51 protein-coding genes and 1 tRNA gene (1 of these 52 only partly in view) are annotated in these 56,172 nt (G+C 72.5%); 14 read left to right on the top strand and 38 right to left on the bottom strand.

Annotated elements, in window-relative coordinates; genetic code table 11:
• Positions 1–80, bottom strand: partial view of a hypothetical protein gene (locus tag ITJ64_RS11255; RefSeq protein WP_194680904.1) — the beginning only. 568 nt of this gene lie to the left of the window's left edge; only the first 80 of its 648 coding nucleotides appear in the window; it begins with the start codon at positions 78–80; its stop codon lies beyond the left edge, outside the window.
• Between the two features lie 7 nt (positions 81–87).
• Positions 88–2,748 carry a phosphoenolpyruvate carboxylase gene (locus ITJ64_RS11250; RefSeq protein ID WP_370545161.1) on the bottom strand — a complete coding sequence of 887 codons (2,661 nt, stop codon included), beginning with the start codon at positions 2,746–2,748 and terminating at the stop codon, positions 88–90.
• Between the two features lie 94 nt (positions 2,749–2,842).
• Here ITJ64_RS11250 and ITJ64_RS11245 point away from each other — a divergent pair, with 94 nt between their 5' ends.
• Positions 2,843–4,663 carry a DEAD/DEAH box helicase gene (locus ITJ64_RS11245; protein WP_194680902.1) on the top strand — a complete coding sequence of 607 codons (1,821 nt, stop codon included), beginning with the start codon at positions 2,843–2,845 and terminating at the stop codon, positions 4,661–4,663.
• Between the two features lie 28 nt (positions 4,664–4,691).
• Here ITJ64_RS11245 and ITJ64_RS11240 read toward each other — a convergent pair whose 3' ends face one another.
• The 7 genes from ITJ64_RS11240 to ITJ64_RS11210 all read right to left on the bottom strand — a co-directional run bounded on the left by ITJ64_RS11240 (position 4,692) and on the right by ITJ64_RS11210 (position 12,859).
• The gene (locus ITJ64_RS11240; protein ID WP_228508756.1) at positions 4,692–5,663 is read right to left on the bottom strand and encodes a LacI family DNA-binding transcriptional regulator; all 972 of its coding nucleotides are present in this window, start codon (positions 5,661–5,663) and stop codon (positions 4,692–4,694) included.
• A gap of 136 nt (positions 5,664–5,799) precedes the next feature.
• Positions 5,800–6,702 (bottom strand): tagatose-bisphosphate aldolase, encoded by a 903-nt coding sequence (locus ITJ64_RS11235; RefSeq protein ID WP_194680900.1) that lies wholly within the window; start codon positions 6,700–6,702, stop codon positions 5,800–5,802.
• Positions 6,703–6,824: 122 nt separating this feature from the next.
• Positions 6,825–8,207 (bottom strand): L-fuculokinase, encoded by a 1,383-nt coding sequence (locus ITJ64_RS11230; RefSeq protein WP_370545160.1) that lies wholly within the window; start codon positions 8,205–8,207, stop codon positions 6,825–6,827.
• A 735-nt stretch (positions 8,208–8,942) separates the two neighbouring features.
• Positions 8,943–9,710, bottom strand: coding sequence for an SDR family oxidoreductase (locus tag ITJ64_RS11225; RefSeq protein ID WP_194680899.1), 768 nt, complete (start codon positions 9,708–9,710; stop codon positions 8,943–8,945).
• A gap of 37 nt (positions 9,711–9,747) precedes the next feature.
• Positions 9,748–10,497 carry an SDR family oxidoreductase gene (locus ITJ64_RS11220; protein WP_194680898.1) on the bottom strand — a complete coding sequence of 250 codons (750 nt, stop codon included), beginning with the start codon at positions 10,495–10,497 and terminating at the stop codon, positions 9,748–9,750.
• Positions 10,494–11,330, bottom strand: a complete 837-nt coding sequence (locus ITJ64_RS11215) for a class II aldolase/adducin family protein (RefSeq protein ID WP_194680897.1) — start codon at positions 11,328–11,330, stop codon at positions 10,494–10,496. Before ITJ64_RS11215 ends, ITJ64_RS11220 begins: the two co-directional genes overlap by 4 nt.
• Entirely contained in the window at positions 11,327–12,859 is a 1,533-nt protein-coding gene (locus ITJ64_RS11210) for a rhamnulokinase family protein (RefSeq protein ID WP_194680896.1), read from the bottom strand. Before ITJ64_RS11210 ends, ITJ64_RS11215 begins: the two co-directional genes overlap by 4 nt.
• 102 nt (positions 12,860–12,961) lie before the next feature.
• Between ITJ64_RS11210 and ITJ64_RS11205 the strand changes: the two genes are divergently transcribed.
• Positions 12,962–13,723 (top strand): DeoR/GlpR family DNA-binding transcription regulator, encoded by a 762-nt coding sequence (locus ITJ64_RS11205; RefSeq protein WP_194680895.1) that lies wholly within the window; start codon positions 12,962–12,964, stop codon positions 13,721–13,723.
• 166 nt (positions 13,724–13,889) lie between these two features.
• On the opposite strand, the gene ITJ64_RS11200 is transcribed toward ITJ64_RS11205, so the two are convergent.
• The 3 genes from ITJ64_RS11200 to ITJ64_RS11190 are packed head-to-tail and all read right to left on the bottom strand — an operon-like array spanning position 13,890 to position 17,274.
• A complete protein-coding gene (locus tag ITJ64_RS11200) occupies positions 13,890–14,876 on the bottom strand; it encodes a 1-phosphofructokinase family hexose kinase (RefSeq protein WP_194680894.1) in 987 nt (328 codons plus the stop codon).
• A complete protein-coding gene (locus ITJ64_RS11195; RefSeq protein ID WP_194680893.1) occupies positions 14,873–15,643 on the bottom strand; it encodes a DeoR/GlpR family DNA-binding transcription regulator in 771 nt (256 codons plus the stop codon). Before ITJ64_RS11195 ends, ITJ64_RS11200 begins: the two co-directional genes overlap by 4 nt.
• Complete coding sequence (locus tag ITJ64_RS11190; RefSeq protein ID WP_194680892.1) at positions 15,640–17,274, bottom strand: FGGY-family carbohydrate kinase; 1,635 nt, start codon at positions 17,272–17,274, stop codon at positions 15,640–15,642. Before ITJ64_RS11190 ends, ITJ64_RS11195 begins: the two co-directional genes overlap by 4 nt.
• Positions 17,275–17,482: 208 nt before the next feature.
• Here ITJ64_RS11190 and ITJ64_RS11185 point away from each other — a divergent pair, with 208 nt between their 5' ends.
• Both ITJ64_RS11185 and ITJ64_RS11180 read left to right on the top strand, forming a co-directional pair.
• A complete protein-coding gene (locus ITJ64_RS11185) occupies positions 17,483–18,286 on the top strand; it encodes a DeoR/GlpR family DNA-binding transcription regulator (RefSeq protein WP_194680891.1) in 804 nt (267 codons plus the stop codon).
• Positions 18,283–19,101: a class II fructose-bisphosphate aldolase gene (locus ITJ64_RS11180; RefSeq protein ID WP_194680890.1), complete on the top strand. Its 819-nt coding sequence runs from the start codon at positions 18,283–18,285 to the stop codon at positions 19,099–19,101. The genes ITJ64_RS11185 and ITJ64_RS11180 overlap by 4 nt, the downstream gene beginning before the upstream one ends.
• 73 nt (positions 19,102–19,174) lie before the next feature.
• Here the strand turns inward: ITJ64_RS11180 and ITJ64_RS11175 are convergent, their stop codons facing one another.
• The 5 genes from ITJ64_RS11175 to ITJ64_RS11155 all read right to left on the bottom strand — a co-directional run bounded on the left by ITJ64_RS11175 (position 19,175) and on the right by ITJ64_RS11155 (position 24,375).
• Positions 19,175–20,170, bottom strand: coding sequence for an ABC transporter substrate-binding protein (locus ITJ64_RS11175; RefSeq protein WP_194680889.1), 996 nt, complete (start codon positions 20,168–20,170; stop codon positions 19,175–19,177).
• A gap of 49 nt (positions 20,171–20,219) precedes the next feature.
• Positions 20,220–21,341 carry an ABC transporter permease gene (locus ITJ64_RS11170; protein ID WP_228508628.1) on the bottom strand — a complete coding sequence of 374 codons (1,122 nt, stop codon included), beginning with the start codon at positions 21,339–21,341 and terminating at the stop codon, positions 20,220–20,222.
• A complete protein-coding gene (locus tag ITJ64_RS11165) occupies positions 21,338–22,099 on the bottom strand; it encodes an ATP-binding cassette domain-containing protein (RefSeq protein ID WP_194680888.1) in 762 nt (253 codons plus the stop codon). Before ITJ64_RS11165 ends, ITJ64_RS11170 begins: the two co-directional genes overlap by 4 nt.
• Before the next feature lie 84 nt (positions 22,100–22,183).
• Positions 22,184–23,236 carry a class I mannose-6-phosphate isomerase gene (locus tag ITJ64_RS11160; protein ID WP_194680887.1) on the bottom strand — a complete coding sequence of 351 codons (1,053 nt, stop codon included), beginning with the start codon at positions 23,234–23,236 and terminating at the stop codon, positions 22,184–22,186.
• Positions 23,233–24,375, bottom strand: a complete 1,143-nt coding sequence (locus tag ITJ64_RS11155) for a LacI family DNA-binding transcriptional regulator (protein WP_194680886.1) — start codon at positions 24,373–24,375, stop codon at positions 23,233–23,235. Before ITJ64_RS11155 ends, ITJ64_RS11160 begins: the two co-directional genes overlap by 4 nt.
• A gap of 85 nt (positions 24,376–24,460) precedes the next feature.
• Between ITJ64_RS11155 and ITJ64_RS11150 the strand changes: the two genes are divergently transcribed.
• The 4 genes from ITJ64_RS11150 to ITJ64_RS11135 all read left to right on the top strand — a co-directional run bounded on the left by ITJ64_RS11150 (position 24,461) and on the right by ITJ64_RS11135 (position 29,016).
• Positions 24,461–25,693: an HAD-IA family hydrolase gene (locus tag ITJ64_RS11150; RefSeq protein WP_194680885.1), complete on the top strand. Its 1,233-nt coding sequence runs from the start codon at positions 24,461–24,463 to the stop codon at positions 25,691–25,693.
• A gap of 94 nt (positions 25,694–25,787) precedes the next feature.
• Entirely contained in the window at positions 25,788–26,234 is a 447-nt protein-coding gene (locus ITJ64_RS11145) for a helix-turn-helix transcriptional regulator (protein WP_194680884.1), read from the top strand.
• A gap of 5 nt (positions 26,235–26,239) precedes the next feature.
• The gene (locus tag ITJ64_RS11140; protein WP_194680883.1) at positions 26,240–26,650 is read left to right on the top strand and encodes a VOC family protein; all 411 of its coding nucleotides are present in this window, start codon (positions 26,240–26,242) and stop codon (positions 26,648–26,650) included.
• Between the two features lie 2 nt (positions 26,651–26,652).
• Entirely contained in the window at positions 26,653–29,016 is a 2,364-nt protein-coding gene (locus ITJ64_RS11135; protein WP_194680882.1) for an excinuclease ABC subunit UvrA, read from the top strand.
• Positions 29,017–29,064: 48 nt separating this feature from the next.
• On the opposite strand, the gene ITJ64_RS11130 is transcribed toward ITJ64_RS11135, so the two are convergent.
• Together ITJ64_RS11130 and ITJ64_RS11125 are read right to left on the bottom strand one after the other, a co-directional pair.
• The gene (locus tag ITJ64_RS11130; RefSeq protein ID WP_194680881.1) at positions 29,065–30,546 is read right to left on the bottom strand and encodes a mannitol dehydrogenase family protein; all 1,482 of its coding nucleotides are present in this window, start codon (positions 30,544–30,546) and stop codon (positions 29,065–29,067) included.
• 75 nt (positions 30,547–30,621) lie between these two features.
• A complete protein-coding gene (locus ITJ64_RS11125) occupies positions 30,622–31,281 on the bottom strand; it encodes a nucleoside/nucleotide kinase family protein (RefSeq protein ID WP_370545159.1) in 660 nt (219 codons plus the stop codon).
• Positions 31,282–31,499: 218 nt separating this feature from the next.
• Here ITJ64_RS11125 and ITJ64_RS11120 point away from each other — a divergent pair, with 218 nt between their 5' ends.
• Both ITJ64_RS11120 and ITJ64_RS11115 read left to right on the top strand, forming a co-directional pair.
• Positions 31,500–32,228: an SDR family oxidoreductase gene (locus ITJ64_RS11120; RefSeq protein WP_194680880.1), complete on the top strand. Its 729-nt coding sequence runs from the start codon at positions 31,500–31,502 to the stop codon at positions 32,226–32,228.
• Positions 32,229–32,496: 268 nt separating this feature from the next.
• Entirely contained in the window at positions 32,497–33,480 is a 984-nt protein-coding gene (locus ITJ64_RS11115) for a LacI family DNA-binding transcriptional regulator (RefSeq protein WP_194680879.1), read from the top strand.
• A gap of 70 nt (positions 33,481–33,550) precedes the next feature.
• Here the strand turns inward: ITJ64_RS11115 and ITJ64_RS11110 are convergent, their stop codons facing one another.
• A complete protein-coding gene (locus ITJ64_RS11110; RefSeq protein ID WP_194680878.1) occupies positions 33,551–34,699 on the bottom strand; it encodes a Gfo/Idh/MocA family protein in 1,149 nt (382 codons plus the stop codon).
• A complete protein-coding gene (locus ITJ64_RS11105; protein WP_194680877.1) occupies positions 34,696–35,586 on the bottom strand; it encodes a class I fructose-bisphosphate aldolase in 891 nt (296 codons plus the stop codon). Before ITJ64_RS11105 ends, ITJ64_RS11110 begins: the two co-directional genes overlap by 4 nt.
• A 301-nt stretch (positions 35,587–35,887) precedes the next feature.
• Here ITJ64_RS11105 and ITJ64_RS11100 point away from each other — a divergent pair, with 301 nt between their 5' ends.
• Both ITJ64_RS11100 and ITJ64_RS11095 read left to right on the top strand, forming a co-directional pair.
• On the top strand, positions 35,888–36,949 hold the full coding sequence (locus tag ITJ64_RS11100; protein WP_194680876.1) for a carbohydrate kinase family protein: 1,062 nt from the start codon (positions 35,888–35,890) through the stop codon (positions 36,947–36,949).
• A gap of 93 nt (positions 36,950–37,042) precedes the next feature.
• Complete coding sequence (locus tag ITJ64_RS11095) at positions 37,043–38,152, top strand: LacI family DNA-binding transcriptional regulator (protein ID WP_194680875.1); 1,110 nt, start codon at positions 37,043–37,045, stop codon at positions 38,150–38,152.
• A 6-nt stretch (positions 38,153–38,158) separates the two neighbouring features.
• On the opposite strand, the gene ITJ64_RS11090 is transcribed toward ITJ64_RS11095, so the two are convergent.
• Positions 38,159–38,551 carry a PPOX class F420-dependent oxidoreductase gene (locus tag ITJ64_RS11090; protein WP_194680874.1) on the bottom strand — a complete coding sequence of 131 codons (393 nt, stop codon included), beginning with the start codon at positions 38,549–38,551 and terminating at the stop codon, positions 38,159–38,161.
• A 160-nt stretch (positions 38,552–38,711) separates the two neighbouring features.
• A tRNA-Pro gene (locus ITJ64_RS11085) sits at positions 38,712–38,785 on the bottom strand.
• Positions 38,786–39,013: 228 nt separating this feature from the next.
• Between ITJ64_RS11085 and ITJ64_RS11080 the strand changes: the two genes are divergently transcribed.
• Entirely contained in the window at positions 39,014–39,682 is a 669-nt protein-coding gene (locus tag ITJ64_RS11080) for a TetR/AcrR family transcriptional regulator (RefSeq protein ID WP_194680873.1), read from the top strand.
• A gap of 198 nt (positions 39,683–39,880) precedes the next feature.
• The gene (locus ITJ64_RS11075; protein ID WP_370545158.1) at positions 39,881–40,828 is read left to right on the top strand and encodes an ROK family protein; all 948 of its coding nucleotides are present in this window, start codon (positions 39,881–39,883) and stop codon (positions 40,826–40,828) included.
• Between the two features lie 113 nt (positions 40,829–40,941).
• On the opposite strand, the gene der is transcribed toward ITJ64_RS11075, so the two are convergent.
• The 15 genes from der to ITJ64_RS11000 all read right to left on the bottom strand — a co-directional run bounded on the left by der (position 40,942) and on the right by ITJ64_RS11000 (position 56,029).
• Positions 40,942–42,483 carry a ribosome biogenesis GTPase Der gene (gene der, locus ITJ64_RS11070; RefSeq protein WP_194680871.1) on the bottom strand — a complete coding sequence of 514 codons (1,542 nt, stop codon included), beginning with the start codon at positions 42,481–42,483 and terminating at the stop codon, positions 40,942–40,944.
• A gap of 51 nt (positions 42,484–42,534) precedes the next feature.
• On the bottom strand, positions 42,535–43,260 hold the full coding sequence (cmk, locus tag ITJ64_RS11065) for a (d)CMP kinase (protein ID WP_194680870.1): 726 nt from the start codon (positions 43,258–43,260) through the stop codon (positions 42,535–42,537).
• Complete coding sequence (locus ITJ64_RS11060) at positions 43,257–44,369, bottom strand: prephenate dehydrogenase (RefSeq protein WP_194680869.1); 1,113 nt, start codon at positions 44,367–44,369, stop codon at positions 43,257–43,259. Before ITJ64_RS11060 ends, cmk begins: the two co-directional genes overlap by 4 nt.
• Complete coding sequence (locus ITJ64_RS11055) at positions 44,366–45,235, bottom strand: pseudouridine synthase (protein ID WP_194680868.1); 870 nt, start codon at positions 45,233–45,235, stop codon at positions 44,366–44,368. Before ITJ64_RS11055 ends, ITJ64_RS11060 begins: the two co-directional genes overlap by 4 nt.
• The gene (gene scpB / locus ITJ64_RS11050) at positions 45,232–45,840 is read right to left on the bottom strand and encodes an SMC-Scp complex subunit ScpB (protein WP_194680867.1); all 609 of its coding nucleotides are present in this window, start codon (positions 45,838–45,840) and stop codon (positions 45,232–45,234) included. The genes ITJ64_RS11055 and scpB overlap by 4 nt, the downstream gene beginning before the upstream one ends.
• Complete coding sequence (locus tag ITJ64_RS11045; protein WP_194680866.1) at positions 45,830–46,705, bottom strand: ScpA family protein; 876 nt, start codon at positions 46,703–46,705, stop codon at positions 45,830–45,832. The genes scpB and ITJ64_RS11045 overlap by 11 nt, the downstream gene beginning before the upstream one ends.
• Complete coding sequence (locus ITJ64_RS11040; RefSeq protein ID WP_194682111.1) at positions 46,689–47,522, bottom strand: ParA family protein; 834 nt, start codon at positions 47,520–47,522, stop codon at positions 46,689–46,691. The genes ITJ64_RS11045 and ITJ64_RS11040 overlap by 17 nt, the downstream gene beginning before the upstream one ends.
• 121 nt (positions 47,523–47,643) lie before the next feature.
• On the bottom strand, positions 47,644–48,570 hold the full coding sequence (gene xerD, locus ITJ64_RS11035; protein WP_370545157.1) for a site-specific tyrosine recombinase XerD: 927 nt from the start codon (positions 48,568–48,570) through the stop codon (positions 47,644–47,646).
• A gap of 10 nt (positions 48,571–48,580) precedes the next feature.
• Positions 48,581–49,225, bottom strand: a complete 645-nt coding sequence (locus ITJ64_RS11030) for an NUDIX hydrolase (protein ID WP_194680865.1) — start codon at positions 49,223–49,225, stop codon at positions 48,581–48,583.
• The gene (locus ITJ64_RS11025; protein WP_194680864.1) at positions 49,218–50,897 is read right to left on the bottom strand and encodes a CTP synthase; all 1,680 of its coding nucleotides are present in this window, start codon (positions 50,895–50,897) and stop codon (positions 49,218–49,220) included. The genes ITJ64_RS11030 and ITJ64_RS11025 overlap by 8 nt, the downstream gene beginning before the upstream one ends.
• A gap of 66 nt (positions 50,898–50,963) precedes the next feature.
• Positions 50,964–52,349, bottom strand: coding sequence for a hypothetical protein (locus ITJ64_RS11020; protein ID WP_194680863.1), 1,386 nt, complete (start codon positions 52,347–52,349; stop codon positions 50,964–50,966).
• A gap of 84 nt (positions 52,350–52,433) precedes the next feature.
• Complete coding sequence (recN, locus tag ITJ64_RS11015) at positions 52,434–54,149, bottom strand: DNA repair protein RecN (RefSeq protein ID WP_194680862.1); 1,716 nt, start codon at positions 54,147–54,149, stop codon at positions 52,434–52,436.
• The gene (locus tag ITJ64_RS11010) at positions 54,142–55,071 is read right to left on the bottom strand and encodes an NAD kinase (RefSeq protein WP_370545156.1); all 930 of its coding nucleotides are present in this window, start codon (positions 55,069–55,071) and stop codon (positions 54,142–54,144) included. Before ITJ64_RS11010 ends, recN begins: the two co-directional genes overlap by 8 nt.
• A 3-nt stretch (positions 55,072–55,074) precedes the next feature.
• Positions 55,075–55,878, bottom strand: a complete 804-nt coding sequence (locus tag ITJ64_RS11005) for a TlyA family RNA methyltransferase (RefSeq protein WP_194680861.1) — start codon at positions 55,876–55,878, stop codon at positions 55,075–55,077.
• Positions 55,871–56,029: a hypothetical protein gene (locus ITJ64_RS11000; RefSeq protein ID WP_194680860.1), complete on the bottom strand. Its 159-nt coding sequence runs from the start codon at positions 56,027–56,029 to the stop codon at positions 55,871–55,873. The genes ITJ64_RS11005 and ITJ64_RS11000 overlap by 8 nt, the downstream gene beginning before the upstream one ends.
• Positions 56,030–56,172: the final 143 nt, after the last annotated feature.

Raw genomic sequence — 56,172 nt, 5'->3', positions numbered from 1 at the left:
GGCGGCGGCGCCAGTGCGGTCAGCGCGGCGAAGCCGACGACGGTCGCGCCGGCGATGACGGAGAGCGCGGTTCGGACCATCTCTCCATCATCCGGTGTTCTGCAGGCCGGCGGCGATCCCGTTCACGGTCAGCAGTAGGAGGCGGTGCGGTGCGTCGTCCGGGTTCGTGCTCCCCGTCGCCCGCACCTCGCGGAGCGCGCGCAGCTGCAGCAGCGACAGCGCGTCGACGTAGGGGCTCCGCAGCCGCACGGCGCGGCGCAGCACCGGGCGGTCCTCGAGGATCGAGGTGTGCCCGCTCGTCTGCGCCACCCACTCGCGGGTGAGCTCCATCTCCTCGCGCACCAGGGCGGCGAGGTCGTCGCGGTCGCCGAGCTCGAGGTAGCTCGCGGCGATGCGCGCATCCGTCTTCGCCAGCGACATCTCGACGTTGTCGATCATCGAGGCGAACAGCGGCCAGCGGGCGTAGGCGGTGCGCAGGCGCTCGACGTCGCCGACCGCGGCGAGCGCCGAGCCGAGACCGAACCAGCCGGTGAGGTTGATGCGGGCCTGGGTCCAGGCGAACACCCACGGGATGGCGCGGAGGTCTTCGAGCGACTCCACCGAGAGCCCGCGACGGGCCGGCCGGGAGCCGAGGGCGAGCAGGCCCACCTCCTCCATCGGGGTGACCTGCGCGAACCAGGGCGCGAAGCCCTCGGCCTTGACGAGCTCGAAGAAGCGCCGGCGCGAGGCCACGTCGAGGGCGGACGCCACGTCGGCGAACTCCTCGGCGGCGACGCGGTTGCGCTCCTCGTTCGCGGGGCTCGAGGCGAGCAGGGTGGCCGCGGCCATCTGCTCGATGTGCCGGGCCGCGATGGTCTTGTCGCCGTACTGCGCGAAGATCACCTCGCCCTGCTCGGTGAGCTTGAAGCGGCCCTCGACCGATCCCGGAGGCTGCGCGAGCACGGCCTCGTTGGCGGGCCCGCCGCCGCGGCCGAGGGCACCGCCGCGGCCGTGGAACAGGGTCAGCTCGATGTCGTTCTCGGCGGCCCAGCGCGAGATGCGGGCCTGCGCGTCGTAGAGCGCGAGCGTGGCCGACACGGGCCCGACGTCCTTCGAGGAGTCGGAGTAGCCGAGCATCACCTCGAGCTTCCGCCCGGTCGCGGCGAGCCGCTCCTGCACCGGGGGCAGCTCGATCATCTCGGCGAGGATGCGGGTCGATGCGTTCAGGTCGTCGAAGGTCTCGAACAGCGGGATGGCGTCGAGCACGGGGGCTGCCTCGGCCGATCCGAGCGCGGCCTCGGCCAGCGCGTAGACCGTCGCGATGTCCTCCGACGACTGCGTGAACGAGACGATGTAGCGCCGCGACGCCCGCACGCCGTAGCGCTCCTGCAGGTAGGCGATGGTGCGGTAGACCTCGAGAACCTCGACGGTCATCTCGTCGAGCTCGCCGCCCGCCCGCACGTCGGCGAGGGCCTTCCGATGCACCTGCGAGTGCTGGCGCACCTCGAGCTCGGCCAGGTGGAAGCCGAAGGTCTCCACCTGCCAGATCAGGTTCTGCAGCTCCCCGTTGGCGCTGCGGTGCGCTCCCCCGGCGCTGAGCGACCGCTGCACCACGAGCAGGTCGGCGAGCAGCTCCTCGGGGCGGTGGTAGGCGAGCGGATGCTCGTCCCGCCGAGTCGCCGCGAGGCGCTCCGCCACCACCAGCAGCACCCGCCGGTGCGGCTCGTTGGGGGCACGGGTGCCGATGCCCGAGGTGATCTGCCCGGCCATCTGCTCCTGGCTCGCGGCCAGCTCGCGGAGCTCGTCGCTCGCGGGGGTGTCCGCGGCGTCGAGGGTCAGCGTGCGGCCGATCCGGCTGGTGACGTGCTCGAGGCCGAGCAGCACGTGCTCGGAGGCGATCGCGGCGGCGGCCTTGGTGACGTCGGCGGTGACGAAGGGGTTGCCGTCGCGGTCGGCGGCGATCCACGAGCCGAGGCGGAGGAAGGCCGGCGCCTCGGCCGGCACGCGACCGGCGTCCGCTCCGAGCAGCCAGTCGTCGAGCATCCGGTACACCCGGGGCACGACCTGGAAGAGCGTCTGGTCGAAGATCGACATCGCCGTGCGCACCTCGTCGAGGGGCGTGGGGCGGGTTGTGCGGAGCGGCGAGGTGCGCCAGAGCACGTCGATCTCCTCGAGCAGCCGGCGCTCGTTGTCGGCGAGCAGCACCGACTCCTGGCCGGCTCCGTCGCGCTCGGCGAGCAGCTCGCTGATGCGCCGGATGGCCGACGCCACGGCACGGCGCCGGGCCTCGGTCGGATGCGCGGTCAGCACCGGGTGGAACCGCATCGTTCGCAGCCGCTCGGCGGCCTCCTCGGCACCGACCTCGTCGACGATGCGCTGCACCGCCGCCGGCAGCGAGTCGGCACCGGTGGCGGGACGGGCGTGCAGCACGCGCACCCGGTGGTGCTCCTCGGCGAGGTTGGAGAGGTGGAAGTAGCAGGTGAAGGCACGGGCGACCTGCTCGGCGCGCTCCTGGCCGAACGAGGCGACGAGCGCCTCGGCGTCGTCGAGCGAGGCTCCGCCGCCCTGCTCGTAGGCGCGGATCACGAGCCCGCGCAGCCGCTCGACGTCGGCCAGCAGCTCCTCGCCGCCCGCCTCGGTGAGCACGCGGCCGAGCAGCGCGCCCAGCAGGCGCACGTCGGAGCGCAGGTCGAGATCGACCTCGTGGCTCACGCTGCGGCGGTCGTCGTCGGTGGGAAGGGGTGGTGTCGCGTCGGATTCGCTGGTCACACGCTCACGGTAGCGCCCGCACCGCATCCCACGAAAATCGGCCGTAGCACCCCGGTAACACGGAGGGCACAGGGCGAGGCGGTACCGTTGAGGCATGGCATCATCCAGTACCACCGCGCCCGACGAGGCGCTCGACGCCCGCGAGCAGACGACCTTCGCCGACCTGGGCCTCAGCGACCCGGTGATGAAGGTGCTCAAGGACGTCGGCTACGAGACCCCCTCGGCCATCCAGGCCGCCACCATCCCCACCCTGCTGGCCGGCCGCGACGTCGTCGGCCTCGCCCAGACCGGCACCGGCAAGACGGCCGCGTTCGCGCTGCCGATCCTCTCCCGGCTCGACCTCTCCCAGAAGACTCCCCAGGCCCTCGTGCTCGCGCCCACCCGCGAGCTCGCCCTGCAGGTCTGCGAGGCGTTCGAGAAGTATGCGGGGCACCTCAAGGGCGTGCACGTGCTCCCCGTCTACGGCGGGCAGGGCTACGGCGTGCAGCTCTCCGCGCTCCGCCGCGGCGTGCACATCGTCGTCGGCACCCCCGGCCGCATCATGGACCACCTCGAGAAGGGCACACTCGACCTCAGCGAGCTGCGCTTCCTCGTGCTCGACGAGGCCGACGAGATGCTCAAGATGGGCTTCGCCGAAGACGTCGAGACGATCCTCGCCGACACCCCCGACACCAAGCAGGTGGCCCTGTTCTCGGCCACCATGCCCGCGCAGATCCGCCGCATCTCCAAGCAGCACCTGCACGATCCCGAAGAGATCACGATCAAGAGCACCACCACGACCTCGGCGAGCATCGCGCAGCGCTACCTGATCGTGTCGTACCCGCAGAAGGTCGACGCCCTGACGCGCATCCTCGAGACCGAGAACTTCGAGGGCATGATCGTGTTCACGCGCACGAAGAACGAGACCGAGACGCTCGCCGAGAAGCTGCGTGCCCGCGGGTACACCGCCGCCGCAATCAACGGCGACGTCGTTCAGGCCCAGCGCGAGCGCACGGTGAACCAGCTGAAGTCGGGCAAGCTCGACATCCTCGTGGCCACCGACGTCGCCGCCCGCGGGCTCGACGTCGAGCGCATCAGCCACGTCGTCAACTTCGACCTGCCGATCGACACCGAGTCGTACGTGCACCGCATCGGGCGCACCGGCCGCGCGGGTCGCACCGGCGACGCGATCAGCTTCGTCACCCCTCGTGAACGACGGATGCTCGCCGCCATCGAGAAGGCGACGCGGCAGCCGCTCACCGAGATGCGGCTCCCCACGGTCGACGACGTCAACGCGACGCGGCTGACGCGCTTCGACGACGCCATCACGGCGGCGCTCGCGGAGCCGGAGCAGATCCAGACCTTCCGCGACATCGTCGGGCACTACGTCTCGCACCACGACGTGCCCGAGGCCGACGTGGCCGCGGCACTCGCCGTGGTGGCGCAGGGCGGCACGCCGCTGCTGCTCTCGGCCGAGGACGAGCGTCGCTCGCAGGCCGTCGAGCGCGAGCGCGACCGCGGGGAGCGCGCCGAGCGCGGCGGCTCCGACCGCGGCGGCCGGCCCGACCGCTCCTCGCGCGACCGCTACTCCGACGGAGACGGCGACCGTGACCGCGGCTCGCGCGGCGGTGGCGGCCCCAAGGCCACCTACCGCATCGCGGTCGGCAAGCGCCAGATGGTCGAACCGCGCCAGATCGTCGGCGCGCTGGCGAACGAGGGCGGCCTCCGCCGCGAGGACTTCGGCGCCATCCAGATCCGCCCCGACTTCTCGCTCGTCGAGCTGCCGGCCGATCTGCCCGCCGACACCCTGCGACGCCTGAAGGACACCCGGATCAGCGGCAAGCTGATCGAGCTGAAGCCCGACCGCTTCGGCAGCTCGGCGAAGCGCCCCGAGCGCGGCGACCGCGAGTCCCGCCCGCCGCGCGAGCGCTACTGACGCTGACCTCGCGCCCTGCGGCTGCTCCCTAGGGGCAGCCGCAGCTGCGGCGCACCGTGAGTCCGACCGGCACGACGGTCGAAGCCTCGTAGCGGGCCTTCGGCGCGTTGAACCGTTCGAGGGCGCGGGTCGCCGCGAGGCGGCCGAGACGCGCCGGGTCCTGGTCGATGACGCTGACGGAGGGCGTCAGCCGATCCGCCATCGGGAAGTCGCCGAAGCCGACGAAGGCCGTGCCCGCGTCCTTCAGCGCCGAGAACGCGTGCATCGTGACACGGGCGTTCGACGAGAAGGCGGCGGTGGGGGCATCCGTCAACCGGCGGAGCCGTTCGAGCTCGCGGGCCGCCCCGTCGTCGCTGCCCGCGTCGAAGGCGATCAGGCGCTCGTCGAGCGGCAGACCGGCGTCGGCCAGCGCCTCGGTGTAGCCCGCGAGACGCCGGCGCGAGCTCGGTGGGTGCGTCTGATCGGCGAGGAACGCGACCCGCGTGTGCCCGTGCTCGAGCAGGTGCCGGGTGGCGAGGTAGGAGCCGTGCCGGTCGTCCTCCACGAAGGAGTCGGCGTCGAGGTCGATCGGGGCGCGGTCGACGAACTCGATCGGGGTGTGCTCGGTCCAGGGCGCGAGCCAGGCGTGGTCGGCGGCGACCGGAGCCAGCACGAGGCCCATCAGCTGGGTGCGCAGCAGCGCCTCGAGCACCGGCTTCTCGCGGGCCGGGTCGTCGCCGATGCTCGTGACGAGCGTGGTGATGCCGCTGGCGGAGCAGACCCGCTCGACCGCGCGCACGACGGCGGCGAAGAACGGGTCGACCACGTCGGGCACCGCGACGCCGACGCTCGAGGAGCGTCCGGCGCGGAAGGTGCGGGCGAGCACGTTCGGCACGTAGTTGAGCGTGCGCATCGCCTCCGACACCCGCTCGCGGGTCTCGGGCAGCACGTGCGGGTCGTCGTTGAACACGCGCGACACGGTCTTCGCGCTCACGCCGGCGCGATCGGCCACATCCTGCATCGTCGCCACGCGCACGCTCCTTCACCGGGATGCGCCGGGACGGGCATCCGCTCTGTCACCCTCTCGGGAGTCGGGCCCGCGCCGGGTCGGGCCCGCACGAGAGTCTACGGCGGCCCGGCCCGGCACCCGGGGAGGGCTACTCGCGGTTCGCGAGCACCTCGTCGATGATCGCGGCGAGCTCCTTCAGGCGGGGAACGGCCTTCGTGGTGAGCAGCTCCTCGCGCTTCTCGGACGAGATGGAGAGGCTGTCCTTCCAGAGCGAGCGGCCGGCCATGGCGCCGCGGGCGCCGTTGACGACGGCGGTGCGCACCTGGTCGACGAAGGTGGCGTGGTCGACACCGGCCGAGAGCACGGCCCACGGCACGCCGGCGGCGGCCTCGGTGACGGCGGCGGCGGCCTCGGCGGAGCCCGCGTACTGCAGCTTCAGCACCTTCGCGCCGGCGGCGACGCTGAGCTCGGCCGCACCCGAGATGAGCGAGGGGAAGACGTCGGCGTAGTCCTCGTCGCTCTCGTCCTCGAGCTGGTAGGTGAGGATCTCGACGATCAGCAGAACGCCCTCGGCCGCGCACTCGGCGGTGAGGCGGGCGATGTCGTCGAGCACGACCTTCTCGTCCTCGCGGCGGTCGGCGCGCAGGTACCAGAGCATCTTGGCGGCGTCGCCACCGAGCTCGCGTACCTTGCGGGGGGTCATGCCCTCGACGTAGCGGGTGCGCTTCAGGCCGTTCTCGACGGCGAAGCCCGACTCGTCCATGGCGACCACGAGACCGGTGTCGCTGTCGAGTGTGCCGTCGTCGACCACGCGGGGCAGGGCGGTCGAGGGGTCGAGCAGGATGGCCGGGGCGGCATTGCCGAGGTGCTTCAGCAGGTCGCTCTTGGCGTCGGCCAGCTCGTCGCGGCTGATGCCCTCGGCGCCGTTGGGGGCGTCCTTCATGACGGCCTTCATGCCGTTGCGCTGGTCGGCGGCGACGATCAGCATGCCGCCGGCAGGGGTGCTGATCTTGGCGAGCGCGCGGCGCTCGAGGGTGGTGAGTTCGTTCACGGGAGGACTCCTTGGTGGGGTGGTGGGGTTCGGGGGTGGTTCTCGGTGTGGTTCTGGTCGTGGGGCGTGCGGTCTGCCCTGGTGGGCGGTCGGCGCGGTCGCGGGCGGTGCCGCGGCGTGGGTCAGGCGGGTCGGTGGGCGCGCGCATCCGTCGTCGTAGGCGCAGCCTCGAGGAGGCGTGCGGCGAAGACGGCGGCGCCGTAGGCGGTGTCCTGCGAGCGGTCGGACACGCGCACGCCCGCCAGCACCTCGGCCCGGGCGCGCTGCACCGAGCGCATGCTCGCCCAGCCGCCGGTGAGGAGGGCCGAGGTCGCGGGCGGGACCTCGCGGTCCATCGCCTCGACGAGCAGGGCGAGTTCGTCGTTGCCGTGCCGGAGCACCGCACCGAAGAGGTCGGCCGGGCCGGCGCCGTCGGCCTGCACGACGAGACGCAGCACGCCGTCGTCGTTGCGCGCGCCGGACACCTGCACGTCGCCGGCCTGCAGCACGCCCTCGTAGGGCTGCTCCATCACGGCGGCATCCAGGGCGTCGCGGCCGGCGCGGTCGTTCACGCCGACGAGCTGCAGGGTGCGGCGCATCAGCAGCCCGGTCTTGACTCCGGCGACGAGCACCCACTTCCCGGGCACGACATGGCGCACGCAGTTGATCAGCCAGTCGGCGAGCCGCTCGCGGGCCTCGAACGGCAGCGGAGCGTCGAGCACCCGCAGCAGCACCTCGGCGGTTCCCATCGAGACGTGGTAGCGGTCATCCGGGAACTCGCCCGTCGAGACGGCCGAGACGAGGTGGTCGTGGCCCGCGACCGTGAGACGGGCGCCGACGAAGGCGGCCGGCAGCCAGGCAGCGTCGGCCGCACCCAGCGGGGTGCCCGCGTCGACGAAGGGCGGGAGGAAGTCGGGGGTGACGCCGAGGTGGGCGAGCAGCTCGGGCCAGGGGGCGCCGGTGTCCTGGTCGAGGAGGCCGGTGCGCGAGCTGAGCGAGTACTCGGCCGCCTGCTCGCCGCCGAGGGCCGCCACGACGAACTCGGGCAGGTTCAGCCAGCGGGCGCCGGTGAGGTCGAGGCCCTGGTCGCGCAGGTGCAGCAGCTTGATCACCGAGACCTGCACGCCGAGCGGCAGTCCGGTGCGGCCGGCGAACTCTTCGCGGATGCTCGGCGGCAGCGCCTCGACCTGCTCCGCGCCGCGGGGGTCGAACCACGCGATCGCCGGAGCGATCGCGCCGCCGTCGGGGCCCAGCACCACACCGGACTCCCCCATGCCCGACACCGCGACCGCGCCGATGCGGGCGTCGCCGCCGCGCAGCTCGCCGAGGTCGGCGGCGACGAGCTCGAACAGCTCGCGCACGGTCTGCACGAGGTCGGCGGCCTCCATCGTGGTGGTGCCGGCGGCACCCGCGCGCCACGGCGTCGGCAGCTGGCGGATCAGCACCTCGGCGCCCGACTCGTCGGCCACGAGGATCTTCACGCCGGTGCTGCCGAGGTCGAGCCCGGCGACGAGGGGTGTGCTCACGGTGAAACTCCTGGATCCCGATGCGGGCTCTGGCGCTGCGCCTCTGCAGCCGCCCATGTCATCGATGTCATGCGCCACGCTACCACACCCATGTCATCGATGTCACGCGTCCCCGAGCGCCCCCCTGCGCCTTTGATGCGACCCCCATGCGCGCCCCTGCGCCCCTGATGCGTCCCCCGCGCGTCCCACTTTGCCCCTGGTGCGCCCCCTGGTGCGACCCCCCATGCGCCCCTGGTGCGTCCACGGTGCACCCTCTTGTGCCCACCGAGCACCCTCAATGCGCCCTTCCCGCGCCCACACAGCCCCACCCTGCTCGGATCCGGGTCGCGCAAAGGGCCGCTCCCGGGCAGCCCAAGGGCCCTTAGCGCGACCCGAGCCTCGCTCCACCACCAAGCCGGGGCTCGCATCACCACAAACCCGTGGTTCGCGCCACCATCGACCTGTCCTCGCATCACCATGAATCCGTGGTTCACGCCACCATCGACCCGGGCCTCGCGTCACCACAAACCCGGGGCTCGCGCCACCCGGCTCGGGTCGCGCAAAGGACCGCTCCCCGGCAGTCCAAGGGCCCTTAGCGCGACCCGGCGCTCGCGCCACCACGGGGACGGGCCCCGCGCCACCGGCGGGCCAGGTCGCGCAAAGGGCCGCTCCTTGGCGGGGCAAGGGGCTTTAGCGCGATCCGGAGGTCGCGCCACCAGCGGGGCGGGGCGGGGCTCGCGACAGCGCGGCGGGGCGTCAGAGGGCCGTGTAGCCGCCGTCGATCACGATGCTCTGGCCCGTGAGGTACGACGAGGCGTCCGACGCGAGGTACAGCGCGAGCCCGTGCAGGTCGGCCGGCTCGCCCATGCGCCCCGCCGGGATCGTCCCGATCCACTGCGCCGCGAGCTCGGGGTTCGCCTCCGTGAACTCCCGCGTCATGTCCGAGAGGAAGTACCCCGGCGCGATCGCGTTCACCCGCACCCCCGCCGGCGCCCACTCCACCGCGAGCGACGCCGCGAGGTGGCTCACCGCCGCCTTCGAGGCGTTGTACGAGGCCTGGAACTGCGGCTGGTTCACGATGAACGCCGACATCGACGAGATGAAGACCGCCGACGCCGGCACTCCAGCCGCCAGCGCCCGCCGCCCGAACGACTGCGCCGCGAAGAACGTCCCGTCGAGGTTCACCGCGAGCACCTTCCGCCAGACCTCCGCCGGTACGTCCACGCTCGCGCCCCAGATCGTGATGCCCGCCGCGGTCACGAGCAGCGACGGCACCCCGAGGTCGGACTCCGCAGCGGCGAAGGCCGCCTCGACGGCGTCGGCATCCGTCACGTCGACCTCGTAGCCGCGCGCCTCGACGCCGTGTTCACTCGAAAGGCGCGAAGCCGACTCGCCCACGATCGGGAGCAGATCGAGTAGCGCCACCTTCACACCCTGCCCCGCCAGCGCCGTGGCGAGCGAGTAGCCGAGCCCGCGGGCTCCCCCGGTGACGACCGCGGTGCGGCCCTTCAGATCCTCGAACATGAGCGCTCCTTCGTGGTGGGTGACGTGACGGCCACGATCAGATCTCCTGATCGGTGGGGAGGATGACGAGGTCGCGAACGGTCACGTGCCGCGGCCGGGTGAGCATGAACAGCACGGCGTCGGCGACGTCCTCAGAGCGGATGCCCGTGCGGTCCCCCACCGCCTGCTCCACCCCGTCGGCGCCCTCCGCGTACCCCCACAGCTCGTTCAGCACGACCCCGGGGGCCACCGCGCCGGCGCGAACGCCCGTTCCGACCAGCTGGCGGCGCAGGGAGTGCACGAACGACTGCATCGCGTGCTTTGTGGCGGAGTAGACGGGCTCCCAGTGGATGTCCTGATGCCCCGACACCGAGCTCGTCACCAGCACGTCCCCCGTTCCGGCCGCGATCAGGTGCGGCAACGCGGCCCGCACGGTCGCCATCGCGCCGAAGACGTTGACCGACACGAGCTGCCCGATCAGCGCCGGGTCGGTGTCGACGAAATCGCCCCCCGTGTACAGCCCGGCGTTCGCGAGCACGTCGTCGAGCCGCCCGAACTCGGCGAGGGCGACGTCCACGGCCTGCTCCGAGACCGATGGATGCGCGACATCCCCCGCGACGACCCGAACCTCCCCCGGCAGAGCGTCCGCGACCTGGCGCAGCCGCTCCTCGTCGCGCCCCACGATCACGAGCCGCGCGCCCTCGGCGGACAGCAGCTGCGCGTACGCGCGACCGATGCCCGAGCTGCCGCCGGTGATCAGGGCGACGCGTCCGTCCATCCGGCCGGGGCTGGGAGGGGTGGTCGTCATGAGCGGTCTCCGTTCGTCGAAGGGGAAGCGGATGCAGCGGTGCCGGCCGCGAGGGCCGCCCGACGCAGGAGCTCGTCGGGGCGGGTGTCGATGCGTGCCACGTCCTCGGCCGAGAGGTAGACCGGGCCGCCGGCCGCCAGCGAGCCGAGCACGACCTGCGCCACCTTCACCGCCATCTCCGTGATGCGCAGCACCTCGGCCGGGCTCGAGCCGAGGGCGAACATCCCGTGATTGCCGAGGTAGACGACCTTCGGAACCGAGCCGGTGGCGTCGAGGCGCGAGCGCAGCATCCGCCGCACCACCCGCGCGAGCGGCAGCCCCGGGTCGACGTAGGGCACCAGCAGCGGATCGGTTCCGAGCACCACGATCTGGTCGGGGAACAGGGCCCCGTCCACGAGTAGCGACGCCCGCGGCGAGCAGAGCAGCGCGTTCACCGGCACCGGATGCGTGTGCCCCACCGCCTCCACGCCCGGCAGCGCGAGGCAGACCGCGTGCAGCAGCGCCTCCACCGAGGGCCGCCGCCCGCCCGCGGCCGCCGCCCCGAAGAGCGCCCGCACCGCTTCGTCGTCATCCTGCGAGTGACCGCCCGAGGGGTCGGCATCGGCGGACGCGTCCACCAGCGCCAGCACCTCCGGCAGGCCCACGGCGACGAAGTCGCCCGGGACGGCGATCGCCATCGACGCGCCTGAGGCCTTGACGAGCATCCGCCCGTCACCGAGTGCGAGGGAGGTGTTGCCCTCGGCGAGCACCGCCCACGCGCGGTCGGGTCGCCCGAGCTCGCGCGAGAGCTCGACCAGTGCGGCGCGGGCCGCCGCGTCGCTGTCGTCAGTCATCGGGCCGCCACCTCTCCAGGCTCGTAGTGCGCCAGGGCGCCGCCGGCCGAACCGCCGGCCGCATAGACGTCGGACAGGTTCGAGAACTCGCCCGCCGCCACCAGCTGCATCGCGAGGTTGCCGAACGCCGAGGCCTCGGCCGGCCCGGCGACCACGGGCAGCCCCGTCAGCGCGGCGGTTCGGCGGCAGAGCAGCTCGTTGCGCGACCCGCCGCCGACGATGCGAACCGAGCGGATGCGCGTGCCAGCCACCCGCTCGAACACCTCCACCGACTCGGCGTACGCCGTCGCGAGACTCTCGACGATGCTCCGTACGGTGCCGAGCACGCCCTCGGGCGCCGGCTGCCCGCGCTCCACGCAGAGCGCCGCGATCCGCTCCGGCATCCCACCCGGCGCCAGCAGCCGCGGATCGCCGACGTCGAACACGGGAACGCCCCCACCGACCACCGCAGCCACGCCCGCACCGGCGGCGGCAGGATCGCCGGCCGGGCGCGAGGCCTCCCGCACGAGGTCGACCGGGTCGAGCATCCGCCCGCTCTCGGCCGACCACTGGCGCGCGCACTCGGTCAGCAGCCACAGCCCCGCGAGGTTGCGCAGCAGCAGCGTCGACCCGCCCACCCCGCACTCGTTCGTCAGTCCGGCCGCCAGCGCCTCGGCCGTGAGCACGGGCTCCGCGACGCTGATTCCGGCGAGCGACCAGCTCCCGCTCGAGACGAGCAGCTGCCCGTCGCCGGGCGCGGCGAAGGCCAGCGCGGAGGCGGTATCGTGCTCGGCCACCCGGTACACCGGCACCGGCTGCGACGCGCCGAGCCGGCGGGTCACGTGCGGCAGCGTGGCTCCGGCCGGAGTGCCCGGGGCGACGACCGCCGGGAAATCGATCCGGTCGAGCCCCCAGGCGTCGATCAGCGGACGCGACCACTCGCCGCTCCGCACGTCGAGCAGCTGGGTCGTCGACGCGATGGTGAGCTCGGCGCCGACCGACCCGCTCAGCAGCCGCACCAGAAGGTCGGGCACGAGCTGCAGCGTCCCGGCCGGGTCGGCGGCGGCATGCAGCCGCACTGACGTGTTGATCGACTGGGGCGGTATGCCCGTCGCGGCATACGCCTGATCGGTCCCGACGACGGCGGCCGCCTGCTCGACCCACGAGGGCTCGGCCCCGCGGTGGTGGTCGACCCGCGGGATCGCGGCACCCCCCTCACCCGACGGCACGAGCCCGTAGTCGACGCCCCACGAGTCCACCCCGATGCCCGCGAGCGTGCGGCCCTCGGACGCGGCGGCCGAGACGGCGGCCGCCAGCCCCTCGAGCGTCTCCTCCACGAGGCGCTCGACGTCCCACTCGAGCGTCGCACCGGGCTCGAGCGAGGCGGGCCGGGGGCCGTTCGCGAAGCGGTGCACCTCGGTCATCCGCATGCGCGGCGAGCCCTCCGAGCGATCGACCACCCCCAGCATCACCCGCCCGCTCGACGCGCCCAGGTCGACCGCCGCGTAGGCATGCGCCCCGGAGGCAGCCGGGCGGTCGGTGGTGGGCATGTCACGTCCTCGTGATTGATGTTATTTCGTGTGAAATGTATCATCGGTGAACAGGATCCGGCAAGGGTCGGACGTACGGCACGACCGGAGGACGGCGAGACGATGGCACTGAAGGGCACGCTCGACGGCGAGACCCGGCGCGCCGCCCTGCTCGAGCTCGCCGAGGAGCGCGGCGGGCTGCCGCTGGCCGAGGCGGCCGAACTGTGGGACGTGCATCCGATGACCATCCGCCGCGACTTCGAGCTGCTCGAGAGCGCGGGGCGGGTGCGGCGGGTGCGGGGCGGGGTGGTTCCGGTGCAGGCGGATCCGTTCGCGGCGCGGCAGGCGCAGAACGTTCGGGCGAAGGAGCGGATCGCGGCGAAGATCCTGCCGCTGCTGCCCGCGGGTGCCGCCGTGGGGCTCGACTCCTCCACCACGGCGTTCGTGGTCGCCGAGGCGCTGCCGGCCGAGCATCCGCTCACCGTCGTGACCAACGGCCTGGCCGCCTTCGAGGCCCTCTCGCGGAAGCCCGGCGTGCGCGGCTACCTCACCGGCGGCGAGCGCGAGGAGCAGAACCTCAGCCTCGTCGGGGCGCTGACCGAATCGGCGTTCTCGGCGTTCCACTTCGACGTCGCCGTGGTCTCGGCGCTCGGGCTGCACGCCGGCAGCGGCACGAGCGAGAGCACGCTCGCGCAGGCGGCGGTGAAGGATGCGCTGGCCCGCGCCTCGGCCACGGTCGTGCTCGCGCTCGACGCCTCGAAGCTCGAGTCACGCGCGCGGGTGCGCTCGCTCGGCCTCGACCGCGTCGACGTGCTGGTCACCGAGCTCGACCCGGCGGATGCGCGGCTCGCCCCCTACCGGGCGCACCTCCCCCGCATCCTCTGACCCCGCGCCCCGCCTCGCCCGCCGCCGCCCGCCGGGCGCCACCCCGCGCCGGCCCAGCGTGGACAACCGCACGATTCCCGCCCACCGACGCTGTAGAGCGCGCGGTGCCCGGGATTCGTGGCGTTGTCCGCCGCACGCGCGCCCGAGAACGAGGCAGGCCCGGGCCCTACGGCGTGGCGGGCTCGGAAAGCGGGGTCGCCGGATCGGGCTCGTGCACCAGGGTCGGGCGCGGCGCCGCCTCCACCGAGGAGAGCAGCGTCGTGGCCTGCGTCACCGCGAGCGCTCCCCACGACGCCGCGAGCCGCACCCCGGAGGCCGGGTCGAGCGTGCCGCCCGGGCCCGCCGACCCCACGAGGAACCCCGCGAGCGACGCGTCGCCCGCCCCGGCCGTGTTGACGACCTGCGCCCGCGCCCGGGCGAGCTGCACGCCCGACGCCGAGACGGCGAGCGCCCCGTCGGCCCCCATGCTCACGTAGACCACGTCGCAGCCGGCCTCGTGCAGGGTACGCGCCGCCGCGACGACGTCGCCGACGGTGCGCAGCGCGGTGCCCGTGAGCTCGGCGAGCTCGTGCGTGTTCGGCTTGATCAGCGACACCGCCGAGAGATCGGCGACGACCGCCGACAGCGCGGCCCCGGCCGTGTCGACGGCCACCCGCACGCCCGTGTCCGCCGCGCGGCGCACCAGGTCGAGGAACGGCACCATCCGCGAGGTGCCGGCCAGCAGCGGGATCGACCCCGACACCACGAGCCACCCCGCGTCCAGCCGGCGCAGCTCGGCCTCGGCGCGGGCGGCGATCACTTCCCACAGTGCGGCCGGCACGGGCGGCGCGCCCTCGTTGACCTTCGTGGTCGTGCCCGAAGCATCCAGCAGCGTGGTGTTGATGCGCGTGCGCCCTTCGTCGGGCACCCCGGCCAGCAGCCGCTCGAAGCCGCCCTCTCGCGCGAGCTCGGCCCCCTGCGCGCTGAGCGCGAGCACGGCCGACACCGGCAGCGCCGACAGTGCGACGGCCCGGGCGACGTTCACTCCCTTGCCGCTCAGCTCGGTGTGCACGGCCTCGGCGCGGTTGACCTCCCCGAGCGAAAGCCGCCCGACCCGGTACGTCAGGTCGATGGCCGGTGCCGGCGTGACGGTCACGATCGCGTCGCCGCTCATGCCGCCACCTCCGTCACGGTCGCGCCCTGTTCGGCGAGCACCTGCAGCACCGAGGCGTCGAGCACCCCCGCTGAGACCACGGCGTGATCGACATCGGCCAATTCCACCGACCCGGCGAAGCCCTGCCGGGAGGGTGCGGCCCCGGCCAGCACGATGCGCGCCGCCAGGGCGGCCACCGCGGTGGCGATCGTCGCGCGGTCGGGGTCTGCGGTGAGCATTCGCCCTCCGGCGACGCCCGTCGGCTCGAACACAGCGAGGTCGACCCGCAGGGTGCGAGCCAGCGAACGAGCCCACTCCCCGGTGGACACCAGGTCGTCGTCGACCGCGCCCCCGAGCAGGTGGATCTCTGCCGGCTCCGAGACCAGCGCCGCCGACAGCGCGACGGGCACGGAAGCGGTCACGATGCGCACGCCGCTGTCGGCATCGAGCAGCCGGGCGAGAGCCTCCCCGACGGCACCCGCGTCGAGGAACACCGCTGCGCCGTGCGGCACCGAAGCCCGAACCTCCTCCGCCACCGCCCGGGCGGCCGAGCCGCTGTCCGAGAGCCGATGCCCGGCCTCCGTCTCGACCGGGATGGCTCCCCCGTGCGCGCGGCGCAGCAGCCCCTCGGTCTCGAGCGCCCGGAGGTCGCGTCGCACCGTCTCCTCGGCCACTCCCAGCGCCATCGCCAACTCGCCCACGTCGACCCTGCCGGCAAGCTCCAGCGATGCCACGATTCGCGAGCGCCGCTCGGTGACCGCGGAGGAGGTGAGCACCAGCCGACTCACGCTCCGGCTCCCTCGCCGCGCACGGCTGCCGGGTGACCGTCGACGCTCACCACCGGCGCGCCCGCGGCCGCACCGCCCGCAGCGCCCGCGGCCTCCGCAGCACCGGCCGCCCCCGCCCGCGCCGCCCACCACGGCCCGAGCGCCGCCACCGCCTCGTCGAACGCCGCGATCACCCCCGCCCAGTACCCCGCCGATGCGGCCGTCGGCAGCACCGGCTCCGCCCGCGTCACGAGCTCCTGCGCCTCCTCCACCGACGCGAACACCCCCACCGACACCCCGGCGACCGCCGCCGCCCCGAACGCCCCGGCCTCCTCGTTCTGCACCACCGTCACGGGAGAACGCAGCGCATTGGCCACGAGCTGCACGTAGAGCGGCGCCCGCGCGATCCCGCCGCCGAGCACCACCGGCTCGTCCCAGTCGAACTTCTCCCCCAGCGCCCGCGTGTGCCAGACGTGCATCAGCGCGATCCCCTCGAGCGTGCCGCGCAGCACGTGCGCCGGCGTGTGCCAGCCGCGCACCCCGGCGAGCGCCGCCGAGGCCGTCGCCCCGAGCGGCGAGTCGAACAGGAACGGCAGCACGAGCGGCACGGACTCCTCGGGATCGAGCGCCGCCGCCTCGGCGAACAGCCGGTCGCGGGCCTCCTCGCCGCCGGGCGCCGCGAGGTCGACGCCGAGCAGCCGCAGCACCCAGTTCAGCGCCGGGGACGCGGTGGCTGAGGTCGACATCGCGATCCGCAGCTCCGGCCGGATCGACAGCCGCGACTGCCACCGCACGTCCACATCGGGCCGCGTCGTCGTCACGCCGTTGGTGCTGAACGACCCGGCCACGAGCGCCAGCCGCCCGGGCACGAGCGCGCCCATGCCGATCGACGCGGCCTGCACGTCGTGCATCCCCGCGATCACGGGCGTGCCGACGGCGAGCCCGGTCAGCTCGGCCGCGGCGGGCAGCACGGTGCCCACGACGTCTCCGCTCGCATGCACAGGCGGCAGCAGGCGCATCAACGACTCCGGCAGACCGTAGGCCGACAGGATCGCAGGGCTCCACTCCGCCGTCGCCGTATCGAGGAACGACGCCGTCGCATCCGAGTAGTCCGTCGCCACGACCCCCGTCAGCCGCAGCCGGATCACGTCCTTGCAGAACAGCATCGCCGCCGCCGCCTCGACCCGCGCGGGGTCGTGCACGAGCAGCCAGCGCAGCAGGTTGCCCGCGGCCCCCGGCGTCGGCTCCTGCCCCGAACGCTCGAGCACCACGCGCATCCGCGAGTGGTCGGCCGCGAGCGAGGCCGCCTCGAGGTGCGCCCGTGAATCCATGGCCGTGATGGCCGGCCCCACCGGTGCACCGGCCGCGTCGACCAGATGCAGCCCGTCGCCGTGCCCCGTGATGCCGACCGCCACGATCTGCGCCGGGTCGACCCCTGACGACTCCACGGCCTCCCGGATCGCCGAGGCCGCCGCCTGCCAGAGCGCCTCCTGCGGCCGCTCGGCGAACCGCGGCGTCGACCGGTCGACCGGGCTCGAGCGCCGCCCGATCCCCACGGGCCGCAGCTGCTCGTCGTGCACCACGGCCTTCACCGCGGTCTGGCCGGCGTCGACCCCCAGCAGGTAGCGGGGGCCCTCGGGTCGTGCAGCCATCTCGATCCTCTCCGATCGCCGTGCGAGAACTCGCCGTGCGAGACCCCGACCTGCGAGAACCCGCCGTGCGAGAACGCCGGGCCGAGAGCGACGAGCGGATGCTCGCGCCCGACTTCGCCCGTTTCGAGAAGCATATCAACCCATTCGGTCACCCCACCGGACGAATTCGGGTAGAGTCGCGCTGTCACGACCCGGATCGGCGGAGCAGATGTACCCAGCGGAGCGGCACACCGCCATCCTCGCCGCTGCCCGAGCCCAGCCTCAGGGCGTGGAGGTGCAGAAGCTCAGCACCGCGCTCGGCGTCACACCCGAGACCGTGCGGCGCGACCTGGCCGCCCTCGAGCGCCGCGGCCTCGTGCGCCGCCGCCACGGCGGAGCGGTGATCGCCGAGAAGCCGCCGTACGAGCCCACCCTCTCCCAGCGCGCCGGCGAGGACGCCGCGGAGCGCCGCGCCGTCGCCCTCGCCGTCGTCCGCGAGCTGCCCGACGAGGGCGTCCTGCTGCTCGACAGCGGTTCGATGACGCTCGAGATCGCGTCGGTGCTGCCCGCGCGTTCGGCGCTCGTGGTCGTCACGAACAGCCTCCCGGTCGCCGCGCTGCTGGGCGGGCATCCGTCGATCACCGTGCTCGCGCTGCCCGGCGAGGTGCGCCCCGTCACCCAGGCGGTCGTCGGCGCCTGGACCGAGGCGCGCCTCGACGAGCTGCACGCCGACGTCGCCGTGCTCGGCGCCAACGGCGTGCTTCCGGACCGCGGAGCCTTCACGACCCTGCCCGACGAAGCCGCGGTGAAAGAGCGGATGCTCGCCGCCGCCGACCGCCGCCTGCTCGCCGTCACGGCGCCGAAGTTCGGCACCGCCTCCCTCTGCCGCTTCGCGACGCTCGACCGCTTCGACCGGATCGTCTCCGACGACCGGCTCGACCCCGCCACCGCGGAGGCCCTGCGCGCCGACGGCGTCGACCTCGAGCTCGCGCGGCCCGCCCCCGACCCCACCACCCCGAGAGGAACCCCATGACCCTCGTCACCACAGGCGACATCCTGGCCCGCGAGCGCGCGGTGCTCGCGTTCAACGTGATCCAGCTCGAGCACGCCGAGGCGATCGTGCGCGGCGCCGAGGCCGCGAACCGCCCGGTCATCCTGCAGATCAGCGAGAACGCGGCCCGCTACCACGGCGGTCTCGCCCCCATCACGCTCGCGACCCTCGAGCTCGCCCGCACCGCCGGCATCGACGCCGCCGTGCACCTCGATCACGCCGAGAACGAGGCCCTCGTGCTCGAGGCCGTCGAGCTCGGCGCCACCTCGGTGATGTTCGACGCCGCCACCCTGCCCGACGACGAGAACGTCGCCCGCACCGCCGCGATCGCCCGCGCCGCGCACGAGCAGGGCGTCTGGGTCGAGGCCGAGCTCGGGGCCATCGGCGGAAAGGGCGGGGCCCACACGCCGGGCGTCCGCACCGATCCGGCCGAGGCGGCGTCGTTCGTGCAGGCCACCGGGGTCGACGGCCTGGCCGTGGCCGTGGGCAGCTCGCACGCGATGACGTCCCGCAGCGCCTCGCTCGACTTCGCGCTGATCGCCGAGCTCGCCGCCGCGGTGCCGGTGCCCCTCGTGCTGCACGGCTCGAGCGGGGTGGCCGACGCCGACCTCGTGCGCGCCGTCGAGAGCGGGATGCGCAAGATCAACATCTCCACGCACATCAACGGGATCTTCAGCCGCCGGCTCCGCGAGGTGCTCGCCGCCGACGAGGCGCTGGTGGATCCGCGGAAGTACCTCGGCCCGGCCCGGGACGCGGTGGCCGCCGAGGTCGAGCGCCTGCTGGGGCTCGTCGCCTGAGCGAGCTGAACGGACAGCAAGAAGCGGCGCCGGGGATGACCCCGACGCCGCTTCTCCGTTCAGCGAGTGCTGACTAGCAGCTGGACTTGTAGACCGCGTCCGCGCCTTCACCCTCGATGTTGTCCTTGGTGAGGATGGTGAAGCCGGTCTGGATCTCCGACTCGGTGTCGCCGCCGTCGAGGGCCGCGATGGCCTGCTCGACGCCGTCCTGGCCGATGGTGGCGGGCTCCTGGGCGACGAGCGCCTGAACCGTGCCGGCCTTCAGCTGCTCGACCTGGGCGGGGCCCGCGTCGAAGCCGACGATGGTCACCGAGTCCTGCTTGCCGGCCTGCTGCACGCCGGTGGCGGTGCCCTCGGCGGCGAACAGGTTGGCGGCGAAGATGCCCACGATGTCGGGGTCCTTCTGCAGCGCCGCGGTCACGATCTCGGCCGCGGTGGCCGGCTCGTTGTGGCTGTACTGCACGCCCAGGTAGTCGAATCCGTCAGCGCCCTCGGCGGCCTTCTGGAAGCCCTCGACGCGAGCGTCGGTGGTCGAGATGCCGGGGTCGACCGAGACGACGAGCACCTTGCCGCCGTCGGGGTGGGCGTCCTGGATGGCCTTGAAGGCCGCCTCGCCGCCACCGACGTTGTCGGAGGCGATGGCCGAGACCGCGAAGGACGGGTCCTCGACCGTGGTGTCGACGAGGACGACCTTGATGCCGGCGTCGGCGGCGGCCTTGAGGGGCGCCTCCATTGCGGTGACGTCGGTCGGGGCGATCAGCAGCGCGTCGGGCTTGGAGGCCACGATCGAGTCGACCAGCGGCTTCTGCAGCGTCGGGTCGAACTTCTCGGGGCCCTGGGTGGTGACGGTCGCGCCGGCCTTCTCGGCCGCGGCCTCGATGCCGCACTGCATGGAGATGTAGAACTCGTCTCCGGCGACACCCTGCACGAAGGCGATCTTGTAGCCGTCGCTGCCGGCCGCGCCGGTGCTGGAGCCGCCGCCCGAGTCTCCGCCCGAGCATCCGGCCAGAGCCAGACCGGCGGTCGCGCCGATGGCGACGACTCCCAGGATCTTCTTGTTCCACTTCATCGTGTTACCTGTCCTTCTTCTAGTGATGCAATTACGGGATTGGTGCTGTTCACTTGTTGTTCCGTCTGGCGAAGTGGCGCCAGAGGCTTGTGGAGGCCCCTCGGGCCGCGGAGGCCCGTCGGACCTGGTCGACGTACACCGCCGCGATCAGCACGGCGCCGACGGCGACCTGCTGCCAGAACGGCTGCACGCCGGTGATGACGAAGCCGTTCTGCAGCACGGCCGGGATGAAGAGGCCGACGACGGTGCCGAAGATCGTTCCGTAGCCGCCGAACAGCGAGGTTCCGCCGATGACGACCGCCGCGATGACGTTCAGGTTGGTCTGCGACTGGCCGGCGATGGCCGTGGTGCTGAACTGCGACAGCGACAGGATGCCCGCGAGGCCGGCGAGGGCACCCGACAGCGCGTAGACCTTGATCAGGTGCCGGTCGACCTTCACGCCGACCCGGCGTGCCGCCTCCTCGCTCGAGCCCACCGCGTAGGTGTAGAGGCCGAACTTGGTCTTGTGCAGCACGATCGCGCCGATGATGACGATCACGAGGGCGATCACCGAGATGATCGGGATGCCGCCGAGGATGTTGCCGTAGCCGATCGAGGTGGTCAGCACGGAGGGCACCTGACGGATGTCGACACCGCCCGTGATGATCTGCGAGAGGCCGAGCGCCATGCCGAGCGAGCCCAGCGTCACGATCAGCGGCGGCACCTTCGCCTTCGAGATCAGCACACCGTTGAAGATGCCCCAGGCGAGGCCCGAGAGGATCGAGACGATGATGCCGATGGTGGCCGTGCCCCAGTCGTCGCCGCCGATGGCCCGCATCACGATCGCCGAGACGACGCCCGAGAACACGAGCACCGAGCCGATCGAGAGGTCGATGCCCGAGGTGATGATGATGAAGGTCATGCCGACGCCGAGCACCGCGAGGATCGAGGCGTTCTGCACCACGAGCCGCAGGTTCGACAGCTGCGCGAAGGTGTCGGGGGCGAGCGCGCTGAAGATCGCGACGATCACGATCAGCACGATCAGGATCTGGAAGGCCTGGGCCTTGATCAGCTTGGTGAACCCGTTCTCCTTGGCCTGGGCCATGTTGATCGAGGTCGTCTCGGGGCCGGCCGCGTCGGTCTGCCCGAACTCCGCCTTCTTCAGGTCAGCGTCCCTCACGTCGTCGCTCATGCCACACCCCTCGTGCTCGCGCCGGTCATCAGACCGACGAGTTCTTCCATGTTCGTGCTCTTGGTGTCGATCGCCGCGGCGCGGTGCCCGAGACGCAGCACCTGGATGCGGTCGGAGACCTCCATCACGTGCGGCATCGAGTGGCTGATGAAGACGACGGCGATGCCCTTGTCGCGCACCCGCCGGATGGTCTCCAGCACGTTCTTGGTCTGCCGCACGCCGAGCGCCGCGGTGGGCTCGTCGAGGAAGACGACCTTGTTCGCCCAGTGCACGGCGCGGGCGATCGCGATCGCCTGCCGCTGACCACCGGACATCGAGCCGACGGGCGAGGTGAGCGAGCGCACCGTGGCGCCCAGCTCGTCGAACGCCCGGCGGGACTCCTTGCGCATCTCGGCGACGTTCATGAACCCGAACGCTCCGCCGATGCCGCTCTTCATGACCTCGCGGCCGAGGTACATGTTCTGCACCGGGTCGAGGTGAGGGGCGAGCGCCAGGTCCTGGTGCACGGTCTCGATGCCGAGCGCGCTGGCCTGCATCGGGTTGGTCAGCTGGAGGGGGTTGCCCTCGAACTTGATGACTCCGGTGTCGACGGCGAGGTTGCCCGAGAGCGCCTTCACGAGCGTCGACTTGCCGGCGCCGTTGTCGCCGATCAGGGCGGTCACTTCTCCGGGGTAGACCTCGAAGTCCACGTCGTCGAGCGCACGGACGTGTCCGAACGCGCGGGAGAGGCCGCGGGCCTCCAATACGGGGGTGGTCATGTCAGTTCACTCCTTTCCGGCCGGTCGGGGCCTGCGGGTGGTTCTGGGTTGCGAATGGTTCCGGGTGGTCATGGGATGCTCCTGTCATACGATTCCTCCGGCGGCCAGCGAGTGCGGCCAGCCGACGCCCGGGGTCGCGACGAGCACGCTTCCCGTGCCCCGCACCTCCCACGGGCCGAAGCCGGACGGCACGGCGAAGACCTGGCCGGCGCGGTAGTCGACGCGCTCGTCGGCTCCGGCGAACTCGCCCGAGCCCTCGAGCACGAGGGCCACGGCGAAGCCGGGGTCGAGTGCGACGGCTCCGCCGGTGGGCGGGGCCGCGTGCAGCACGCGGAAGTAGGGGTCGGCGGCCGCAGCCAGCAGGCTCGCGGCGGACGCGCTCCGCGCCGTGAGGTCGGCGCGGCTGATCAGGCGCTGCAGCGCATCCGGCCCCAGCGCCTCGACCGAGACGGCGGGCATCACGGTATCGAAGCCGAGGCCGAGGTGCGACTCGTCGCGGGTCGAGGTCGTGACCGACCACTCCAGCACGATCGAGAAGTCGGTGGGCTCCTGCACCTCGGCGAGGAAGATGCCCTCGTCGATGGCGTGCACGGTGCCGGCCGGCACGACGACGCCCATGCCGCGGGAGACCTCGATGCGGTTCATCCGCGAGAGCATCCACTCGGAGTCCTGTGCGTCACGGCGGCGGTCGAGCTCGTCGCGGTCGACGGGCTCGCTCCAGCCGAGGTGCACGGCGGCCCCGGGCTCCGCGTCGAGGATGAACCAGGCCTCGGTCTTGCCGTAGGGGCAGTCGAGGTGACCGGCGGCGAAGGCCCGCGAGGGGTGCACGTGAACGGGGAGGCGCTGGCGCGCATCCAGCAGCTTGACCAGGATGCCCGTGTCGGTGCTCGACGCGGCGTCGGCGTGGTCGGCACCGACCCAGGCAGCCGGCTCGGCACCGACGAGGTCGCGCAGCAGCTCGCCGTCGACGGTGCGGGCGAGGCCGATGTCCCCGTGGTCGGCGCGGGAGACGGTGGCGCCGAGCCACTCCTCCGGCTGGAACTCGGAGGTCTGCTCGATGCCGCGGAGGGCCGCGATGCGGTCGCCACCGCGGTAGAAGTGGTCGATCAGATTGGGGGCGAGGGCGGCCGGCTTCATGCGACGTCTCCTTCGGCGAATCGGGCGGATGCGGCGGAACCGACGGACAGAGCGGCCGCGGGGCCCTCGATCTCACCGGAGCCGCGCTGCAGCAGGGCGGTGGGCACGATCCATTCGCGCGGCTCGCCCGAGGACTCCTCGCGGAGGGCCAGCAGGCGCTCGATGGCGGCGTTGCCGATCAGGAACGGGTCCTGGTCGATGCAGCTGACGCCGGGGCGCAGCACGTCGGCGAAGGAGAAGTCGCCGAACGCGATCATCGCCGTGTCCTGGCGGTGGATGCGGTGCAGCGCGGTGGTGAGGCCGATGGCGGCCTTGGCGTTCGAGGCGAAGAAGGCGGTCGCGGGGTTCTCGAGGCCGAGCAGCCGTTCGGCCTCGCTCAGGTAGTCGAGGCTGCCGTCGACGGTGGACGAGACGAGCTCGGGGTCGAACTCGATGCCGGCGCCGCGGAGCACGTCGAGGTAGCCGCTCATGCGGCGGTGGATCGTCGAGAAGCGCTCGTCGCGGTCGAAGAAGGCGATGCGGCGGTGGCCGAGGTCGACGAACTGCTGCACGGCGAGCGCCGCCGCGCCGCGGTCGTCGACGACCACGCTGTCGATGCCCACCCGCGAGCGGTCGACGGCGACCACCGGCGTGGTGGTGCGGTACGGGGCGAGGTACGGATGCTCGGACGCGACCGGCGCGAAGACGACGCCCGCGACCTGATGCCCGGCCACGAGGCTCAGCAGCTGCTCGCGCTCCCGGTCGCGGTCGAGGCTCGAGGAGGCGACCAGGACGCTGAGGCCCTCGGTCAGCGCGCGGGTCTCGATGGCGCTGACCAGGGCGGCGAAGAAGGGGTCGGCGAGCGAGTCGATGACGACGCCGATCGCGCCGCCGGTGCCGGACTTCAGCGAGCGGGCAGCGGTGTTGGGAACGTAGCCGAGCTGCTGGATGGCGTGCAGCACGCGCGCCCTCGTCTCGGGGTGCACGGCCTCCTCGGCGTTGACCACGCGGGAGACGGTCTTGATGCTGACGCCGGCGCTCGCGGCGACGTCCTTGATGCCGGGGCGGCGGTTCATGAGCGGCCCCCGCCGGTCGGGGTGGTGCGCGGGTTCGGGGTCGTACCGGGCATCCTCGCCCACCTCCTTTGACAGCGTTGTCATCTGCGGAGTGAACCGAATTCCCGGACTCCGTCGTTCTCGTTCCGCCTATACTGACTCGCAGCGACAACGTTGTCAAGTGGTCGCGATGTCTCAATTCGATAACCTCGGGAGCACCATGATCATCGTCGTCGCCGGAGCCGCGGGAAGCGGCAAGAGCACCCTCGGGCTGGAGCTCGCGCGGGCCCTCGGCGCCGCCCTGCTCGACCTCGACTCGCTCACGAACCCGGTGCTCGAGGGTCTCGGGCAGGAGCTCTCCGCGGGCACCCATTGGAACGACCGCGCTCTCCGCACCGTCGTGCGGCCGGCTCGCTATGCGGCTCTTCGCGCGGCCCTCGCCGACCAGGTGCGCGCGGGAGTCGACGCGGTGCTCGTCGCCCCCTTCACCGCCGAGCTGACGGGCGGCCCCGAGTGGTCGCAGCTGGTAGAGGCGGCCGGGGGCGCGCCCGAGGTGGTCTGGCTTCGCGCGTCTCCTGCCCTGCTCGCCGAGCGCCGCGGCCTCCGCGGAGCGGCCCGCGACGTGCACGTGGTCGACCCGCCCGCCGACTCCGAGCCACAGGTCCCCCACCTCGTCGTCGACGCCTCCCTCTCCACCGCGCAGCAGCTCGCCTCCGTGCGACGACGGCTCGGCGGCGGACGCGTGCTCCCGGCCGACTCCCCCGTCTTCTCGCGCACCTTCGCGGCCGGACTGTTCGACCTCGACGGCACCCTGATCGACTCGACCCCCTCGGTCGTGCGCTCCTGGCAGCAACTCGCCCGCGAGTACGGTCTCGAGGTCGACCTGCTCGCCGAGGGCCACGGCCGCCCGGCCGCCCAGGTCATCGACTCCTTCTTCTCGGGCGACCAGGCGGCCGAGGCGCTCGCCCGGGTGACCGAGATCGAGGTGAACGACCTCGACGACGTGATCGCGCTCGACGGCGCCGCGGCGCTGCTCGGCTCCCTGCCCGACGAGGCCCGCGCCATCGTCACGAGCGGCACCCGCATCATCGCCACCAGCCGGCTGCGCGCCGCAGGGCTCATCCCGCCGGCCGTGCTGGTGACGTTCGACGACGTCGTGAACGGCAAGCCGCATCCGGAGCCCTTCCTCACCGCGGCCGCGCGCCTCGGCGTCGACCCGGCCTCGTGCGTGGTCTTCGAAGACGCCCCCGCGGGCCTGGCGGCGGCGAAGGCGGCCGGATGCACGACCGTCGCGATCGCGGGAACGCACGAGTCGCACGAGCTCGACGCCGACCTCGTCGTCGACGGGCTGTTCCAGCTGCGGGCGGTGCCCGTGCCCGGCGGCGGCTTCCGGCTGGAGTCGGTGGCCGGGCAGGAGCGCTGACCGGCCGGCCGCCGTGCGCCACCGCCGTCCGCCACCCGACTGAGTAGCGATCACCCCTCCCGCCCGCCACCCGGCCTGTGGAAGAATCCGAGGCGTGACGACCACCGCATCCGCCGACCGCCTGCGCGAGCTCGCGCGGCTGCGCCGGGTGCGCGACCGCATCGACCGGGAGTACGCCCGGCCGCTGAACGTCGAGGCGCTCGCCCGCGGCGAGCACGTCTCGGCGGGTCACCTCGGCCGCGCCTTCAAGGAGGCGTTCGGCGAGTCGCCCTACAGCTACCTGATGACACGGCGCATCGAGCGGGCGATGGCCCTGCTGCGCCGCGGCGACCTCAGCGTCACCGAGGTCTGCACGGCCGTAGGCTGCTCCTCGCTCGGCACCTTCAGCACGCGCTTCAGCGAGCTCGTCGGCGTGCCCCCGAGCGTCTACCGGCGGGAGGCCGCCACCGCCACCGCGGGCCTGCCCTCCTGCGTCGCCCGGCAGGTCACGCGACCGGTCAGGAATCGAGAAGCGCCGGCCGTGCCCGCGCCAATAGTGTGACGGCCATGGACATCCGCATTCACTCCACCTTCCTCCCGCAGAACGACCCGGAGGCCTCGCTCGCCTTCTACCGCGACGTGCTCGGCTTCGAGGTGCGCAACGACGTCGGCTACGCCGGCCTCCGCTGGATCACGGTCGGCCCGGTCGGCCAGCCCGCCACCTCGGTCGTGCTCTACCCTCCGCAGGCCGGGCCCGGTCTCACCGACGCCGAGCGCGAGACCATCGCGGCCATGATGGCCAAGGGCACCTACGCCACCCTCATCCTCGCCACCCCCGACCTCGACGCCGCGTTCGACCGCATCGTCGCCGCCGGCGCGGAGGTCGTCGAGGAACCCACCGACCAGCCCTACGGCGTGCGCGACAGCGCGGTACGCGACCCGGCCGGCAACCTGCTGCGCATCCAGGAGTCCCGCTGAGCATGACCGCATCCCCCGCCACTCCCTCCCACGAGGTGATCCGCGTGCAGGGCGCCCGCGAGAACAACCTCAAGGACGTCTCGGTCGAGATCCCGAAGCGGCGCCTCACGGTGTTCACGGGCGTCTCGGGCTCTGGCAAGAGCTCACTGGTATTCGACACGGTGGCGGCCGAGTCGCAGCGGCTGATCAACGAGACCTACAGCGCCTTCGTGCAGGGCTTCATGCCGACGCTCGCGCGTCCTGACGTCGACGTGCTCGAGGGGCTCACCACCGCGATCATCGTCGACCAGGCGCGCATGGGGTCCGACCCGCGTTCGACCGTCGGAACGGCCACCGACGCGAACGCGCTGCTGCGCATCCTGTTCAGCCGGCTGGGTCAGCCGCACATCGGTTCGCCTCAGGCCTACTCGTTCAACGTGGCGTCGATCTCGGGGGCGGGCGCGGTCACCACCGAGAAGGCGGGCGTGGTCACGAAGGAGCGGCGCAGCTTCTCGGTCACCGGCGGCATGTGCTCGCGCTGCGACGGGCGGGGCAGCGTCTCCGACATCGACCTGTCGCAGCTCTTCGACGACAGCAAGTCGCTGAACGAGGGCGCCATCACGGTGCCCGGCTACACCGCCGACGGGTGGATGGTGCGCATCTTCGCGAAGTCGGGCTTCCTCGACGGCGACAAGCCGATCCGCGACTACAGCGACACCGAGCGGCAGGACTTCCTCTACAAGGAGCAGGTCAAGGTCAAGTTCGAGAACATGAACATGACCTACGAGGGCCTGGTTCCGAAGATCCAGAAGTCGTTCTTCGCGAAGGACCGCGAGTCGATGCAGCCGCACGTGCGCGCCTTCGTCGACCGGGTGGCGACGTTCACGGCCTGCCCCGACTGCGGCGGAACCCGGCTCAGCGAGGCGGCCCGCTCGTCGAAGGTCGCGGGCCTCAGCATCGCGGATGCCTGCGCCCTGCAGATCAGCGACCTCGCCGAGTGGGTGCGCGGCCTCGACAAGCCGTCGGTCGCGCCGCTGCTCGAGGGGCTGCGGCACCTGCTCGACTCCTTCGTCGGCATCGGCCTCGGCTACCTCTCGCTCGACCGGGCGTCGGGCACGCTCTCGGGCGGTGAGGCGCAGCGGGTGAAGATGATCCGGCACCTGGGCTCGGCCCTGACCGACATCACCTACGTCTTCGACGAGCCGACCACGGGCCTCCACCCGCACGACATCCAGCGCATGAACGAGCTGCTGCTGCAGCTGCGCGACAAGGGCAACACGGTGCTCGTCGTCGAGCACAAGCCCGAGGCGATCGCCATCGCCGACCACGTCGTCGACCTCGGCCCGGGTGCCGGCGCGGCGGGCGGCACGGTCTGCTTCGAGGGCACGGTCGACGAGCTGCGACGGTCGGGCACCGTCACCGGGCGGCATCTGGATGACCGGGCCGCCCTGAAGCCCGCGGTGCGCGCGCCGTCCGGCACGCTCGAGATCCGCGGCGCGTCGTCGCACAACCTGCGCGGGGTCGACGTCGACATCCCGCTCGGCGTGCTCGTGGTCGTCACCGGTGTGGCCGGCTCGGGCAAGAGCTCGCTCATCCACGGCTCGGTGTCGCCGCGGGAGGAGGTCGTCACCGTCGACCAGACGCCGATCCGCGGTTCGCGACGCAGCAACCCCGCGACCTACACCGGGCTGCTGGAGCCGATCCGCAAGGCGTTCGCCAAGGCGAACGGGGTGAAGCCCGCCCTGTTCAGCGCCAACTCGGAGGGCGCCTGCCCCGTCTGCAACGGCGCCGGAGTCGTGTTCACCGACCTCGGCATGATGGCGTCGGTGTCCACCACCTGCGAGGAGTGCGAGGGACGGCGCTTCGACGCCTCGGTGCTCGGTTACCACCTCGGCGAGAAGGACATCATCGAGGTGCTGGCCCTGCCCGTCTCCGAGGCGCTGCCGTTCTTCGCGTCCTCCGGCGAGGCCCCGCTGCCGGCGGCGCATGCGATCCTGGCGCGCCTGTCCGACGTGGGGCTCGGCTACCTCGCGCTCGGGCAGCCGCTCACGACGCTCTCGGGCGGCGAGCGCCAGCGCCTGAAGCTCGCCGCCGACATGGCGGGCAAGGGCAGCGTCTACGTGCTCGACGAGCCGACCACCGGGCTCCACCTGGCCGATGTGGCGCAGCTGCTCGGGCTGCTGGACCGCCTGGTCGACTCGGGCAAGTCGGTCATAGTGATCGAGCACCACCAGGCCGTCATGGCGCACGCCGACTGGATCGTCGACCTCGGCCCCGGTGCCGGCCACGACGGCGGCCGCGTGGTCTTCGAGGGCACCCCGGCGTCGCTCGTCGCATCGCGCGCCACCCTCACGGGCGAGCACCTGGCGAGCTACGTCGCCCCCTGACCGGGCGCGGGTCAGCGCGCGGCGAGCGCCTCCAGGGCGCCGCGCGGGTCAGCGCGCGGCGAGCGCCTCCAGGGCGCCGCGCGCACCGCGGGCCGCGAGCAGCGCCCGCGCCTCGACGAAGGCCGCGCGGAGGCGGGCGTCCGAGCCGAGGTCGCCGAAGACGGGGGCGTAGTCGAGGAAGCTCCCGGGAGCATCCGCCTCGCCCGCCACCGCGGCCTGCAGCTCGTCGAGCCGCTTGTCGACGGGCGACAGTGCGCTGCCGTCGTCGGCCACGCCCTCGAGGAAGCGGCTCCACGCCGCGAGCACCAGCACCGACCGCTCGATCTCGCCGCCCGACGCGAGCTGAGAACGCACCACGGGCAGCAGGAACTTCGGGATGCGGTCGGAGCCGTCGACGATCTGGCGCATCAGCGTGTCCTTGATCGCCTCGCTGCCGAAGCGGCGCATCAGCTCGGAGCTGTACTCGTCGAGGTCGACCCCGGGCACCGGCGCGAGCGTCGGCCGCGCCTCGTCGTGCATGTAGCCCAGCAGGAAGTCCGCGAACAGCCGGTCGCGGCACACCTCGTGCACGTACTCGGCGCCCGAGAGCAGCCCGAGGTAGCTCATCGCCTGGTGCGAAGCGTTCAGCAGCCGCAGCTTCATCAGCTCGTACGGCTCGACGTCGGTCACGACCTGCACCCCGACCTCCTCGAACGCCGGCCGCCCCGCGGTGAAGGAGTCCTCGAGCACCCACTGCACGAACGACTCCGAGAGCACGGGCCAGCGGTCCTCGATGCCGAACTCGTCGGCGACCCGCTGCCGTGACGCGTCGGTCGTGACGGGGGTGATCCGGTCGACCATCGAGTTCGGGAAGCTGACCGCCGACCCGATCCACTCGGCGAGGGCGGGCTCGACCCGCTCGGCGAACGCGAGCACCGCGGCCCGGGCCACGTGCCCGTTGCCCTGGATGTTGTCGCACGACATCACCGTGAACGGCACCTCCCCGGCATCCCGACGCTCGCGCAGCCCGGCGACGACGAACCCGAGGGCGCTCTCCGGCGCGGCCCCGCCCGCGAGCCCGTCGAGGTCGGCCAGCGTGGCGGCATCACGCGGCTCGAACGCCCCCGTGGCGTCGTTGATGCCGTACCCGCCCTCGGTGATCGTCAGCGAGACGATCCGGGTGGCGGGGTCGCGCAGGGCCTCGAGCACCGCCTCGGGCTGCTCGGGCGCCAGCAGGTAGCGGATGATCGACCCGACCACCCGCGCCTCGACCACCCCGTCGGGTGCGGTGGTCACCAGCGTGTACAGCTCGTCCTGGGCCGAGAGCGCGTCGCGCATCGCCGCGTCGGACGCCAGCGTGCCCACCCCGGTGATCCCCCACCCCTCGGCCCCGGCGGCGAGCAGCCGATCGACGAACATCGCCTCGTGCGAGCGGTGGAACGCCCCCACGCCGAAGTGCACGATCCCCGGCCGCACGGCGGCCCGGTCGTACGCGGGCACGGCGACCCGCGGGTCGAGGCTGCCGAGGGTCTGGGCGCTCAGGGTGGTCATCGTGTCTCCAGTCGGGTGGGGGTCAGGTGGTCGGCGGTCGGATGCACGGAGCACCGCGACCCGGGGAGGTGCACGTCAGAGCACCGTCGTCAGATGCAGCAGCAGATCGGCGTTGCCGCGCGATCCGTCGACGATCCGCGCGTTGGCCTCGTCGACGTCGCGCACCCAGTCGGCCGAGTCGCCGGGCGAGTGCCCGTACGAGACGCGTCGCCGCACGAGACGGTCGTGGCGAACATCCGGAGCCACGTCGAGGAACCACGACTCGTCGAGGTGCTCGCGCACGCGCTCCCAGCCGTGGCCGTCGCCGAGCAGGTAGTTGCCCTCGGTGATCACGAGCGGCACCCCGGCGGGCACGGGCACGGCGCTGCCGATCGACTCCTCGAGGGCGCGGTCGAAGACGGGAGCGTAGACGACGGGGGCGTCGGCCCGGGCGAGGCGGCCGAGCAGGGCGACGTAGCCGTCGACGTCGAAGGTGTCGGGGGCGCCCTTGCGGTCGCGCCGACCGAGGCGCTCGAGCTCCTGGTTGGCGAAGTGGAAGCCGTCCTGGCCCACCAGCACCGCATCGCCGTCGAGCGCGGCGATCAGGGCGGCGCAGAGCGTCGACTTGCCCGCCCCGGGCGTGCCGACGATGCCGAGGATGCTCCGCGAACCGCTCGCGATCAGCGCCCGGCACCGCTCGAGCAGTTCGTCGAGCCCGACGGGCCGCGCCTCGGCCGGCAGTGCGGTGTCGCTCACGGGTCCTCCTGGTCGTCGTCGACGGATGCGCGGCAGCAGCTCCCGAAGGCCCACCGCCGCGCCCACCGTACGCACCCCGAGGCCCCGCTGTCAATCGCGATGACACCGGTGTCAGGAGATTTCATGACACGGGTGTCATCCCCGCCGTTCCGCCGCTATGCTGATGCCGCCCCGACGACGCGACGCAGCGCCGTCCCGCCCACTCGAACGGACTCACCATGACTGACTTCACCGGCCGCACCATCCTCGTCACCGGCGCCAGCGGCGGCATCGGCGGCGCGATCGTGCGCCACCTCGTCGCCGCCAATGCGACCGTCCTGGCCGCCGGCCGCAACCTCGAGCACCTCGAGGCCCTCGCCGCCGAGACCGGCGCCACGCCGCTCCCCTTCGACCTCACCTCCGAGGACAGCATCCGCGAGGCCATCGAGGGCAAGGACATCTGGGGCGTCGTCAACTCCGGCGGCTGGGGCGGCGAGATCGCCACGCCTCAAGACACCGACATCGACGTCTTCGACAGGGTCATCAGCATCAACGCCCGCGGCTCGCTGCTCGTCACGAAGTACGCCTCGCGCGAGATGATCCGCCTGGGCAACGGCGGCGCGATCGTCAACATCTCGAGCCAGGCGGGCCTCGTCGCCCTCCCCGGCCACATCTCCTACGGCTCCTCCAAGGCCGCCCTCGACAACATCACCCGCGTCTCGGCGCTGGAGCTCGGCACGTACGGCATCCGCGTCAACAGCGTGAACCCCACCGTCGTCATGACCCCCATGTCGGCCTGGTACTGGGGCCGCCCCGACATCGAAGGCCCCTTCCTCGAGGCCATGCCGCTCGGCAAGTGGGCCACCGAGGACGACATCGCGGCCCCCGTCGTCTTCCTCCTCTCCGACGCGGCGGGCATGATCTCGGGCGTCTCCCTCCCCATCGACGGCGGCTACACGGCCCGCTGACCCGCGCGCCGGCCGGCCCACCCTGCACCGAGCGGCAGGGCCTGGCTGCGACCACCGGATGCTCGCCCCGAACGACGAGGGCGAGCATCCGTTCACCACCCGCTGCCGCCCACCCCACCCCACCCGGCCGCACCCCACCCCACCCGGCCGACCGAACCACCCGCCGCTGAGCACCGCCCCGATTACCCGCCCCGCCCCACTCCACTCGCCGAGCCGAACCACCCGGCCGCGCACGACCCCACCTACCCCCGAGCACCGGAAGGACGCCATGGCCACCATGCGCGAGGTCGCGGCCGCCGCCGGCGTCAGCCCGAAGACCGTGTCGCGGGTGCTGAACGACGACCCGCACGTCTCCCCCGAGACCCGCACCCGCGTCGAGGCCTCGATGCGCGAGCTGGCCTACGTGCCGAACGCGCTGGCCACCACGTTCCGCTCGGGCCGCTCGCCGGTGATCGGCGTGGCCGTGCCCGACCTCGTCGACCCCTTCTTCGCCGCGATCGTCACGGCGGTCGAGGAGGAGGCCCTGGCGAACGACCTCTCCACCCTGGTCACGAGCCTCGGCCACGGACAGGACCCGTCCCGCGAGCGCACCGCCCTCGAATCGGTGCTCCGCCGCCAGCTCAGCGGCCTCGTCGTCGCCCCCACCACGAACGACCACGCCTGGCTCGAGGACTGGGCCACGCGCATCCCGCTCGCCTTCGTCGACCGCGCCCCGGGCCGCCTCGAGGCCGACGCCTTCCTCCAGGACGACCGCGGCGGCGCCCGCGAGGCCACCGCCCACCTGATCGGCCACGGGCACCGCCGCATCGGCTTCCTCGGCGACTCGCTCGCGGCCCCCACGATCGCCGAGCGCCTCGAAGGCTACCGCGAGGCGCTCGCGGCGGCGCGCATCCCGTTCGACGACGACCTCGTCGCCCTCGGCGCGGCCACCCGCCCGGGCGCCGCCGACGCGCTGGCCCGCCTCCGGCAGAACGCGAACGGGGTGACGGCCGTCTTCTCCTCGGATGCCCGCTGCACCATGGCCGCCGTGCCCACCGTCACGGCGCATCCGATCGCCCTCACCGCGTTCGGCGACTTCCCCCTCGCCGACTCGCTCACCCCCGCGATCACCGTCGTCGCGCAGGACCCGGCGACCCTCGGCCGCCTCGCCGCCGCCCGCCTCGTGGAGCGCGCCGCGCATCCCGACCGCGTGCTCCCCCGCCGGACGGTCCTCCCGGTCACGCTCGTCGAGCGCACCTCCTGCCGCGTCTGACGCGATCGACTTGCCGAAATCCGCCCCAAAAGACGAGTTTTGGGGCGTTTTTCGGCAAGTCGATCGGCGGTCAGGGAGCGACCGCGCGCCCCTCGGCGTGCGAGGTCGCCGCGGCGCGGTAGATCGCGTGCGTGAGCGCCGCCTCCTCGGGCCGCGCCGCGCCGAAACGGTCGCCCAGCGAGCCGTGGCGCTCCGCGAGGAACACCGCCCACATCTGCAGGATCGAGTCCGAGAACCCCGACTCGAAGATCCCGCCCGTGACCGTCGGCCACACCGACTGGCTGCCCACGTCGATCTGCTGCCAGACCTGCTCGCGCCCACCGCCCGGAACATCCGTAACCGTGAACACCGACACCGTCTTGGGGTTCTTCGTGCTGAACCGCACGCCCCCGTCGAGCCCGATCGCCTCGAACTCCCAGGTGTTCTTCTGCCCCGGGTCGATGCGCTTGGTCTCGGTCGTCAGCGGGAAGAGCGCACCCTCGTGGCGGGCCCAGCTGTGCAGCGTCGCGTTGTCCCAGGTGTCGCACGGCACCGGCGAGCCGTCCGGCCCGGGCCGGGTCGGCACGAGGTTCTGCAGCACGCCGTAGACCGTCTCCGGCGCCCAGCCGAGGCGCAGCGGGACGTGCCAGGTGTGCATCCCGAGGTCGTTCATCACGCCGGCCTCGCCGCAGAACTCGACCTGACGCTTCCAGTTGATCGGCTTGTGCACGTCGAGATCGCTCGAGTGCAGGAAGCTGTTGCGCGCCGACACGATCGTCCCGAGCGCCCCCGACTTCACGTAATCGATCGCGAGCTGCGCCCCCGGGAAGAACGGCATCTCGCTCGAGACGCGCACGAAGGCCTCAGGATGCTCGGCCATCGCCTCGAGTACCGCCTGCGCCGCGGCCCCGTCGATGCCGAACGGCTTCTCGGCGAGCAGGCTCTTGCCGCTGGCGATGACGTCGCGGTAGATCTTCTCGTGCAAGTCGTGGCGCACGGCCACGTAGACGACGTCGATGCTGTCGTCGGCGAGCAGCTCGTGGTAGTCGGTCGTCTTCGTGACCACCGTGTCGATCTCGTCGAACCACTCCATCGCGGCCGGGTTGATGTCGCAGACCGCGGTCAGCCGGGGCCGCACCGGGTGGTCGATCAGGGCCGGCCAGCGCTGGATGGCGGCCGCGATCTCCCGCCCCATAAGCCCGCCGCCCACGATGGCGACGTTCACGGTCTCGGCGCTCATGCCGACACCCCCGCGTCGCTCGAGGCGGCTCCGGTTCCGGATGCCCGCCCCGCCGACTCCGCGAGGATCCCCAGCCCGTCCTCCACCGACGCCCCCTCGTGCAGCACCGCGAGCAGTGCCGCCGTGATGCCGGCCGGGTTCTCGTGCTGCACGATGTTCCGCCCGTAGACGATGCCGCGGGCCCCCGCCGCCAGCACGGCGACGGTGCGCTCGAGGAGGGTCCGGTCATCCACTCGCCCACCACCCCGCACGAGCACCGGAACGTCGCCCGCGACCTCGATGACCCGCCCGTACTCGCTCAGGTCGTCGCTCGGATCGGCCTTGATCAGGTCGGCGCCGAGCTCGACGCCCTGGCGCACCAGCGTGACGATCTTCTCGATGTCGCCGTCGACCATGTAGCCGCCGGCCTTGGAGTTGTCCTGCATCACGAGCGGCTCGACCATCAGCGGCATGCCGTACTTCGTGGCCTCGCGCCGCAGCTCGAGGATCGAGGTGATGTTCGCCTCGCGCACCTCCGGATGCCCGGGCAGCTCCATCAGGTTCACGCAGACCGCGACGGCGTCCAGCCGCACGGCCTCCTCGATCGCGTGCGGCACGTGCCGGCTGAACAGCACCGGGTCGAGCGGGTTGCCGTAGACGTTCGCGATGTCGGTGCGGAGCACCAGCCCCGGCTTCTGCTTGCCCGGGATGCTCTGCAGCCGCCGCGCCTGACCGATCGTCAGCTGCACGGCATCGGGGCCGGCGTCGACGAGGGTGCGCACCACCTGGTCCATGTCCTCGATGCCCGTGATGAACGAGCGCTCCCCGAAGAAGCCGTGGTCGACGGCCACGTCGAGCGCCCGGCCGGAGCGCGGATTGAAGAGGCGATTGAGGCGGTACAGCGTCATTGCGGTGCTCCTGATCATCGGGGAGGTGGGGCCGGGGGCTATCGAACGGGCCCTCGATGTGTCAGAGTAGCCCCGTGAGACAACGTTGTCTAGCCGGTGTTCCCGGCTTGTTCGCCCACTGCAGCCGGCCCGGTGCCCGCCGCGTGCTGCCCGCCGCCTGCTGCGTGTCGCCCGACGCCTGCCGCCTGTCGCCGGCCGCCCGCCGCAGCTCGCCCGCCGCCCGCCGCATGTCGCCGGCCGCCCGCCGCAGCTCGCCCGCCGCCCGCCGTAGCTCGCCCGCCGCCCGCCGAGAGGATGCCCGATGACCCCGATCGTCGTCGCCGGCCACATCTGCCTCGACCTCACCCCCGCGCTCGGCCCCGGCGCCGCCCTCGACCCCGGCCGCCTGATCGACGTCGGCCCCCTCCGCATCGGTCTCGGCGGCTGCGTCGCCAACACCGGCCTCGCCCTGGCCGACCTCGGCGCCGACGTCTCCCTGCACTCCACCGTCGGCGACGACGAACTCGGACGCATCGTCGCCGACACCATCGCCCGCCGCCCCGGCCTCACCGCCGACCTGCACGTCGACCACGACCACGCGACCTCCTACAGCCTCGTGCTCGAGCCCGACGGACACGACCGCACCTTCTGGCACCACACCGGCGCGAACGCCGTCTTCACCGGCGAGCACCTCGACGTCGGCGACGCCCCGCTGCTCCACCTCGGCTACCCGCCACTGCTGCCCGCGCTGCTCGCCGAGGGCGGGGCTCCGCTCGAGGCCGTGCTGTCGCGTGCCCGCGCCCGCGGCGCCACCACATCGCTCGACCTCGCGGTGGTCGACCCGGCGTCGGCGGTCGGCGCGGTGGACTGGGCGGGCATCCTGAAGCGCGCCGTCGCCGTGACCGACGTGCTCACCCCGAGCCTCGACGACCTCACCTCGGCACTCGGTGGTGCCCTCGGCATCCCGCCGCTGCCCGCCGCCCGCGCCGCCGGCCTCTACGCCGACCTGCTGCTCTCGTGGGGAGCCGCGGTCGTCGCGATCTCGGCGGGCTCCGAGGGCCTGCTGCTGCGCACGGCCTCCGCCTCCCGCCTGGCCAGAGGGGGCCGGATGCTCGCCCCGCTCGCCGACCGCTGGGCCGACGTGTCACTCCGGGTGCGTCCCGTCGCGGTCCCGCGTGTCGCGACCACGAACGGCGCGGGCGACGCCTCGACCGCGGGCCTCCTCTTCGCCCTCTCCCGCGGATCCTCCCCCACCCTCGCCGCCCACCTCGCCGCCGGCACCGCGGCCGCGGTCATCGCGGGCGACCGCCCGACCCCGGCCACCCTCACGTCCCTCCTCCCGGCAACCGCCGCCCTCTTCGCCCCGCCCGCCCTCGCGCCCTAGCCCCCACCCCCTTCGGACAACACCAACCATGCTCCCCGCCACCGCCAGCGCGCCCCCGCCTGCCCGCGCCCCGCACCCGCCACAATGAACCCCATGCCCAAGCCGCCCACCATGAAGGACGTCGCGGCGGCCGCGGGCGTCGCGCTGAAGACCGTCTCCCGCCACGTCAACGGCGCCACGAACATCGACCCGGCCCTGGCCGCCCGCATCGCCACGGCGATCACCGAGCTCGGCTACCGCCACAACCTCGCCGCCGCGAGCATCCGCCCCGGACGCTCGGCCAAGGTCATCGGCCTCGTCATCTCCGACCTCGCGAACCCCTACTGGTCGCTCCTCGCCCGCTCGGTCGAACGCACGCTCAGCGAGAACGGCTACCTCCTCATGACGGTCAGCTCCGAGGAGGACGCCGACCGCCACCGCCTCCTCGTCGACCGCCTCCTCGCCCAGCGCGTCGATGGCCTCATCGTCTCCCCGCCCCGCCGCGACACCACGGCCTGGGCGGCCGCCGCGGCCCCCCTCCTCCCCGTGGTCGCCATCGACCGCCCGGCGCTCTCCACCCCGCCGCCCCCTGCCCCGGTCCAGGATGCTCGTGCCGACCCCGAGGCGCCCGCCACCTCGCCCACCGAGCCCGACCTCGCCTCGAACGCGAGCGCCGAGGCGAAGCGGCGACCGCACCCTCCCCTCGTCGACACGATCCTCGCCGACAACGCCGGAGGCGCCGAGGCCGCCACCCGCGAACTCCTCCGCCACGGAGCCCGCCGCATCCTCTTCCTCGGCGACTCCCTCGAGCTCTACACGATGCGCGAGCGCCACGCCGGATTCCTCCGAGCCCTGAAGTCCCCCGCCGCCGGCGCCGACTCGTCGGTCGCCACCGCCCACACCGCGGCCGAGGCGGCCGACGTGCTGGCCGCCCTGCTCGGCACGGGCCGCATCGACGCCGTCTTCGCGGCCAACAACCGCGCCTCCATCGGCGCCATCGAGGCCTTCACCCGAGCGGGCACCCGCCTCCCCCTGATCGGCTTCGACGACTTCGAGTCGGCCGCCCTCGTGCGCCCCGCAGTCTCGGTCGTCGCCCAAGACGTCGCCCTCATGGGCGAAGCCGCCGCCCGAGCCGTCCTCGCCCGCCTGGCCGGCGCCACCCCCGCCCCCGCCACGACCACGCTCCCCACCAGCCTGATCCTCCGCGGCTCCGAGCGTCCCTGACCGGGACTACTGCGTCGTGGTGCTCTCGATGCTCATGACGAGCACGACACGGTCGGCCGAGTCGGGCGGCGGGGTCTGGCCGGGGTTGCCGTAGCGCTTGCCGAGCACCACGTAGAAGGTGCCGGTGGGGTCGGGCTCGACCGCGATCAGACGGCCGCGCACCTCGAGGTAGCGGTACGGGTTCACCGGATCGACCACCGACAGGCTCATCGACGGGTTGTGCTGCAGGTTGCGGTACTTCGCGCGCTTCGTGGTGTGCGTGAAGCGCAGCGTGTCGCCGTCACGCAGGTACCACATCGGGTTCACCTGCACGGTGTCGTCGGGGCGGATGGTGCCGAGGTGGCCGTAGTTCGCCTGCTCCAGCAGCTCGGCGTAGTCGGGAGGGATGACGTCGCTCATGCGGATATCCAACCACTGACGTCTGACGCCGGAGTAGGACAAGACGCGGAAAGCGGCGGCCGGAGCCTCTGCGCGGCGTGGGCCCACGAGCAGCTCCGCGTCCTGACAGACGGACAGATGCAAAATGGGCCGCCCCGAAGGGCGACCCATTTTCCATCTGTCGGGCTGACAGGATTTGAACCTGCGACCCCTTGACCCCCAGTCAAGTGCGCTACCAAGCTGCGCCACAGCCCGTGGCCGTCACCCGGAGAAGCGAACCGCTCCAGACAACTTGTCCATGATAGCGCCTCCGGAGAGCCCCCGCAGACACCCCGCCGAGGCACGACCACGTGAGCGCCCGAGAACGCCGGGCGAACGCCTCCTGGAACCGGAAAACGCATGCCCGAGAAGATAGGAAGAAAGTTTGGGACTCACAGTCCTAAAACAGGGCAAATCCTGATCTTCGTCATTGCATAATTGAGCATGCCCCAGTCAACCGCCTTACCCGCGACACCATCCCGACGCCAGGGCGCATCCGTCAACCCGGCCGAACCCCGAGCGGCCCGCACCCACGAAGCCCTGACGTCTGCCCTGTTCGAACTCCTCCGCCAGCACGATCTCACCGAGATCTCCATCTCAGAGCTCTGCCGCACGGCGGGGGTGCACCGCACCACCTTCTACGGCCACTACGCCGACATCTTCGCGTTCGCGGCCGATTCGTTCGCGCACATCCTCGACGAGCTCGGCACCGTGCGCGAGGGCACCTTCGACGGCTACTCCCCCGAGGCCGTCACCGAGGTGTACGCCGACTCGATCCGCCGCGAGCTCGGTCACATCGTCGACCACCGCGCGGCCTACCGCATGATGTTCGGCACCCGAGTCGACGCCGGATTCCGCCGCGAGCTCTACCAGCGCGCCCTCCGCCGGGCCGCGCTCGCCATCGCGGTCTGGCAGCGCCACGGCTATGGCACGGGCATCGACACCACGACCGCCGCTGCCTACATCGCCGGCGGCTCGGTCGGCGTGCTCGAGGCCTGGGCGTTCAGCGAATCCGTCGACACCGACGCCCACACCGACGCGGTCATGGCGTCCTGGCCGGCCTGGTGCGCCTCGGCCGCCCCCACCGAGGCCCTCATCGAGAAGGTCGGCTGACCCGGCCGCTGCCACGCCCGCCCGGCACCAGCCCCGCTGACCCGACACCAGCCCCGCAGACCCGGCCACAGCCACACAGACCCGCCGATTGCGCGCCGACCCGAAAGGTGCGCACCCGGCGCCACCAGGAGCCCGGCTCGTCCCCCACGAGCCGGGCTCCTGCACGTCCGCCCCCGCCCCATGGTGTGGAATGGACCGGTGACCACCACCGCCCCCGCCGACCGCCCGCTCGCCCTCGCCGTCGACGTCGGCGGCACCAAGGCCGAAGCCGCCCTCGTCGACGCCGACGCCCGCCTCGTCCCCGGCACCCGCTTCCGGGCCCCCACGGGCTCCGGCAGCAGCCGCGAGCAGATAGCGGATGCCGTGAGCTTCGTCGTCCGCGAGGCCACCGCCGCGCTCCCCACCGGGGCGCGGCTCCTCGGCGCCGGCATCGGCAGCGCCGGCCCGATCGACGCCGCCCGCGGGACCGTCTCCCCGCTGAACCTCGCCACCTTCCAGGACTACCCCCTCCGCGACCTCGTCGCCGAGGCCTCCGGCCTGCCCGACCCGGTGCTCCGCCTCGACGGTCTCTGCATCCTGCTCGCCGAGCACTGGGCGGGTGCCCTGCAGGGCTACCGCACCGCCATGGGCATGATCGTCTCGACCGGCATCGGCGGCGGCCTCCTCGTGGAGGGCCGTCTGGTCGGCGGGCGCACGGGCAACGCCGGGCACGTGGGCCAGATCCAGCTGCACACGCACGGGTCGGAGGGGCGCGACCACTCCGTCACGCTCGAGGGCATCGCGGCGGGCCCCCGCATCGTGGCCTGGGCCAACGCCCAGGGCTGGGAGGGGTCGAGCGGCGAAGAGCTGGCCGAGAGCTACCGGAACGGGCATCCGCTCGCCCGCGCCGCCGTCGAACGCTCGGCGAACGCGATCGGCGAGGGCATCGCCTCGGTCTGCGCGCTGCTCGACCTCGAGGCGGTCGCCATCGGCGGCGGGTTCTCGCGTGTGACGCCCGACCTGTTCGACCTGATCCGCGCGCGGATCACCGCGATGGCACCGCTCGACACGATCCCGGGCGTGACGGTGCTCCCGTCGGCCCTCAGCGACGAGGGCCCGCTGATCGGCGCGGGCGGCCTGGTGCACCGCGCCGAACTGCTCCCCTGACGACCGACCCGAGCCGAGCCGAGCGCCAGGCGAGCAGCCGACGAGACCGCAAGCAGCCCACGCGAACGCGACCAGCCGGCGAGACCGCGTGCAGCCGGCAAGAACGCCGCGACCTACCGCTTCCGCTTCTCCCGCACCCGCATGTTCACGACGATCGGCGACCCCTCGAACCCGTAGATCTCCCGCAGCCGGCGCTGCACGTAGCGCCGGTACCCCGGGTCGAGGAACCCGGTCGTGAACAGCACGAAGGTCGGCGGACGCGACGCCGCCTGCGTGCCGAACAGGATGCGCGGCTGCTTGCCACCCCGCACGGGGTGCGGGTGCGACGCGGTGAGCTCGGCGAGGAAGGCGTTGAACTTGCCGGTCGGAACCCGCGTGTCCCACGACTCCAGCGCCAGCTCGAGCGCGGGCACCAGCTTCTCGAGGTGACGGCCGGTGCGCGCCGAGATGTTGACGCGCGGCGCCCAGGTCACGTGGTGCAGGTCCTGCTCGATCTCGCGCTCGAGGTAGCGGCGGCGGTCGTCGTCGAGGAGGTCCCACTTGTTGAACGCGAGCACGAGCGCGCGGCCCGACTCGAGCACGAGGTCGATGATGCGCAGGTCCTGCGTCGAGATGGGCTCGGTCACGTCGAGCACGACGACGGCGACCTCGGCCTTCTCGAGCGCGGCCGAGGTGCGCAGCGACGCGTAGAAGTCGGCGCCCTGCTGCAGGTGCACGCGCTTCCGGATGCCCGCCGTGTCGACGAACGTCCACACCTTGCCGCCGAGCTCGATCTGCTCGTCGACCGGGTCGCGGGTGGTGCCCGCGAGCTCGTTCACGACGACGCGCTCCTCGCCCGCAGTCTTGTTCAGCAGCGAGCTCTTGCCCACGTTCGGCCGGCCGAGGATGGCGACCCGTCGCGGCCCGCCGTACTCCTGCTTGGCGACGGCCGAGACCTCGGGCATCTTGGCCATGATCAGGTCGAGCAGGTCGGCGACGCCGCGGCCGTGCAGTGCCGACACGGGGTACGGCTCGCCGAGGCCGAGCGACCACAGCGCCGCGCTCTGCGGCTCCTGGCGCGCGTCGTCCACCTTGTTGGCGGCGAGGAACACCGGGCGGTTCGCCCGGCGCAGCAGCTTCACGACGTGCTCGTCGGTCGCCGTGGCGCCGACGTTCGAGTCGACGACGAACAGCACCACGTCGGCGAGGTCGATCGCGACCTCGGCCTGCGCGGCGACGGCGGCGTTGATGCCGGCCGCGTCGGGCTCCCAGCCGCCGGTGTCGACGAGGGTGAACCGGCGTCCGGCCCACTCCGCCTTGTACGCGACGCGGTCGCGGGTGACGCCCGGCTTGTCCTCGACGACGGCCTCGCGGCGGCCCAGGATGCGGTTCACGAGCGCCGACTTGCCGACGTTCGGCCGGCCCACGATGGCGAGCACGGGCAGCGCCGGCATCGCGACCATGCCGTCGGGGAACTCCTCGGCGAACTCGAGCAGGTCGAGGTCGCCCTCGTCGAGCTCGTAGTCGGCGAGGCCCGAGCGCAGCGTCTCGGCGCGTCGCTCGGCGAGCTCCTCGTCGACGACCGAGAGCCGCTCGGCGAGATCGTCGTCAGGCGCGTCGAACTCCTCCGACGCGTCGAAGTCGTTGCCCGAGATGGGGCCCTGGTTGTCCGCCATGCGGGATCCTCGCTGTCTGCGGCGCCTGGGGCACCGGGGTCGTGTGGGAAGTCAGTGTGTGGAGTTCGTGCGGGCGGTCGTGTCGTGGACCACGTCCACGACCGCGGCCACGGTCTCGTCGAAGTCGAGGTGGGTCGAATCGACGGTCGTCACGCCCTCGGCGGCGTTCATGAAGTCGACCACTCGCGAGTCGGCCTGATCGCGGGTTCGGAGCGCCTCGCCCACGGCGGCGGCCGATTCCCCGGTCAGTTCCTTCGAACGCCTGGCCATTCTAGCCTCTTCGTCGGCCGTGAGCAGGATGCGCACCGGCGCATCCGGTGCCACCACCGTCGTGATGTCCCGCCCCTCCGCGACGATCCCGTCGAAGGCGGTGTCCCGCATGAGGCTCCGGAACCGTTCCGTCAGCCAGCTGCGCACCTCGGGGATGCGCGCGACGGCGCTCACCGCACCGGTCACCCGCGGCTCCCGGATGGCCTCGGTCACGTCGGTCGACCCGACCCGCACGAAGTACGCGTCGGGGTCGGTGCCGATCGCGAAGTCGAAGTCGCCCAGGGAGGCGACCACCGCATCCGGCACCGAGGGATCGACTTGCCGGTCGAGCAGGTTCCAGGCCAGGGCCCGGTAGCTGGCGCCCGTGTCGAGGTAGGCGTAGCCGAGGGCGCGGGCCGTCGCGCGGCTGACGCTCGACTTGCCGCTGCCGGCGGGGCCGTCGATCGCGACGACGACCGGCACGGTGGCGCGGGGCTCCGCGGTGGTGTCTGCAGTGGGTCCGGTCATCCGGCGATCCTCCATCCTCGCGCGGCGAGCGCGCTGGTCACGGTGTCGAGCGTCTCGGGCAGCACGGCGATCTCGGCGAGACCGATCTGTGCGCCCGGTGAGTGCTCGAGTCTCAGGTCTTCGAGGTTCACGCCGTCCTCGCCGAGCTCCGTGAGCAGGCGGGCGAGCTCTCCCGGCCGGTCGTCGACCATGACGACGAGCTGGGCGTAGCGGCGATCCTGGCCGTGCTTGCCCGGGATGCGCGCCACCCCCGCGTTGCCACCCGCGAGCGTCTCGGCAAGCGTGCGCCGCCACGGGGTTCCGCCCACCGCGCCATCACCGTCAGCCGACGCCGTGTCGAGCGCCGCCAGCACCTCGTCGAGATCGTCCCGCACCCCGCGAAGAACCTCCGCGGTGGCCCCGGCGTTCGCCCCGAGGATCTGCACCCACAGCCCAGGATCGCTCGACGCCACCCGCGTCACGTCCCGCAGCCCGCCCCCGGCGAGGTTCACCGCCGCCTCGGGCGCCGAGACGAGGCGCCGCGCCATCAGCGTCGACACCAGCTGTGGCGCGTGCGAGACGAGCGCCACGCTCGAGTCGTGCTGCTCGGCGGTCATCTCGATCAGGGTGGCCCCGAGGTCGAGGATCAGGTCGTCGACGGCCGCGGCGGTCTGGTACGAGATGTCCGGATGCCCGGCCACGACCCACGGCCGCCCGAGGAACAGATCGGCGCGGCCCGACATCGGCCCGCCCTTCTCGCGCCCGGCCAGCGGATGCGACCCCACGTACCGCGTCACGTCCGCCCCCGCCGCGCGCACCGCGGCGAGCACCGGACCCTTCACGCTGGCCACGTCGGTCACGACCGCCCGCGGGTACGCCGACAGCTCGCGCACGATCACCGAGGCGGTGACGTCGGGCGGCACGCACACGACGATCAGCCGCGGCTCGTCGGCGTCACCGGCCGAGCGCCCGGCTCCGTAGTCCATCGCGATCCGCACGTTCGTCGGCGACGCGTCCGACAGGATCACCTCGACGCCCCGCGCCCGCAGCCCGAGCGCGATGCTCGTGCCGAGGAGGCCGACCCCGACGACCCGAACGGGCCCCGTCAGCCGGCTCTCGGGCCCGCTCACTCGCCGTCCTCGTCCGCATCCGGATGCTCGGCCGAGGCCGCGACGTCGGTAGAACCCGACGCACCGGCGCCGGCACCGCCCGCACCGTCGGCCGCCGTCGCCTCCCGCGACAGCGTCAGCAGCTTCCCCACCTCGGCCTTCGTCAGCTCCCGCACCGCTCCCGCCTTCAGCGATCCGAGGTTCAGCGGCCCGAACGACCGGCGCACGAGCTCCACCACCGGATGACCGACGGCGTCGAGCATCCGTCGCACGATGTGGTTGCGCCCGGAGTGCAGCGTCACCTCGACGATCGAGTGCTCGCGCTCGACGTCGAGCAGTCGCGCCTTGTCGGCCTTGATCGGCCCGTCCTCGAGGTCGATGCCGTGGGTCAGCGTCGCCAGCGTCTGCGGCGTCACCCGCCCGTCGACCTTGGCGATGTACGTCTTGAGCACGCCGAACGAGGGGTGCGCGAGCACGTGCGCCAGGTCGCCGTCGTTCGTCAGGATGAGCAGCCCGCTCGTCTCGGCGTCGAGCCGCCCGACGTTGAACAGGCGCTCCTCGAACTCGTCGGTCCAGCGGCGCAGGTCGGGGCGCCCGCGCTCGTCCTGCAGCGAGCTGACCACGCCGGTGGGCTTGTTGAGCATCACGTAGCGCTTCTCGGGGTCGAGCTGCACGGCCATCCCGTCGACGGAGACCAGGTCGGTCTCGGGGTCGATGCGGCGACCGAGCTCGGTCACGACCTGCCCGTTGACCTCGACCCGACCGGCCTCGATCAGCTGCTCGGAGACGCGGCGCGACGCCACGCCCGCCGCCGCCATAACCTTCTGCAGGCGCACGCCCTGCGGCTCGGCATCGGCATCCCACGGCGGTATCTCGAACGGGGTCATCGCACTCCTTGAAGGTCGTCGAAGCCCTCGCTGCCATCGGCGAGCAAGGGCGAGATCCTGGGCAGCTCGTCGAGCGAGTTCAGGCCCAGCTGGGTCAGCAGCATGTCGGTGGTGCCGTAGAGGATCGCTCCGGTCTCGGCCTGGGTCGAGACCTCGGTGATCAGCCCGCGGCTGAGCAGCGTGCGCACGACCGAGTCGACGTTGACCGCCCGGATCGAGGCCACAGCGCCCCGGCTGATCGGCTGCTTGTAGGCGATCACGGCGAGCGTCTCGAGTGCCGCCTGCGACAGCCGCGAGGGGTTCTGGGTCATCACGAAGTCGCGCACGAGCGGGTCGTGCTCGCCGCGCACGTAGAGTCGCCAGCCCCCGGCGACCTCCCGCAGCTCGAAGCCGCGGCGCACGCTTCCGGATGCGCGGCCGTCGTAGTCCTCGACCAGCCGCTCGACACCCTGCCGCACCACCGCCACCGGACGGCCCAGCGCGGTCGCGAGCGACACCAGGCTCTGCGGCTCGTCGGCCACCATGAAGATCGCCTCGAGCGCCCGGTCCACGTCCACCGACGGCGCGGGCGGGGTCGCCTGCGTCATGTCAGCCTCAGTTGTCATAGTCCGCCCCCAGGTTCGCGAGGTCGTCCTCGTTCCAGGTCTCCGCCGTCCACATCAGCGTCAGATCGCCCAGCGGCTCGAGCTGCTCGAACGAGATCGACGCGTGCCGGTAGAGCTCGAGCACCGCGAGGAACCGGGCGATGACGACCCCCTTCTCGTCGATGCCCGCGATCAGCTGCCGGAAGCTCACGGTGGTTCCCGCCGCAGCCGCCGAGCGCAGCACGGCCACGACGTGCGCCGCCTGCTCCCGGATGCTCACGAGCGGTGCGTGCAGATGCTCCAGCCCCACGGTCGGCAGCTCACGAGGCGCGAGCGCCATGGCGGCGAGCGCCGCGAAGTCGTCGGCGGTCAGCGTCCAGACCAGCTCCGGCGTCTGCTGCCGGTACTTCTCCTCGAGCCGCACCAACCGTGGACGCCGCGTGCCCTCCTCGTCGAACCGCTTGGCCAGCCACGCCGAGACCTGCTTGAAGGCGCGGTACTGCAGCAGCCGCGCGAACAGCAGGTCGCGGGCCTCGAGCAGTGCCACGTCCTCCGCGTCGACGAGCTCGCCCTGCGGCAGCAGCCCGGCGATCTTGAGGTCGAGCAGCGTCGCCGCGACCACCAGGAACTCGGATGCGCGGTCGAGCTCCTCGGCGGAGTCGAGCCCCTTGAGGTACCCGATGAACTCGTCGGTCACCCGGCTGAGCGAGATGTCGGTGATGTCGAGCTCGTGCTTGGTGATCAGCGAGAGCAGCAGGTCGAAGGGGCCTTGGAAGTTGTCGAGGCTGAGCGAGAACCCGGGCGCGGCGGTGCCGGCCGCATCCGGATCAGCACCCGGCGACGGGTCGAGGAGCGCGGCGAGCGCCGGCTCAGGCGACCGCGCCACGGGCGACCAGTTCTCTGGCCAGCTGCTTGTAGGCCTTCGCCGAGGTGTGCTCGGGCGCGAACTGCGTGATCGGCTTGCCGGCCACGGTCGCGTCGGGGAACTTCACCGTGCGGCCGATGACCGTCTCGAACACCTTGTCGCCGAAGGTCTCGACGACGCGCTCGAGCACCTCGCGGGAGTGCAGCGTGCGCGGGTCGTACATGGTGGCGAGGATGCCGTCGAGCACGAGCGCCGGGTTCAGCCGGTCGCGCACCTTGTCGATGGTCTCGACGAGCAGGGCCACGCCGCGGAGGGCGAAGTACTCGCACTCGAGCGGGATGAGCACGCCGTGGCTCGCGGTCAGCGCGTTCACGGTGAGCAGGCCGAGCGAGGGCTGGCAGTCGATCAGGATGACGTCGTAGTCGTTGCTCACCTTGCGCAGCACCCGCGCCAGGATCGACTCGCGCGCGACCTCGCTCACGAGGTGCACCTCGGCCGCCGACAGGTCGATGTTCGCCGGGATGATGTCGAGCCCGGGCACGCTCGTCGAGCGGATCGTCTCGGCCGGGTCTTTCACCGTGCCGATCAGCAGGTCGTAGATGGTGGGGATGTCGTGGGTCATCACGCCGAGTCCCGCCGAGAGCGCGCCCTGCGGGTCGAAGTCGATGGCGAGCACCTTGCGCCCGTACTCGGCGAGCGCCGCCCCCACGTTGACGCTCGTCGTGGTCTTGCCGACGCCGCCCTTCTGGTTGCAGAGCGAGATGATGCGCGCCGGGCCGTGCGAGGCCAGCGGAGCCGGGTCGGGGAACTCGGTGCCGGGGCGCCCGGTCGGGCCCATCTTCGGCAGATCGAGGCCGCTCAGCTCGGAGGTCTGTGCCGTCTTCGCCGTTCTCGTGCTTCTGATGGCCACCGAAGTCGCTCCTCATTCCTGCGCGCCATCCCGGCGCACTCGCTCGATTCTACCGGGCGCGGGGGTGGGCGGTCTGGTACATGTCGATCAGCGTGTCCGCGGTGACGTGGGTGTAGAGCTGGGTGGTCGCCACCGAGGAGTGCCCGAGCAGGTCCTGCACCACCCGAACGTCAGCCCCGCCCTGCAGCAGGTGGGTCGCGAAGGAATGCCGGAAGGTGTGCGGCGAGACGTGCGTCGAGAGCCCCGCCCGCTCGGCGGCGGCCTGGATCACGAGCCACGCCCCCTGCCGGCTCAGCCGCTGCCCCCGGATGCCCAGGAAGAGCGCCGGGGTCGACCGCCCCCGAGTCGCGAACGCCGGCCGCACCCGCACGAGGTACGCGTCGAGCGCCGTGCGGGCGTAGCTGCCCACGGGCACCACGCGCTGCTTGCTGCCCTTGCCGGTCACCCGCACCATGTCGCCCTCCTGCACGTCGTCGACGTCGAGGCCGACGAGCTCGGAGATGCGCGCCCCGGTCGCGTAGAGCAGCTCGAGCAGCGCGCGGTCCCGCACGGCGATCGGCTCCTCCCCGCCGGTCGAGGTGAGCAGCCGCTCCATCTCGTCGATGGTGATCGCCTTGGGCAGCCGCAGCGCGAGCTTGGGCGGCTTCACGTCGTGCGCCACGTCGACCTCGACGAGCCCCTCCTCGACGAGGTAGCGGTGGAACCCGCGCACGGTCGACAGGATGCGCGCGACCGACGCCGCCGAAAGCTCCTCCCCCTCGGCGGAGCGCAGCGCCTGCGTGAAGGCGCCGATGTCGTTCTCGCCGACACCGCCGACCTCGGCGATGCCTCGCGCATCCAACCAGGACGCGTAGCGCACCAGATCGCGCCGGTACGCGGCCACCGTGTTGCCGGCCAGCCCGCGCTCGACGGTGATGTGCCGGAGGAACCGGTCGACGGCGACCGGCACGGCGGTCCGAACGGCCGCGGCGACCACGTCGGCCGGCCTAGACGCCCATGGGGCGGTGCTTCGGGTGGTCGGGCCACGGCGCGTCGGCCGCCCGCAGCGTCGACCAGCCGCGAGCCCGCGACGCCTGGGCGGCCAGCGCCCCGACGACGAGCGACGGGTTCTGCACCCGGCTCGCGAGCACGGCGTCGACCACGTCGTCGAGGGCGAACCACTGCGACTGCATGTCGGCCTCCTCGCCCTCGCGCTCGAACGTCGACCCCGTGGGGCGCACACCGCGGGCGAGGTACACCCGGATGGCCTCGTTGTTGCCGCCGGGAGTCGTCACGTAGTCGGCCAGCACGTGCCAGTCGTCGGCCTCGAGGTCGACCTCCTCCGAGAGCTCGCGCTTCGCGGCGTCGAGCGGCGACTCGCCGTCCTCGTCGAGGAGGCCGGCCGGCGGCTCCCACTCGCGACGCCGCACGGGGTGCCGGTACTGCTTGATCAGCAGCACCCGCTCCTCGTCGTCCATCGCGATGATCGCGACGGCGCCGGTGTGGTCGATGAACTCCCGGGTCAGGGTCTCGCCGCCGTAGCGGAACGTCTCGCGGCGCACGTCCCAGATCTTGCCCTCGAAGACGACGTCGCTGGTGTCGGCCTCGATGCCGACGAGCTCGTCGGCCGGTTCGGCACCCGACTCAGGCATCGGCGTCCTGCACGGCGAACAGGCGGCTGGCCTCCTGGCGGTCGAGGGCGGCGCCCACGAGCCCCTTGAACAGCGGATGCGGCCGGCTCGGGCGCGACCGCAGCTCCGGGTGCGCCTGCGTGGCCACGTAGTAGGGGTGCACCTCGCGCGGCAGCTCGACGTACTCGACGAGGTGGCCGTCGGGCGACAGACCCGAGAACGTCATGCCGGCCTCGGCGATCTGCTCGCGGTAGTTGTTGTTCACCTCGTAGCGGTGGCGGTGGCGCTCGGACGCGGTGGGCGCTCCGTACACCTCCTCGGCGATGGAGCCGGGGGCGAGCTTCGCCTCGTAGAGACCGAGCCGCATCGTGCCGCCGAGGTCTCCCCCGGCGATGATGTCGACCTGCTCGGCCATCGTCGCGATCACGGGGAACTCGGTGTCGGGGTCGAACTCGCTGGAGGACGCGCCCTCGAGACCGGCCATGTTGCGGGCGTACTCGATGACCATGCACTGCAGGCCGAGGCAGAGGCCGAGCGCGGGGATCTTGTTCTCGCGGGCGAAGCGCAGCGCTCCGAGCTTGCCCTCGATGCCGCGCACGCCGAAGCCGCCCGGGATGCAGATGCCGTCGACGTCGGCGAGCTCGCGCGCGGCGCCCTCGGGGGTCTCGCACTCGTCCGAGGCGATCCACTTGATCTTCACCTTGGTCTTGTGGCCGAAGCCGCCGGCGCGCAGGGCCTCGGTGACCGAGAGGTAGGCGTCGGGCAGGTCGATGTACTTGCCGACCAGGCCGATGGTGACCTCGTGCTTGGGCTCGTGCACCGCGTCCAGCAGCGGCTGCCACCCCGACCAGTCGACGTCGCCGGTGGCGTCGCCGAGCTCGAGGTGGTCGACGATGTAGGCGTCGAGACCCTGCGAGTGCAGCATCGTGGGGATGTCGTAGATGGAGGGCACGTCGACCGCGTTCACGACCGCGGCCTCGTCGACGTCGCACATCAGCGCGATCTTGCGCTTGTTGCTCTCGGAGACGGGGCGGTCGCTGCGCAGCACCAGCGCATCCGGCTGGATGCCGATGGAGCGGAGCGCGGCCACGGAGTGCTGCGTCGGCTTGGTCTTCTGCTCGCCCGAGGCGTTCATGAAGGGCACCAGCGAGACGTGCACGAAGAAGACGTTCTTGCGGCCGAGCTCGTGCCGCACCTGGCGGGCCGACTCGATGAAGGGCTGCGACTCGATGTCGCCGACCGTGCCGCCGATCTCGGTGATGATCACGTCGGGGCGCGAGACGTCGTGCGCCTGCAGCCGCATGCGGCGCTTGATCTCGTCGGTGATGTGCGGGATGACCTGCACGGTGTCGCCGAGGTACTCGCCGCGGCGCTCCTTGGCGATCACGCTCGAGTAGATCTGACCGGTGGTGACGTTCGCCGCCTGGTTCAGGTTGATGTCGAGGAAGCGCTCGTAATGCCCGATGTCGAGGTCGGTCTCGGCCCCGTCGTCGGTGACGAACACCTCGCCGTGCTGGAACGGGTTCATCGTTCCCGGGTCGACGTTCAGGTAGGGGTCGAGCTTCTGCATCACGACCTTGAGGCCGCGCGCCGTCAGCAGATTGCCGAGGCTGGCGGCGGTGAGGCCCTTGCCCAGGGAGGAGACCACACCCCCTGTGACGAAGATGTGCTTCGTCGTTCTCGTGTCGGTCATTCGGCCTGCGTCATGAGCTTCGTCCACGGAATTCCATCCTAACAGTCACTGGAGGGGTCGATGTCGTCACACCGCCACCGAGTCGTCGGCCGGCCCGGTCGGTGCGCCGCTCGTGGGCGGCCGCTGCAGCAGTTCGACGAGCACGAGCAGCACCAGTGCGACGACCGCCGTCAGCACGATCCGGCCGGTGCCGATCGGCCGCACGGCGAGGATCACGGCGGCCGCGGCCACCCCGATCAGCACCTCGACGGCCACCCGGTTCCGGCCGAGCCACCGCCCGAAGGCTCCGGTCGTGATCGCCCGGCTGTCGCCGTAGCGACGCAGCCGAACCGCGCCCGAAGCGAAGGCGGCCCGCACCGCGGGAGCCGGCCGCAGCGGCCCTCGCACCCACGCGATCAGCGCGATCGTGAAGCCGAGCACGGCGATCGCCACGACGGTCTCCCCCACCCGCGCCGTGACGGTGTCGTAGATTACGCGGGCGGCGTCGATCGGCAGGTAGCGCGGCGCGACGGCGGCGACGGTCACGAGCGAGCCGATCCGGATGGCCAGCCCGACGAGCACCATCACGACGCCCAGAGCGACACCGGTGCGCAGCACCGCCACCGCACGCCGTCGCGCCAGCAGTACGCCGCCCGCGAGCAGCACCAGACAGATCCACGGCAGCCACAGTCCGAGCCCCACCGCGAGCCCGTAGGCGAGCACCAGCTGCCCGAACGAGTCGGACTTCGCCACGACGACACTCACGTCAACCTCCGGGATCGCCGCCGCGATCGTCAGCCCCCGATCGACCATCGCGGCTTTCACCGCCTGCACGACGGGCCCCAGCTGCACGGCCACCTCGCCCGACGACGAGATCGCGAGTGCCGCCGTCGGGTCACCGCTCAGCGCCGCGACCAGCTGCCCATGGCTGACCCGCAGCGCCTGCGCCCACACGTCCGCGAACGCCGGCGACTGCACGACCTCGGTCACCACCGAGGTCGCGAGGCTCTCGAGCCCCAGAGCAGCGGGCACCTGGAGCGCCTGCAGCGCTCTGTCCGCCGCCGGCGGCAGCCCGAGGTCGCCGACCGCGTCGAACACCTCGCCGGTCGTCTGCTCGAAGTCGACCGCGTCGGACACGACGGCCATCACCTCGCTCACCACGAACGCCTGCACGGCCTCGTCGCGCGCGAGCGGAGCGAACGTCTGCACGAACGCCTCCGTGTCCACGAGCTGCGTCTCCCCCCAGTCCGCCACCACCGCCACGGGCGCTACCAGCAGCCCCACGACCACCAGAGCAGCGGACGCTCCCGCCCGCCCCCACCCGGACCACCACCCCCGAGGCGGCCGCCCCTCCGACGGCTCCGCTGCCGTCGAGGCCGCCGCGGATGCCTCCGCCTCGGCGCGGAGCCGCGCGTTCTCGGCGCGGAGCTCGGCCACGAGCGACTCCAGCTCCCCGTCCCCCGTGCCGGCCACGCGTCCCCCGATGCTCGGCGGCGCCCCTCGAGCCGCGATGGCTCTCAGTGTGGCACAGGCCTGCCGCCGGGCAGCAGGGCCGGGTCAGCCGGCGACGGCGAGCGAGCGGGCGATCTCGAGCAGCTCGGCGGCGTGCGCGAGACCCGACTCCGAGTCGGGCAGTCCCGAGAGCAGCCGCGCCATCTCGGCGAGGCGCTCGTCGCCCTCGAGCTGCACCACGTTCGACGCGGTGACCGGCCCGTCCAGGTCCTTCTCGACCCGGAGGTGGTTGGTGGCGAACGCCGCTACCTGCGCCAGATGCGTCACGACGATCACCTGGGACGTCTGCGCGAGTGCGGCCAGCCGTCGCCCGATCTCGATCGCCGAAGCTCCGCCCACCCCCGCGTCGACCTCGTCGAACACGAACGTCGGAACGGGATCGGCGGTCGCGAGCACGACCTCGATAGCGAGCATCACCCGCGACAGCTCACCGCCCGAGGCGCCCTTGTTCAGCGGCCGCGGCTCGGTTCCCTCGTGCGGGCGCAGCAGGAACTGCACCAGGTCGCGCCCAGTCGTACCGAGCTCCTCGCGCGGCTGCACGTCGACGACGAAGCGGGCGTTCGGCATCGCCAGCGCCCCGAGCTCGGCGGTGACCTTCGCCGACAGCTCCTCACCGGCAGCCCGCCGGAGCGCGCTCAGCTCGTCGGCCAGACGCTCCAGCTCGGCCAGCTCGTCGTCGACGAGGGCGGTCAGCTGCTCGATGCGGTCGGAGTCGGAGTCGAGCTCGAGCAACCGGGGCTCGGCCGACTCGGCGTAGGCGATCACGTCGGACAGCTCGGGCCCGTACTTGCGCATCAGGTTCGTCAGCTCGGCCCGGCGCTCCTGCACCCGGTCGAGCTCGCCCACCTCGTCGGTCTCGAGGGTGGTGGCGTAGCTCGCGAGCTGCGTCGAGATGTCGGACACCAGGAAGCTCGCCGAGGCGAGCGCCTCCACGATCGGCGCGAGGGCCTGGTCGTGGTGCGCGACGCGCTCGAGGCTCCGGCGCGCGGCGTCGATCAGCCCCACGGTGTCGGGCTGGTCGCCCGTCTCGCTCGAGATGTTCTCCCGAGCCTCGGCCGAGGCGATGCGGAGGTCTTCGAGGTTCGTCAGCCGCGCGGCGACGTCGGCCAGTTCGTCGTCCTCCCCCGGCTGCGGCGCCACGGCAGTGATCTCGTCGATGGCGGTGCGCAGCTGGTCGGCCTCGCGGATGCGCGCCGTGCGCTCGGTGACGAGCGCCTCGATCTCGGCGGTGTGGGCCTGCCACGAGCCGTGCAGGGAACGGTACTCGGCCAGCAGCGCGGCGAGGGCGGAGCCGGCGAAGCTGTCGAGCGCCCCGCGCTGGGCCGCCTGGCTCTTGAGGCGCAACTGATCGCTCTGACCGTGCACCACCACCAGGGCGTCGCCGATCTCGCTCAGCACGCTGAGCGGGGCCGAGCGGCCGCCGACGACGGTGCGCCCGCGCCCCTCGGCCGAGACCGAGCGCGACAGGATGACCTCGCTGCCGTCGGGCCCGCCGTCGTCGAGGTCGCCGCCGATCTCGCGCACCCGCTCGGCCACGGCGCTCTCGGGGTCGACGAGCACGCGGCCCTCGACCCAGGCCTGGGCGGCTCCCGAGCGGACGGCTCCGGTGTCGGCCCGCTGCCCGAGCAGCAGCCCGAGCGCGGACACGACCATCGTCTTGCCCGCACCGGTCTCACCGGTCACGGCGGTGAAGCCGCGCCCGAGGGGCAGGACGGCCTCGCCGATCACCCCGAGGTCGCGGATGGACAGTTCCTCAATCACGATCCATCGGACCTCTCCACCCGTTCACGGGCAGATTGAACTTGCGCACGAGCCGATCGGTGAACGGCCCCATCTGCAGCCGGGCGAGCCGCACCGGCACGGGCGATCGCCGCACGACGACCCGCGCGCCCTTGGGCAGGTCGCGCATCCGTCGCCCGTCGCTCCACAGCACGGCGCCGCCCTGGGAGCGCTCGAGCACCTCGACCGCCAGCGCGGAGTCGGGCCCGACGACGAGCGGACGCGCGAACAGGGCGTGCGGGCTCAACGGCACCATCAAGAGGGCGTCGAGGCTCGGCCAGACGACGGGGCCGCCGGCCGAGAATGAGTAGGCGGTGGAGCCGGTGGGCGTCGACATGACCACGCCGTCGCAGCCGAAGCTCGACAGGGGTCGGCCGTCGACCTCGATGACGACCTCGAGCATCCGCTCCCGGCTCGCCTTCTCGACCGTCGCCTCGTTGAGGGCCCAGCTCTCGTAGACCACCTCGGTGCCGAGCTTCACCCGCACCGACAGCGTCATGCGCTCCTCGACCAGGTAGTCGCGGGCCAGGGCGCGCTGCACCGTGGCGGTGAGGTCTTTGCGCTCGCTCTCGGCGAGGAAGCCGACATGCCCGAGGTTCACCCCGAGCAGCGGCACCGTCGCTCCGCGCACGATCTCGGCGGCGCGCAGGATGGTGCCGTCGCCCCCGAGCACCATCACGAGCTCGAGGTCGTAGACCGAGATGCCCGACCCGAGGGTCGCCACCTCCCCCAGCTCGTCGAGCACCTCGGGGTGGTCGCCGTCGTCGAACGGCGGCAGCACCGGCGTGACGCCGGCCTCCCGCAACTGGTCGCAGACGCTCTTCGCGGCGAGCACGGAATCGCGCCGGCCCGTGTGCAGCACGACGAGCATGTACCGTGCCTTGGACGTCACCTCAGAGGTCACGCGTCACGCTCCTGTCATCTCGGTCACCCGCTGCAACCATTCTGTCGGATGGGACCCGACCTCCCGATTGAACCAGACCAGATACTCCTGATTCCCGGCACCCCCGGCAATGGGGGACGCGATCATCCCGGCTGTGGACAACCCGAGGTCGTACGCCGCCCAGAGCACGTTGGACACCGCATCCGCCCGCAGCGCCGCGTTCTTCACGATGCCCTCCTTGACACCCGTGCGGCCCACCTCGAACTGCGGCTTGACCAGCAGCACGAAGTCGGCGTCGGGCGTGGCCACGCTCTGCAGCGCGGGCAGCACGATCCCGAGCGAGATGAACGACAGATCGCCCACCACCAGCTGAACGGCGTCATGAACTCCGGATGCTCCGCCGAGCGTCTCGGGTGTCGCGAACCTGAGGTTGAACCCCTCGACCTCGACCACCCGCTCGTCCTTGGCGACGATGGGGTCGAGCTGGCCGTGCCCCACGTCGACGGCGAGCACCTGCCGCGCACCGCGCTCCAGCAGCACCTGGGTGAAGCCACCCGTGGACGCGCCGGCATCCAGTGCCAGCTTCCCCTCCACGATCACCGGGAAGGCGTCGAGGGCGGCGATCAGCTTGTTGGCGCCGCGACTGACGTACCGATCGACGGCGTCGACCGTGACGCTCTGCCCCTCGAGCACCGGATGCGCGGCCTTCACGATCGGCGCACCGTCGACCCGCACGTACCCGTTCGCGATGAGGCGGGCCGCGTGGGTGCGGGAGCGCGCGAGACCGAGAGCGGCGACGGTCGCGTCGAGACGGGTGGAACTAGGCATTCGACGGAAGCGAGTCCCCGCCCTCGAGGCGGCCCTTCAGTTCGTCGTGCAGCTGGGCGTACGCGGTGGCGCGGGAGTCGAGGGACTGCTCCTCGATCACCCGGAGGCGCGGCAGCAAGGCCGCCTCGTCGTTCCGCTCGTCGTCGCTCATCACTTCAGGCTACCCCGTTCTGATCGGCGCTTAAATGCAGAATGCCCACCCCCGGAGGGGTGGGCATTCTCAAAGTATGTCCGGCGGTGTCCTACTCTCCCACAAGGTCCCCCTTGCAGTACCATCGGCGCTGAGAGTCTTAG

It is taken from the genome of Herbiconiux sp. VKM Ac-1786 (assembly GCF_015350805.1).
Taxonomy (GTDB): Bacteria; Actinomycetota; Actinomycetes; order Actinomycetales; family Microbacteriaceae; genus Herbiconiux.
Note: the sequence above shows the minus strand (reverse complement) of the source record. Positions and strands in the feature narration are given on the sequence as shown.

Excerpts from the sequence above, each read along its gene's own strand:
- ITJ64_RS11245 (WP_194680902.1), top strand. The coding sequence starts at position 2,843 with ATGGCATCATCCAGTACCACCGCGCCCGACGAGGCGCTCGACGCCCGC.
- ITJ64_RS11240 (WP_228508756.1), bottom strand. The coding sequence starts at position 5,663 with ATGCAGGATGTGGCCGATCGCGCCGGCGTGAGCGCGAAGACCGTGTCG.
- ITJ64_RS11225 (WP_194680899.1), bottom strand. The coding sequence starts at position 9,710 with ATGTTCGAGGATCTGAAGGGCCGCACCGCGGTCGTCACCGGGGGAGCC.
- ITJ64_RS11220 (WP_194680898.1), bottom strand. The coding sequence starts at position 10,497 with ATGACGACCACCCCTCCCAGCCCCGGCCGGATGGACGGACGCGTCGCC.
- ITJ64_RS11215 (WP_194680897.1), bottom strand. The coding sequence starts at position 11,330 with ATGACTGACGACAGCGACGCGGCGGCCCGCGCCGCACTGGTCGAGCTC.
- ITJ64_RS11210 (WP_194680896.1), bottom strand. The coding sequence starts at position 12,859 with ATGCCCACCACCGACCGCCCGGCTGCCTCCGGGGCGCATGCCTACGCG.
- ITJ64_RS11205 (WP_194680895.1), top strand. The coding sequence starts at position 12,962 with ATGGCACTGAAGGGCACGCTCGACGGCGAGACCCGGCGCGCCGCCCTG.
- ITJ64_RS11200 (WP_194680894.1), bottom strand. The coding sequence starts at position 14,876 with ATGAGCGGCGACGCGATCGTGACCGTCACGCCGGCACCGGCCATCGAC.
- ITJ64_RS11190 (WP_194680892.1), bottom strand. The coding sequence starts at position 17,274 with ATGGCTGCACGACCCGAGGGCCCCCGCTACCTGCTGGGGGTCGACGCC.
- ITJ64_RS11185 (WP_194680891.1), top strand. The coding sequence starts at position 17,483 with ATGTACCCAGCGGAGCGGCACACCGCCATCCTCGCCGCTGCCCGAGCC.
- ITJ64_RS11180 (WP_194680890.1), top strand. The coding sequence starts at position 18,283 with ATGACCCTCGTCACCACAGGCGACATCCTGGCCCGCGAGCGCGCGGTG.
- ITJ64_RS11175 (WP_194680889.1), bottom strand. The coding sequence starts at position 20,170 with ATGAAGTGGAACAAGAAGATCCTGGGAGTCGTCGCCATCGGCGCGACC.
- ITJ64_RS11170 (WP_228508628.1), bottom strand. The coding sequence starts at position 21,341 with ATGAGCGACGACGTGAGGGACGCTGACCTGAAGAAGGCGGAGTTCGGG.
- ITJ64_RS11165 (WP_194680888.1), bottom strand. The coding sequence starts at position 22,099 with ATGACCACCCCCGTATTGGAGGCCCGCGGCCTCTCCCGCGCGTTCGGA.
- ITJ64_RS11160 (WP_194680887.1), bottom strand. The coding sequence starts at position 23,236 with ATGAAGCCGGCCGCCCTCGCCCCCAATCTGATCGACCACTTCTACCGC.
- ITJ64_RS11155 (WP_194680886.1), bottom strand. The coding sequence starts at position 24,375 with ATGACAACGCTGTCAAAGGAGGTGGGCGAGGATGCCCGGTACGACCCC.
- ITJ64_RS11150 (WP_194680885.1), top strand. The coding sequence starts at position 24,461 with ATGTCTCAATTCGATAACCTCGGGAGCACCATGATCATCGTCGTCGCC.
- ITJ64_RS11140 (WP_194680883.1), top strand. The coding sequence starts at position 26,240 with ATGGACATCCGCATTCACTCCACCTTCCTCCCGCAGAACGACCCGGAG.
- ITJ64_RS11135 (WP_194680882.1), top strand. The coding sequence starts at position 26,653 with ATGACCGCATCCCCCGCCACTCCCTCCCACGAGGTGATCCGCGTGCAG.
- ITJ64_RS11130 (WP_194680881.1), bottom strand. The coding sequence starts at position 30,546 with ATGACCACCCTGAGCGCCCAGACCCTCGGCAGCCTCGACCCGCGGGTC.
- ITJ64_RS11120 (WP_194680880.1), top strand. The coding sequence starts at position 31,500 with ATGACTGACTTCACCGGCCGCACCATCCTCGTCACCGGCGCCAGCGGC.
- ITJ64_RS11115 (WP_194680879.1), top strand. The coding sequence starts at position 32,497 with ATGGCCACCATGCGCGAGGTCGCGGCCGCCGCCGGCGTCAGCCCGAAG.
- ITJ64_RS11110 (WP_194680878.1), bottom strand. The coding sequence starts at position 34,699 with ATGAGCGCCGAGACCGTGAACGTCGCCATCGTGGGCGGCGGGCTTATG.
- ITJ64_RS11105 (WP_194680877.1), bottom strand. The coding sequence starts at position 35,586 with ATGACGCTGTACCGCCTCAATCGCCTCTTCAATCCGCGCTCCGGCCGG.
- ITJ64_RS11100 (WP_194680876.1), top strand. The coding sequence starts at position 35,888 with ATGACCCCGATCGTCGTCGCCGGCCACATCTGCCTCGACCTCACCCCC.
- ITJ64_RS11095 (WP_194680875.1), top strand. The coding sequence starts at position 37,043 with ATGCCCAAGCCGCCCACCATGAAGGACGTCGCGGCGGCCGCGGGCGTC.
- ITJ64_RS11090 (WP_194680874.1), bottom strand. The coding sequence starts at position 38,551 with ATGAGCGACGTCATCCCTCCCGACTACGCCGAGCTGCTGGAGCAGGCG.
- ITJ64_RS11080 (WP_194680873.1), top strand. The coding sequence starts at position 39,014 with ATGCCCCAGTCAACCGCCTTACCCGCGACACCATCCCGACGCCAGGGC.
- der (WP_194680871.1), bottom strand. The coding sequence starts at position 42,483 with ATGGCGGACAACCAGGGCCCCATCTCGGGCAACGACTTCGACGCGTCG.
- cmk (WP_194680870.1), bottom strand. The coding sequence starts at position 43,260 with ATGACCGGACCCACTGCAGACACCACCGCGGAGCCCCGCGCCACCGTG.
- ITJ64_RS11055 (WP_194680868.1), bottom strand. The coding sequence starts at position 45,235 with ATGACCCCGTTCGAGATACCGCCGTGGGATGCCGATGCCGAGCCGCAG.
- scpB (WP_194680867.1), bottom strand. The coding sequence starts at position 45,840 with ATGACAACTGAGGCTGACATGACGCAGGCGACCCCGCCCGCGCCGTCG.
- ITJ64_RS11040 (WP_194682111.1), bottom strand. The coding sequence starts at position 47,522 with ATGGGCCCGACCGGGCGCCCCGGCACCGAGTTCCCCGACCCGGCTCCG.
- ITJ64_RS11030 (WP_194680865.1), bottom strand. The coding sequence starts at position 49,225 with ATGCCTGAGTCGGGTGCCGAACCGGCCGACGAGCTCGTCGGCATCGAG.
- ITJ64_RS11025 (WP_194680864.1), bottom strand. The coding sequence starts at position 50,897 with ATGACCGACACGAGAACGACGAAGCACATCTTCGTCACAGGGGGTGTG.
- ITJ64_RS11005 (WP_194680861.1), bottom strand. The coding sequence starts at position 55,878 with ATGCCTAGTTCCACCCGTCTCGACGCGACCGTCGCCGCTCTCGGTCTC.
- ITJ64_RS11000 (WP_194680860.1), bottom strand. The coding sequence starts at position 56,029 with ATGAGCGACGACGAGCGGAACGACGAGGCGGCCTTGCTGCCGCGCCTC.